This window comes from Sphingomonas sp. (assembly GCF_041661825.1).
GTDB lineage: Bacteria > Pseudomonadota > Alphaproteobacteria > Sphingomonadales > Sphingomonadaceae > Sphingomonas.
Map to the genome: position 1 here is coordinate 910,320 of NZ_JBAZTU010000003.1, position 55,603 is coordinate 965,922.

Annotated in this window: 57 protein-coding genes and 2 tRNA genes (2 of these 59 only partly in view); 28 read left to right on the forward strand and 31 right to left on the reverse strand. The window is 65.8% G+C overall.

Annotation, left to right across the window (positions count from 1 at the left end):
* Positions 1-601, reverse strand: partial view of a helix-turn-helix domain-containing protein gene (locus WC729_RS17225; protein ID WP_372854952.1) — the start only. Its footprint begins 620 nt before the window's first position; 601 of the gene's 1,221 nt are visible here — the first part of the coding sequence; its start codon is at positions 599-601; the stop codon falls past the left edge of the window.
* Between the two features lie 97 nt (positions 602-698).
* Here WC729_RS17225 and WC729_RS17230 point away from each other — a divergent pair, with 97 nt between their 5' ends.
* Both WC729_RS17230 and WC729_RS17235 read left to right on the forward strand, forming a co-directional pair.
* Positions 699-1,145, forward strand: coding sequence for an SRPBCC domain-containing protein (locus WC729_RS17230; RefSeq protein ID WP_372854954.1), 447 nt, complete (start codon positions 699-701; stop codon positions 1,143-1,145).
* 61 nt (positions 1,146-1,206) lie between these two features.
* Positions 1,207-1,698, forward strand: a complete 492-nt coding sequence (locus WC729_RS17235) for an SRPBCC domain-containing protein (protein ID WP_372854956.1) — start codon at positions 1,207-1,209, stop codon at positions 1,696-1,698.
* A gap of 75 nt (positions 1,699-1,773) precedes the next feature.
* Here the strand turns inward: WC729_RS17235 and WC729_RS17240 are convergent, their stop codons facing one another.
* The 5 genes from WC729_RS17240 to lon form a co-directional block, all read right to left on the reverse strand.
* Entirely contained in the window at positions 1,774-4,491 is a 2,718-nt protein-coding gene (locus tag WC729_RS17240; RefSeq protein ID WP_372854958.1) for a TonB-dependent receptor domain-containing protein, read from the reverse strand.
* A 76-nt stretch (positions 4,492-4,567) separates the two neighbouring features.
* A complete protein-coding gene (locus tag WC729_RS17245; RefSeq protein WP_372854960.1) occupies positions 4,568-6,145 on the reverse strand; it encodes a hypothetical protein in 1,578 nt (525 codons plus the stop codon).
* Positions 6,146-6,395: 250 nt separating this feature from the next.
* A tRNA-Val gene (locus tag WC729_RS17250) sits at positions 6,396-6,470 on the reverse strand.
* Between the two features lie 142 nt (positions 6,471-6,612).
* On the reverse strand, positions 6,613-6,885 hold the full coding sequence (locus WC729_RS17255) for an HU family DNA-binding protein (protein ID WP_272627303.1): 273 nt from the start codon (positions 6,883-6,885) through the stop codon (positions 6,613-6,615).
* A 159-nt stretch (positions 6,886-7,044) separates the two neighbouring features.
* Positions 7,045-9,441, reverse strand: a complete 2,397-nt coding sequence (lon, locus tag WC729_RS17260; RefSeq protein ID WP_372854963.1) for an endopeptidase La — start codon at positions 9,439-9,441, stop codon at positions 7,045-7,047.
* A 151-nt stretch (positions 9,442-9,592) separates the two neighbouring features.
* On the opposite strand from lon, the gene WC729_RS17265 reads away from it, so the two are divergent.
* From WC729_RS17265 to WC729_RS17300, 8 genes are all read left to right on the forward strand, one after another.
* Positions 9,593-10,180 carry a hypothetical protein gene (locus WC729_RS17265; RefSeq protein WP_372854965.1) on the forward strand — a complete coding sequence of 196 codons (588 nt, stop codon included), beginning with the start codon at positions 9,593-9,595 and terminating at the stop codon, positions 10,178-10,180.
* Positions 10,181-10,193: 13 nt separating this feature from the next.
* A complete protein-coding gene (locus tag WC729_RS17270; protein WP_372854967.1) occupies positions 10,194-11,912 on the forward strand; it encodes a M1 family metallopeptidase in 1,719 nt (572 codons plus the stop codon).
* A 10-nt stretch (positions 11,913-11,922) separates the two neighbouring features.
* Positions 11,923-12,525, forward strand: coding sequence for an isoprenylcysteine carboxylmethyltransferase family protein (locus tag WC729_RS17275; protein WP_372854969.1), 603 nt, complete (start codon positions 11,923-11,925; stop codon positions 12,523-12,525).
* 59 nt (positions 12,526-12,584) lie between these two features.
* A complete protein-coding gene (locus tag WC729_RS17280) occupies positions 12,585-13,193 on the forward strand; it encodes a phytanoyl-CoA dioxygenase family protein (RefSeq protein ID WP_372854971.1) in 609 nt (202 codons plus the stop codon).
* Between the two features lie 100 nt (positions 13,194-13,293).
* A complete protein-coding gene (locus WC729_RS17285) occupies positions 13,294-15,324 on the forward strand; it encodes an elongation factor G (protein WP_372854973.1) in 2,031 nt (676 codons plus the stop codon).
* A 66-nt stretch (positions 15,325-15,390) separates the two neighbouring features.
* Complete coding sequence (locus WC729_RS17290; protein ID WP_372854975.1) at positions 15,391-16,857, forward strand: NCS1 family nucleobase:cation symporter-1; 1,467 nt, start codon at positions 15,391-15,393, stop codon at positions 16,855-16,857.
* Positions 16,858-16,914: 57 nt separating this feature from the next.
* Positions 16,915-17,382 (forward strand): SRPBCC family protein, encoded by a 468-nt coding sequence (locus WC729_RS17295; protein ID WP_372854977.1) that lies wholly within the window; start codon positions 16,915-16,917, stop codon positions 17,380-17,382.
* Positions 17,379-17,717 (forward strand): ArsR/SmtB family transcription factor, encoded by a 339-nt coding sequence (locus tag WC729_RS17300; RefSeq protein ID WP_372854979.1) that lies wholly within the window; start codon positions 17,379-17,381, stop codon positions 17,715-17,717. Before WC729_RS17295 ends, WC729_RS17300 begins: the two co-directional genes overlap by 4 nt.
* A 272-nt stretch (positions 17,718-17,989) precedes the next feature.
* Here the strand turns inward: WC729_RS17300 and WC729_RS17305 are convergent, their stop codons facing one another.
* The 7 genes from WC729_RS17305 to WC729_RS17335 form a co-directional block, all read right to left on the reverse strand.
* Positions 17,990-18,502: a DUF4240 domain-containing protein gene (locus WC729_RS17305; RefSeq protein WP_372854981.1), complete on the reverse strand. Its 513-nt coding sequence runs from the start codon at positions 18,500-18,502 to the stop codon at positions 17,990-17,992.
* A 130-nt stretch (positions 18,503-18,632) separates the two neighbouring features.
* A complete protein-coding gene (locus WC729_RS17310) occupies positions 18,633-19,235 on the reverse strand; it encodes a GNAT family N-acetyltransferase (RefSeq protein ID WP_372854983.1) in 603 nt (200 codons plus the stop codon).
* Between the two features lie 210 nt (positions 19,236-19,445).
* On the reverse strand, positions 19,446-20,714 hold the full coding sequence (gene clpX, locus WC729_RS17315) for an ATP-dependent Clp protease ATP-binding subunit ClpX (protein WP_372854985.1): 1,269 nt from the start codon (positions 20,712-20,714) through the stop codon (positions 19,446-19,448).
* 115 nt (positions 20,715-20,829) lie between these two features.
* Complete coding sequence (locus WC729_RS17320; RefSeq protein ID WP_372854987.1) at positions 20,830-21,531, reverse strand: ATP-dependent Clp protease proteolytic subunit; 702 nt, start codon at positions 21,529-21,531, stop codon at positions 20,830-20,832.
* A 91-nt stretch (positions 21,532-21,622) separates the two neighbouring features.
* On the reverse strand, positions 21,623-22,564 hold the full coding sequence (locus WC729_RS17325; RefSeq protein ID WP_372854989.1) for a glycosyltransferase family 2 protein: 942 nt from the start codon (positions 22,562-22,564) through the stop codon (positions 21,623-21,625).
* A 214-nt stretch (positions 22,565-22,778) separates the two neighbouring features.
* Positions 22,779-24,413: a trigger factor gene (gene tig, locus WC729_RS17330; RefSeq protein ID WP_372854991.1), complete on the reverse strand. Its 1,635-nt coding sequence runs from the start codon at positions 24,411-24,413 to the stop codon at positions 22,779-22,781.
* Between the two features lie 78 nt (positions 24,414-24,491).
* Positions 24,492-24,576, reverse strand: a tRNA-Leu gene (locus tag WC729_RS17335).
* Between the two features lie 95 nt (positions 24,577-24,671).
* On the opposite strand from WC729_RS17335, the gene WC729_RS17340 reads away from it, so the two are divergent.
* Both WC729_RS17340 and WC729_RS17345 read left to right on the forward strand, forming a co-directional pair.
* Entirely contained in the window at positions 24,672-24,857 is a 186-nt protein-coding gene (locus WC729_RS17340) for a hypothetical protein (RefSeq protein ID WP_372854993.1), read from the forward strand.
* A 5-nt stretch (positions 24,858-24,862) separates the two neighbouring features.
* Positions 24,863-25,078 (forward strand): hypothetical protein, encoded by a 216-nt coding sequence (locus WC729_RS17345; RefSeq protein ID WP_372854995.1) that lies wholly within the window; start codon positions 24,863-24,865, stop codon positions 25,076-25,078.
* 32 nt (positions 25,079-25,110) lie between these two features.
* On the opposite strand, the gene WC729_RS17350 is transcribed toward WC729_RS17345, so the two are convergent.
* The 7 genes from WC729_RS17350 to WC729_RS17380 all read right to left on the reverse strand — a co-directional run bounded on the left by WC729_RS17350 (position 25,111) and on the right by WC729_RS17380 (position 32,844).
* Complete coding sequence (locus WC729_RS17350) at positions 25,111-26,007, reverse strand: hypothetical protein (protein ID WP_372854997.1); 897 nt, start codon at positions 26,005-26,007, stop codon at positions 25,111-25,113.
* 71 nt (positions 26,008-26,078) lie between these two features.
* The gene (locus WC729_RS17355; protein WP_372854999.1) at positions 26,079-26,747 is read right to left on the reverse strand and encodes a hypothetical protein; all 669 of its coding nucleotides are present in this window, start codon (positions 26,745-26,747) and stop codon (positions 26,079-26,081) included.
* 23 nt (positions 26,748-26,770) lie between these two features.
* A complete protein-coding gene (locus tag WC729_RS17360; RefSeq protein WP_372855001.1) occupies positions 26,771-27,451 on the reverse strand; it encodes a hypothetical protein in 681 nt (226 codons plus the stop codon).
* A gap of 249 nt (positions 27,452-27,700) precedes the next feature.
* The gene (gatB, locus tag WC729_RS17365; protein WP_372855003.1) at positions 27,701-29,173 is read right to left on the reverse strand and encodes an Asp-tRNA(Asn)/Glu-tRNA(Gln) amidotransferase subunit GatB; all 1,473 of its coding nucleotides are present in this window, start codon (positions 29,171-29,173) and stop codon (positions 27,701-27,703) included.
* Positions 29,174-29,301: 128 nt separating this feature from the next.
* On the reverse strand, positions 29,302-30,786 hold the full coding sequence (gatA, locus tag WC729_RS17370; protein WP_372855005.1) for an Asp-tRNA(Asn)/Glu-tRNA(Gln) amidotransferase subunit GatA: 1,485 nt from the start codon (positions 30,784-30,786) through the stop codon (positions 29,302-29,304).
* On the reverse strand, positions 30,783-31,070 hold the full coding sequence (gene gatC, locus WC729_RS17375; RefSeq protein ID WP_372855007.1) for an Asp-tRNA(Asn)/Glu-tRNA(Gln) amidotransferase subunit GatC: 288 nt from the start codon (positions 31,068-31,070) through the stop codon (positions 30,783-30,785). Before gatC ends, gatA begins: the two co-directional genes overlap by 4 nt.
* Positions 31,071-31,131: 61 nt before the next feature.
* Entirely contained in the window at positions 31,132-32,844 is a 1,713-nt protein-coding gene (locus tag WC729_RS17380; protein WP_372855009.1) for a DUF4153 domain-containing protein, read from the reverse strand.
* Positions 32,845-32,972: 128 nt separating this feature from the next.
* On the opposite strand from WC729_RS17380, the gene WC729_RS17385 reads away from it, so the two are divergent.
* Positions 32,973-34,082 (forward strand): DUF3089 domain-containing protein, encoded by a 1,110-nt coding sequence (locus tag WC729_RS17385; protein WP_372855011.1) that lies wholly within the window; start codon positions 32,973-32,975, stop codon positions 34,080-34,082.
* Complete coding sequence (ruvX, locus tag WC729_RS17390) at positions 34,079-34,543, forward strand: Holliday junction resolvase RuvX (RefSeq protein WP_372855013.1); 465 nt, start codon at positions 34,079-34,081, stop codon at positions 34,541-34,543. The genes WC729_RS17385 and ruvX overlap by 4 nt, the downstream gene beginning before the upstream one ends.
* Here the strand turns inward: ruvX and WC729_RS17395 are convergent.
* Positions 34,540-35,382 (reverse strand): helix-turn-helix domain-containing protein, encoded by an 843-nt coding sequence (locus WC729_RS17395; protein ID WP_372855015.1) that lies wholly within the window; start codon positions 35,380-35,382, stop codon positions 34,540-34,542. The genes ruvX and WC729_RS17395 overlap by 4 nt on opposite strands.
* Positions 35,383-35,614: 232 nt before the next feature.
* Between WC729_RS17395 and WC729_RS17400 the strand changes: the two genes are divergently transcribed.
* Positions 35,615-36,223 (forward strand): hypothetical protein, encoded by a 609-nt coding sequence (locus WC729_RS17400; protein WP_372855017.1) that lies wholly within the window; start codon positions 35,615-35,617, stop codon positions 36,221-36,223.
* Between the two features lie 4 nt (positions 36,224-36,227).
* Here WC729_RS17400 and WC729_RS17405 read toward each other — a convergent pair whose 3' ends face one another.
* The gene (locus tag WC729_RS17405; protein WP_372855019.1) at positions 36,228-36,737 is read right to left on the reverse strand and encodes a DUF805 domain-containing protein; all 510 of its coding nucleotides are present in this window, start codon (positions 36,735-36,737) and stop codon (positions 36,228-36,230) included.
* 121 nt (positions 36,738-36,858) lie between these two features.
* Between WC729_RS17405 and WC729_RS17410 the strand changes: the two genes are divergently transcribed.
* Together WC729_RS17410 and WC729_RS17415 are read left to right on the forward strand one after the other, a co-directional pair.
* On the forward strand, positions 36,859-37,848 hold the full coding sequence (locus WC729_RS17410; RefSeq protein ID WP_372855021.1) for an aspartate carbamoyltransferase catalytic subunit: 990 nt from the start codon (positions 36,859-36,861) through the stop codon (positions 37,846-37,848).
* The gene (locus WC729_RS17415) at positions 37,845-39,074 is read left to right on the forward strand and encodes a dihydroorotase family protein (protein ID WP_372855023.1); all 1,230 of its coding nucleotides are present in this window, start codon (positions 37,845-37,847) and stop codon (positions 39,072-39,074) included. The genes WC729_RS17410 and WC729_RS17415 overlap by 4 nt, the downstream gene beginning before the upstream one ends.
* A gap of 61 nt (positions 39,075-39,135) precedes the next feature.
* On the opposite strand, the gene WC729_RS17420 is transcribed toward WC729_RS17415, so the two are convergent.
* From WC729_RS17420 to WC729_RS17430, 3 genes are read right to left on the reverse strand one after another with little or no spacing between them, the layout of a single operon-like run.
* Positions 39,136-40,509 (reverse strand): tetratricopeptide repeat protein, encoded by a 1,374-nt coding sequence (locus WC729_RS17420; RefSeq protein WP_372855025.1) that lies wholly within the window; start codon positions 40,507-40,509, stop codon positions 39,136-39,138.
* A 19-nt stretch (positions 40,510-40,528) separates the two neighbouring features.
* A complete protein-coding gene (locus tag WC729_RS17425) occupies positions 40,529-41,398 on the reverse strand; it encodes a hypothetical protein (RefSeq protein WP_372855027.1) in 870 nt (289 codons plus the stop codon).
* A gap of 4 nt (positions 41,399-41,402) precedes the next feature.
* On the reverse strand, positions 41,403-42,119 hold the full coding sequence (locus WC729_RS17430) for an AAA family ATPase (RefSeq protein ID WP_372855029.1): 717 nt from the start codon (positions 42,117-42,119) through the stop codon (positions 41,403-41,405).
* 183 nt (positions 42,120-42,302) lie between these two features.
* On the opposite strand from WC729_RS17430, the gene WC729_RS17435 reads away from it, so the two are divergent.
* Entirely contained in the window at positions 42,303-43,355 is a 1,053-nt protein-coding gene (locus tag WC729_RS17435) for an SPOR domain-containing protein (protein ID WP_372855031.1), read from the forward strand.
* A 1-nt stretch (position 43,356) separates the two neighbouring features.
* On the opposite strand, the gene WC729_RS17440 is transcribed toward WC729_RS17435, so the two are convergent.
* The 5 genes from WC729_RS17440 to WC729_RS17460 all read right to left on the reverse strand — a co-directional run bounded on the left by WC729_RS17440 (position 43,357) and on the right by WC729_RS17460 (position 46,652).
* Positions 43,357-44,103, reverse strand: a complete 747-nt coding sequence (locus tag WC729_RS17440; protein ID WP_372855033.1) for a putative DNA-binding domain-containing protein — start codon at positions 44,101-44,103, stop codon at positions 43,357-43,359.
* Positions 44,100-44,930, reverse strand: coding sequence for a DUF692 domain-containing protein (locus WC729_RS17445; protein ID WP_372855035.1), 831 nt, complete (start codon positions 44,928-44,930; stop codon positions 44,100-44,102). The genes WC729_RS17440 and WC729_RS17445 overlap by 4 nt, the downstream gene beginning before the upstream one ends.
* Positions 44,931-45,134: 204 nt before the next feature.
* Positions 45,135-45,398 carry a hypothetical protein gene (locus WC729_RS17450; RefSeq protein ID WP_372855037.1) on the reverse strand — a complete coding sequence of 88 codons (264 nt, stop codon included), beginning with the start codon at positions 45,396-45,398 and terminating at the stop codon, positions 45,135-45,137.
* A 79-nt stretch (positions 45,399-45,477) separates the two neighbouring features.
* Positions 45,478-46,119, reverse strand: a complete 642-nt coding sequence (locus WC729_RS17455; RefSeq protein ID WP_372855039.1) for a DUF1109 domain-containing protein — start codon at positions 46,117-46,119, stop codon at positions 45,478-45,480.
* Positions 46,116-46,652: a sigma-70 family RNA polymerase sigma factor gene (locus tag WC729_RS17460; RefSeq protein ID WP_372855041.1), complete on the reverse strand. Its 537-nt coding sequence runs from the start codon at positions 46,650-46,652 to the stop codon at positions 46,116-46,118. The genes WC729_RS17455 and WC729_RS17460 overlap by 4 nt, the downstream gene beginning before the upstream one ends.
* 229 nt (positions 46,653-46,881) lie before the next feature.
* Between WC729_RS17460 and WC729_RS17465 the strand changes: the two genes are divergently transcribed.
* Positions 46,882-47,160: a DUF2282 domain-containing protein gene (locus WC729_RS17465; protein WP_372855043.1), complete on the forward strand. Its 279-nt coding sequence runs from the start codon at positions 46,882-46,884 to the stop codon at positions 47,158-47,160.
* A gap of 59 nt (positions 47,161-47,219) precedes the next feature.
* Positions 47,220-47,672 carry a DoxX family protein gene (locus tag WC729_RS17470; protein WP_372855045.1) on the forward strand — a complete coding sequence of 151 codons (453 nt, stop codon included), beginning with the start codon at positions 47,220-47,222 and terminating at the stop codon, positions 47,670-47,672.
* Positions 47,673-47,686: 14 nt separating this feature from the next.
* Here WC729_RS17470 and serB read toward each other — a convergent pair whose 3' ends face one another.
* On the reverse strand, positions 47,687-48,565 hold the full coding sequence (gene serB / locus WC729_RS17475; RefSeq protein ID WP_372855047.1) for a phosphoserine phosphatase SerB: 879 nt from the start codon (positions 48,563-48,565) through the stop codon (positions 47,687-47,689).
* On the opposite strand from serB, the gene miaA reads away from it, so the two are divergent.
* The 8 genes from miaA to leuA all read left to right on the forward strand — a co-directional run.
* On the forward strand, positions 48,564-49,505 hold the full coding sequence (gene miaA, locus WC729_RS17480; RefSeq protein WP_372855049.1) for a tRNA (adenosine(37)-N6)-dimethylallyltransferase MiaA: 942 nt from the start codon (positions 48,564-48,566) through the stop codon (positions 49,503-49,505). The two genes, serB and miaA, sit on opposite strands and share 2 nt — an antisense overlap.
* Before the next feature lie 79 nt (positions 49,506-49,584).
* Positions 49,585-51,333, forward strand: a complete 1,749-nt coding sequence (locus WC729_RS17485) for an acetolactate synthase 3 large subunit (protein WP_372855051.1) — start codon at positions 49,585-49,587, stop codon at positions 51,331-51,333.
* The gene (locus WC729_RS17490) at positions 51,333-51,671 is read left to right on the forward strand and encodes a hypothetical protein (protein WP_372855053.1); all 339 of its coding nucleotides are present in this window, start codon (positions 51,333-51,335) and stop codon (positions 51,669-51,671) included. Before WC729_RS17485 ends, WC729_RS17490 begins: the two co-directional genes overlap by 1 nt.
* Positions 51,662-52,177 (forward strand): acetolactate synthase small subunit, encoded by a 516-nt coding sequence (gene ilvN / locus WC729_RS17495; protein ID WP_272627349.1) that lies wholly within the window; start codon positions 51,662-51,664, stop codon positions 52,175-52,177. Before WC729_RS17490 ends, ilvN begins: the two co-directional genes overlap by 10 nt.
* A 168-nt stretch (positions 52,178-52,345) precedes the next feature.
* Positions 52,346-53,365 (forward strand): ketol-acid reductoisomerase, encoded by a 1,020-nt coding sequence (gene ilvC, locus WC729_RS17500; RefSeq protein WP_372855055.1) that lies wholly within the window; start codon positions 52,346-52,348, stop codon positions 53,363-53,365.
* 118 nt (positions 53,366-53,483) lie between these two features.
* Complete coding sequence (locus tag WC729_RS17505) at positions 53,484-54,098, forward strand: YceI family protein (protein WP_372855057.1); 615 nt, start codon at positions 53,484-53,486, stop codon at positions 54,096-54,098.
* Positions 54,095-54,730, forward strand: a complete 636-nt coding sequence (locus WC729_RS17510) for a TMEM175 family protein (RefSeq protein WP_372855059.1) — start codon at positions 54,095-54,097, stop codon at positions 54,728-54,730. Before WC729_RS17505 ends, WC729_RS17510 begins: the two co-directional genes overlap by 4 nt.
* A gap of 159 nt (positions 54,731-54,889) precedes the next feature.
* Positions 54,890-55,603, forward strand: the start of a protein-coding gene (leuA, locus tag WC729_RS17515) for a 2-isopropylmalate synthase (protein WP_372855061.1). Its footprint extends 945 nt past the window's final position; only the first 714 of its 1,659 coding nucleotides appear in the window; its start codon is at positions 54,890-54,892; its stop codon lies beyond the right edge, outside the window.

Genomic DNA, 55,603 nt, shown 5'->3' on the forward strand with positions numbered 1-55,603 from the left:
GCGCCGCTGGCTGGTCGAGCAGGCGGGAAGCATTTTCGACTTCGGCCCTGAGCCCGGGAATGAGCGCGTAGCGCGCCGCCTGCCGCGCCCGGGCGAGGGCGGCACGTGCCGTGGCGGTGTGGAGCCGGCGCATCGCGATCCCAGCGATCACCAGCTCATGGGCAGCGCGCGAGGCTGGCGGGAAAGGCCGCGGATCGAGATCGGCCAGCGCCTGCTCGGCCTCGCCGAGGCGGCCGATCAGGACGAGCCGACGGATCTGGAGATGTCCGGCATGCGCAGCGTTCAGCATGTCGCCCCGCGCCGCGAGCGTGGCGCGAGCCGCCGCGAGAGTCTTTGCCGGCCAGCCGAGATCGCGCGACACCAGGGCAATCTCGGCCTGCGCAACGACGCACCTTGCCCGCGACACGACTTCCTTCGGGCCGAAGGCGCGTTCCGCCCGCTTCAGCAACAGCTTTGCCCGGTCGAGCTCGCCAAGCTGCGCCATGGCGATGCCGCGCAGCGCGAGCGCCGGCGCATCCTCGCGCAGCGCGACCCGCTTCAGCGCCCCGAGGAGATCGCCGGTCGCCAGCGCGCGCGCCGCGGCGGTGATCAGCGAGTCCATTCAAATCCCGCCACGATTGTAACTCTCACCCATCGCGCATCCGGCCTTAGTCGATCGGACAGCCGCACGACGGCCCCGAACCCGAAGGAGATTTGAAATGCCCGATATTCTGCACAAGGTCGCGATCAAAGCGTCGCCCATCGAAACATACAAGGCGCTGACCACGCTTGACGGCCTGGCCGGCTGGTGGACCAATGAGACGACGGGCGACAGCGCCACTGGCGGGATCATCCACTTCCGCTTCGCCGATCGCGGCTTCATCGACATGAAGGTACTCGAACTCGATCCCGGCAAGCGCGTGCTGTGGGAAGTGGTCGCCGGACCGGACGTCTGGATCGGCACCAAGGTGAGCTTCGATCTCGCGCAGGACGACGATTTCACCATCATCCTGTTCAAGCACCAGGGCTGGAAGGAGCCAAGCGAGTTCATGCATCATTGCACCACCAAATGGGCGACGTTCCTGATGAGCCTCAAGGCATCGGTCGAGACGGGAACCGGCGCGCCTTTCCCGAACGACGTCCACATCTCGAACAAGGGCGACTGACCTAAAGGGCCGGCATCGCCGGCCCCCATTCGCCAACATCATTCAGCAATGGAGACACATCATGACCGATCGCAATTTCACCACCCGCTTCACGGTGGACCAGAGCCCCGACGCCGTTGTCGCGGCAATCAACAATGTCCGCGGCTGGTGGTCCGACGGTATCACCGGCCAGGCCGACACGGTGGGCGACAGGTTCACCCACAGCGTGCTCGACCTGCACCGGTGCGACCTGATGGTGACCGAGATGGTCCCGGGCAAGAAGGTGGCCTGGACCGTGCTCGACAATCATTTCAGCTTCACCCGGGACTCGACCGAGTGGAAAGGCACCGACATCATCTTCGAGATCGGGCGCACGGACGACGGGACCGAGGTTCGCTTCACACATGTCGGGCTCGTCCCCGATTATGAATGCTACGATATCTGCATGGACGGCTGGACGACCTATATCGCCAGCCTTCGCGACCTGATCGCCACCGGCAAGGGCGAGCCCAATATCGGCGAGGCCAGAACCGGGAGCGAAGTGGCGCTCGTCGAGGCCCAAGCGGCCGGCTAGGCTGCGACCCGCACAAAAAGAGCCCCGGCCGCGCCGCAGCGCGACCGGGGCCAGCTTCCCCCTTTGACTATGCGATCAGAAGTTGACGCCGATCCCCAGCGAGAACTTCGTGCCCACATCGTAGCGGTTGTAGAAGATCTTGTTGTCGCCCAGTTCCTGGAACTCCTGATATTTGGTGCCCAGGATATTGCGTGCGGTGAACTTCAGCTCGGTATCGAGCCCGAACAGCTTCACACCCTGACGCGCGACAAAGTCGAAATCGACGCCTGGCTGTTCGTAGATATCCGGCTGGCCCGAGGGGCCGCGGCTGGTCACGCGCTTGCTGGCATAGTTCACCAGGAAGGTGAACTGCGACAGCTTCTCCTTGTCCTCGATGCCGAGCTGCAGGTTGATCAGATGCTCGGACTGGCCGGTCATCGGCGCGCCGTCGCGGAAGAAGTTGGCGGCGGCGAGCGCGGTACCGTTGACGAGCGTGAGATCGCCGGCCTCGACCTTCAACTTCGACTTGGACCAGGTGTAGTTCGCGATCGCCACCAGGCGGCGGCTCGCGAAGAAATCGCCACCGAACCAGTTAGCCAGATCGAAATGCTTCTGCGCTTCGAACTCGGCACCATAGAGCGTCGCCTCGGGTGCGTTGGCGAAGCTGGTGTTGACCGATCCGTCCGAGTTGAAGGACGAGAAGGCTTCGATCGGGCGATCGATCTTCTTGTAGAAGCCGCCAAGCATCACGCGCTGGTCACGCCCGAAGAACCATTCGTAACGCGCCTCGGCATTGGTCAGCTTGCTGTCGACCAGTGAGGGGTTGCCACGGAACTGACGGTTGGAGTCGGTGTCGAGATAGATTTGCGACACGAGTTCGCGGAACTGCGGCCGGGCGAGGGTCTTCGACGCGCTCGCACGGATCTGCATGTTGTTGGCGACTTCCCAGGTCACCGTGCCGCCCGGCAGCCAGTAATCGTTCTTCAAATTGGTCTCGACGATCGCCGTGCTGACCGTGCCGAACAGGTTGAGCGGCAGCACCGTCTGCGTGGCCTTCTCGTAGCGCACGCCGACGTCGAACTTCAGTCCGGGGATCACTTCAGCCTTGAGCTGGCCATAGCCGGCATGGGTAAGAAGCTTGGCCTCGAACGCCGCGGTGCCCGCCGAGCCGGAGGTTTCGAGCAGGACGATGTCGTAGGACTGGATCGTGTAGTCGGACAGCAGGTAATCGGGCCGCAGCTGGCGCACGCTGATCGGCAGGTTCGAACCGCGATAGGTGAAATCGCGGCGGGTCGAGGTGCGATCGGTATTCGAATAGGCATAGCCGACCGTGGCCGTGATCTCCGGCGTGATCTTGTAGGAGACATCGGCACCGCCAGAGTAGAGGTTCTCGTTCAGGTCGCTGAACGATACCGAGGCGTTGCCTTCCAGGTTGTTGCCACCCAGATCGTTGACGTACTTGTTGCCCGTCGGATCCGAGGTCAGCGGCTGGTTGGTGCGGACATAGGTGAAGCTGCGCTCATACGGCGCCTCACGCTGGGTGTTGGCATAGCCGCCGCGCAGATCGATGCTGAGCTTGTCGAAGCGGAATTCGCCGGTCAGCTGGGTGTCGATCAGCTGCCGCTCATACCAGCCGGTATCCTGGACCATCAGGTCGCGATCGGCCGAAATGAAGCGATTGCCGACGCCAAGCCGCGCCTGCTTGAGCGTGTCGCGGATATAGAGATTGGTCCAGCGGATCTTGTTCTCGTCGAACTCGAGACCGAGGCCGAGCAGGCCGCTGACGACGACGCGATTGTCAGTGATCACACGGTTGAAGTTGTTGTCCGGTACGGACAGATCGGCCGCACCGGCAGTCTGCTGCAGCGACTGGCGCGTGCGCCAGGTGTTGGCGATGCTGGCCGAGGCGATCACGCCGAGCAGCGTGTCGCCGAGATTGATCGAGGCGCCGCCCGAGACATCGCCCGAGAAATTGGCCGGGATATCGTCGTTGCGCTGCAGGACGGTGGTGCGCGCATTCGACAGGCTCGACGCGAGCAGGCCGATCTGCTCGACCGAGAAGTCCTGACCGACAGTGATCAGCTTGCCGCTGTTCAGCGCGGCCTGGAAATTGGCCGGCAGCGTGCGCGTCCCGTTGTCGAATCCGGTCCAGTCGAGGCGGCTGCCGGCATAGGTATAGCCGAGCTGCGCGGTCGTGACGGTATCGCCGCTGACCGAGGCACCGACCGACAGGAAAGCCTCGCGCGGGATCGCCTTGGTCGTCAGGTTGATGACGCCGCCGCCGAACTCGCCGGGGAAATTGGCCGAATAGCTCTTCTGCACATAGGAGGAGGCGATCACGCTGGTCGGGAAGATATCCAGCGGCACGACGCGCTTGAGCGGCTCCGGGCTGGGCAGCGGGGAGCCGTTGAGCAGCGCCAGCGAATAGCGATCGCCCAGGCCGCGGACATAGACATAGCCGTTGCCGACCACGCTGAGACCGGTGACGCGTGTCAGCGCGCCGGCGATATCGCCCTCGCCCGTCCGCGCGATGTCGGCGCTCGACAGCACCGAGGCGACCTGCGGCGTGGCACGCACGACGTTGGGCACGTTACGGCCGACAACGACGATGTCGGGGCCGGCATCGTCGCCGCCACCCGGGATGGACACATCAGCCTGCTCTTCCTGCTGCGGCGCCGGATCGGCAGCCGTCGCGGGGTCGGCCGCAGGCATGGAGCTCTGCGTGGCGCCGGGTGCCGTCTGAGCGAACGCCGCCGGGGACACCAGAGCGGTGGAAACGAGGAGCAAGCTCGCCAGGCTAAGCGGCTTCGACATGTATTATCCCCCGGGGTAGATTACTTGAAAATGACGGGGCGGCGCACCGGCGCCACCCCGTTTGAGCCGATCGGGATCAGCCGGTCGGCAGGGTGGTGCATGCCTGGCTCGTCGCGCCGAAGTTCAGCGTCGAGGAGTTGCAGGTCCAGCCGGCATACCAGGTGTCGGCCGCGTCCTTGACCGCGCCGACATAGCCGGGCGAGACGAAGAAGCTGCCGAGCGTCGCCGCGGCGAAGGCCGGACGGGCCGTTTCGGTCGCGCCGTTGATGAAGCCGCTGGTCAGGCTCGGCGTGTAGGTCGAGCTGTTGTTGGTACCCGCGTCGAATGCCGTCTGCACCTGTGCGGCGGTGACGGGCGCCGCGCCGAGGAACGGAGCGGCGGCGCACTGCATGTTGATCGAATTGAACACCGGCGGACCAACCTCATCGAGCGTCGGATCCGCACTCGCGGCGCGGAGCGTGTTGGCGCGGCTGATGCGCAGGCAGGCGAAGTTCGGGCTGACGACCACACCGTTGACCATCGTATAGTCGGTGCTGCCGCGCAGCAGGATCGCCGCGAGATCGGCGCCGGTGGTCGAGCGCTGGATGAAGGTGAAGTTCGCGAGGCGCGTGTTCTGGCGCGGCGTGTTCTCTTCCAGCGTGTTGTCCGAGTCGGCCTCGATCATCGCGTCGCCGAGACCGGTGCGCTGCGCCGCGATCACGAACTGGATGAAGCCCTTGTAGCCGACATCGGTGTCGAGATTGTCGTCTTCGTTACCGGTCAGCACCAGATACTTCAGATTGGGCGTGCCGCCGAAGATCTCGATACCGTCGTCGGAGCTGTTATGGACCTGGATGTGATCGAGCACGGTCGCGCTGCCGACACCCGACGGCGTCAGCCCCTGCAGCTCGGAAGCCGCAGAAAGGATGAAGCCCGAATAGCGGATCTGGACATATTGCATACGGCCGCTGTTGTCGGCCGGCTGCGCGCCGCCGTAGAGGGCGTTGCTGGTGCCTTCGGTGTCACGCTCGCAGGCGACAGTGCCCGGAGTGGCCAGCGGGGCGACGGTGCAATCGGTGATCGGTGCGCGGCCGAGCAGGACGACGCCGCCCCACAGCTGCGACGTATCGTCAGTCGCTGCGCCGGTCACGTTGCCGCGGCCGGTGAAGATGATCGGACGAGCGGGCGTGCCGACCGCGTCGATGCGGTTGCCGCGGTTGACCGCCAGGAACGACACGCCGGTCGCGCCGAAGATCACCACGCCCGGATCGATCGTCAGCGTGACGTTGTTCGTGGTGCTTGCCGCGCCTTGGTCGGTGCCGACATCGACACGACCTGGCAGCGAATAGATCACGCCAGTGGTGCGGGCGATCTGCGTGTTGGCGGTGAAGCGCGCCGGGAAGGCGCAGTTGCGATACTCGCCGGTCGGGCCGGAGATGGTGCCGGCGTTGATCAGCTGGTCCGGGCCGGGAATGGCCGGGCAGGCAGCGGCCGGGGTCACCAGCACGGGTGCCGTCGGAGTCGGCGTCGGGGTCGGGGCGGGAGCCGGGGTGGGAGCCGGAACGACGATCACGCCTTCGCCGGGCGAAGCGATGTCGCTCGCGCCGCAACCCGAAAGGGCTGCCGCCGCGCAGCTGGTCAAAAGAATGAGGCTAACGCGCTTGAAGCTGGCCATAAGGTCTCCGTTCGATCTGTGGGCGAGAGCGCGGGGCGCGCTCCCGGGATCGACTCGGTGTTCCCCCTGCCGACCACGCAGCCTCCGCTAGGGGCGGCGCGTGACTCCTCAGTGCGGATTCAGAGACTCTATGATGACTATCATATGTCAGATTGGTGACCAATATTTCAGATCGATGACCACGCCCTAAGCGCCGGGCGCAAAATGCGAAAACCCGCCGGGCGCTGGGCGACCGGCGGGTTCGAAAAACTGGTGGGCGCGACAGGGATTGAACCTGTGACCCCACCCGTGTGAAGGGTGTGCTCTACCGCTGAGCTACGCGCCCATCGCGGTTCCCGGGAAAAGGAGCCGCAATGTCTTCGCCGGCGTTGCCGCCAACGGAATAGGGCGGCGTTGCCGCCGCCCTGATGTCATCGCCTTAGAAAAGGGGCCGCGGCTTGTCCAGCCCCAGCGCCTTCATTCGTCGATCAGTTGACCGAATCCTTCAGGCCCTTGCCCGCCTTGAACTTCGGCTGCGACGACGCCTTGATCGTCATCGGCTCGCCGGTGCGCGGGTTGCGACCCGTCGATGCCTTGCGCTTGCTGACCGAGAAGGTCCCGAAGCCGACAAGGCGGACTTCATCGCCCTTTTTCAGTGCTGCCGAAATCGCATCGAACACCGCCTCGACTGCCTTGCTGGCATCGCCCTTGCCCAGTCCGGACGCGTCGGCGACCGATCCGATCAGTTCCTGCTTGTTCATGCCGAAAGAACCCCCGTCTTGAAAATGATAGATTGAGAATGAGTCGCGGCACGAAGCCGGTGGTACAGTAAGGCGGCTCAATCCGAGGCTGTCAAAGCAAAACGACCTGAAATTTCGCCTAAAGGAGCGAAATTCAGGCCGCTTTGCTTGACAACTTGATTAATGATGGAGTTCGCCGCCGATCGGCGCCACGCCAGCCGGCGGCTGGGCGGCGAGATCGTCGGCTTCGGTCCAGTCGATCGCCGTCAACGGGCCGGTCAGGGCAAGCCGCAGCACCTCGTCGACATGTGCCACGGGGATGATGGTCAGCCCCTCGCGGATGTTCGCCGGGATCTCGGCCAGGTCCTTCTCATTCTCCTGCGGGATCAGCACGGTGGTGATGCCGCCACGCAATGCCGCGAGCAGCTTCTCCTTCAGGCCGCCGATCGGCAGCACCCGGCCGCGCAGAGTGACCTCGCCGGTCATCGCGACATCGCGGCGCACCGCAACGCCGGTCAAGGTCGAGATGATCGCGGTGACGATGCCGATGCCTGCCGACGGACCGTCCTTGGGAACGGCGCCTTCGGGCAGATGGATGTGCACGTCCTTGCGGGCGAACACGCTCGGCTTGATGCCATAGCTGGGCGAACGCGCCTTGATGAAGCTGAAGGCCGTTTCGATCGACTCCTTCATCACGTCGCCGAGCTTGCCGGTCACCTTGGCCGAACCCTTGCCGGGCACGGTCACGCTCTCGATCGTCAGCAGCTCGCCGCCGACCTCGGTCCAGGCCAGGCCCGTCACCGCGCCGACCTGGTTCTCTTCCTCGCCCAGGCCGTGGCGATATTTCTTCACCCCGGCGAATTCGGCGAGATTGTCGGGCGTGATCGTCACACCCGTCACCTTGTTCTCGAGGATCTGGCGCAACACCTTGCGCGCGAGCTTGGCGATCTCCCGCTCGAGCGTACGGACGCCAGCTTCACGGGTATAATATTGGATCAGCGCGCGCAGCCCCTCGGTAGTGAGGGTAAACTCGCCATCCTTCAGACCATGGGCTTCGATCTGCTTCGCGATCAAATGCCGCTCGGCGATCTCGACCTTCTCGTCCTCGGTGTAGCCCTCGAGACGGATGATCTCCATCCGGTCGAGCAGCGGCTGCGGCAGGTTGAGCGTGTTGGCCGTCGTCACGAACATGACGTCCGACAGATCGATGTCGATCTCGAGATAATGGTCCTGGAACTTGGAGTTCTGCTCCGGATCCAGCACTTCGAGCAGCGCCGAGGCGGGATCGCCGCGGAAATCCTGGCCGAGCTTGTCGATCTCGTCGAGCAGGAACAGTGGGTTCGAGGTGCCGGCCTTTTTCAGGTTCGTCACGATCTTGCCCGGCAGCGAGCCGATATAGGTGCGACGGTGGCCGCGAATCTCGGCTTCGTCGCGCACGCCACCCAGGGACTGGCGGATGAACTCGCGCCCCGTCGCCTTGGCGATCGACTTGCCGAGTGAGGTCTTGCCCACGCCGGGAGGGCCGACGAGGCACAGGATCGGGCCCTTCAGCTTGTTGGTGCGCGCCTGGACCGCGAGATATTCGACGATCCGGTCCTTGACCTTCTCCAGCGCATAATGATCCTCGTCGAGGATCGCCTGCGCGGCCGAGATGTCCTTCTTGATCTTCGACTTCTTGCCCCAGGGCAGGCCGAGCAGCACGTCGAGATAATTGCGCACGACCGTCGCTTCCGCGGACATCGGCGCCATCGTCTTCATCTTCTTCAGCTCGGCGGTCGCCTTGGTCCGGGCCTCCTTGGAGAGCTTGAGCGTCGCGATCTTCTGAGTCAGCTCAGCGATCTCGTCGCCCTCGCCTTCCTCGCCCTCATTGCCCAGCTCGCGCTGGATCGCCTTGAGCTGCTCGTTGAGATAATATTCGCGCTGCGTCTTCTCCATCTGGCGCTTGACGCGGCTCTTGATCTTCTTCTCGACCTGCAGGACGCCGAGCTCGCCTTCCATGAAGGCGAACGCCATCTCGAGGCGCTTGGTCGGATCGGATTCGACCAGCAGCGACTGCTTGTCGGATACCTTGACCGAGATGTTCGCGGCGACGGCGTCGGCCAGACGCGACGCTTCCTCGATCTCCCCCAGCTGAACGGCGGTCTCGGCCGGCAGCTTGCGGTTGAGCTTGGCGTAATTCTCGAATTGATCGACCACCGAACGCATCAGCGCCGAGACCTCATTGCCCTCGGCAACAGGCTCTTCGACCGGCAGGACGGTGGCAGTCAGAAAGGTGTCGGTCGCCGACAGCGTGTCGAGCGCGGCGCGGACCTTGCCCTCGACAAGCACGCGCACGGTGCCGTCGGGCAGCTTCAGCAGCTGGAGCACGGTGGCGGTGACGCCGATATCGTAAAGATCCTCGCGCTCGGGATCGTCCTCGGCAGGATCGAGCTGCGCGACGAGGAAGATTTCCTTGTCGGCGGCCATGGCGGCTTCGAGTGCGGCAACCGACTTGTCGCGGCCGACGAACAGCGGCACGATCATGTGCGGGAAGACGACGATATCGCGAAGCGGCAGGACGGGGTAGGATTGGGTCATGAATACTCCGGCGGCGCCTGAACGAGGCGCCAATTCTTCCTTATATGGTGCTGGTGACCAATCCATCAATCGCCGAACGTTTTTAGCTGGAACTTCCGCTGCGCTCCTCCTGCCCGCCGCCACGCTGCCGGCCGATCCGGTCGAGCGCGCGATGGAGGCGATCGGCGGCCGCGCCGTGCTCGAACGAGTGCGCTCGATTCGCTGGGCCGGCACGGCGAAGGTCTTTGCCGGCAGCAAGACGATCGACATCGGCGTGGAGACCTATGTCGAGCCGTTCGTGCGAGCCCGGTCCGACAGCTGGCTGGTCAGCGAGGGCCGTAGCGCGATGCGCACGCTGATGATCGAGGGCGAGCGCGGCTTCAAGGTGATCGAAGGAACCCAGTCCGACCTCTCCCCGGCGACTGCGATCAACGAGCGCCAGCAGTTCGGCGCCTATGGCTATATGCTGATGGCCGGCGCGCGCTGGGAAACCGCGCGCGGCGTGCTGCATGGCAGCCGGACGGGGTTTCCGTCGATCGATATTCGCCTGGGCAAGGACGGCAGGATGCTATCCGCCGATTATGCCGTGCTGGCGCCCGACGAACCCGATGCCGACGGCAAGCAGATTCGCGAATATCTCCGCTTTGCCGGCTCAGTGACCGACAAGGGCGTGCGCTGGCCGCAACGGCTGGCGATCGCCCAGGACAACCGCCCCTTTTTCGCCCTTTCGATCGACCATTTCTCGGTAGACCTGCGCTGAGGTACGAATGCCCATGTTCCTGAAACCTGTCCTGGCGCTTGCCGCGCTGTCGCTTACCGCCGCGATCGACCTCCCCAAAAAGGGCGAACCGGCGATCACCGAACAGACCCAGCGATCGGGCGGCGTCATCGACCCGGACCAGGCCAAGCTGAAGTTCGACCATGCCGACCTGAAATTCGAGGTGCTGCCGGTAACGCAGGAACTGCGCGGGCTCGCCACGCTGACCTTCACCGCCAAGGCGCCGCTGACCCGGCTGGTGATCGACCTCGACAAGAATATCGCGCCCAGCGCCATTTCGATCGACGGCAAGCCGATCCCCGGAGCCGATTTTACCGATCCTGACGGCCGGCTGACGATCAAGCTGCCCAAGGCCGTCGCGGCCGGCGACCAGGTCGTTGCCACCATTACCTATGGCGGGCAGCCGCATGTCGCGGTGAAGGCGCCGTGGGATGACGGCATGGTCTGGGCAAAGACCCCGGACGGCCGCACCTGGTTCGCGACTACGGCGGAGGGTTATGGCTGCGATCTGTTCTGGCCCTGCCTCGATTTTCCGACGGGCGAGCCCGAGAATGTCACCTTGCACATCACCGTGCCCAAGGGACTGAAGGCGCCGTCCAACGGCAAGCTGATCGGGGTGGACACGCTGCCCGACGGCCGGACCACCTGGAACTGGAGCGTCCGCCAGCCCAATACGTACGGCATCGCGCTCAATGTCGGGCCCTATGAAGAGATTTCGGGCGTCTACAAGAGCCGCTTCGGCAACGAGATCCCGATGTTCTATTGGTACCTGCCGGGCGAGGAGGCGAAGGCGAAAGCGCTGTTTGCCGAATTCGCCCCGACGCTCGATTTCTTCGAAAGCGAGGTCGGCCCCTATCCGTTCGGCGACGAGAAGCTCGGCGTGGTCGAGACGCCGCACAAGGGCATGGAGCACCAGACGATCAACGCGTACGGCAACGAATATGCCAAAGCGCCGGAAGGGTTCGACTGGCTGTTCCAGCACGAATTCGCCCATGAGTATTTCGGCAATCAACTGACTGCCGCCAATTGGGACGATTACTGGCTGCACGAGGGCTATGGCACCTATATGCAGCCCTATTACGGGCTGTGGCGCGAAGGCAGCGCGCGGTACGCGACGATGCTCGACGACGAGCGCAACAAGATCGCGAACCTCAGGCCGCTCATTTCGGGCAGGATCCGCACCGAGGAGGAGGTCTATGAGATCGCCAAGGGCGGGCCCGGCCAGGACATTTATTACAAGGGATCGTGGATGCTCCACACCCTGCGCAACCTGATCGGCGACACCGCCTTTCGCGACGTGACCCGGCTCGCCGTTTACGGCCGGCTCGACCCGAAGCCCGGCAATTTCTCCCTGCGTTTCGGGTCGACGAGCGAATATGAGGGCTTCGTCAAGCAAGTGACCGGCAAGGACTATGGCTGGTTCTTCGACGTCTATCTGCGCAAGGCCGCGCTGCCCGAGCTGGTCGAGACGCGCGACGGCAGCTCGCTGACGCTCGCCTGGAAGGCGCCTAATGGCCTCCCCTTCCCCATGCCGGTCGAGGTACAGATCGACGGCAAGGTCGAGCGGCTGGCGATGACCGGCGGCAAGGACATCATTGCGGTCGCGCCCGGCGCGCATGTCGTGGTCGACCCCGCGAGCCGAATCCTCAAGCGCTCCACGGCGCTGGAAGAGTATAACGCGTGGAAGACAGCACCGGGGAAGCCGAAATACTAGGACGAGCGCCATGACCCTGTTCCCCATCGACTCCGTCGGACTCCCGGGTCTTGCGGCCCTTGCCCTGGGCTTCCTGGCCTTTTTCACAGCGCTGATGGCGGCCCGATACCGAGCCACCAAGGTGCCCAAGGTGGCCGATGCGAGCAGCAATCGGGCGTCCTGGATCTGGATCGGCGTCCAGGGCCTCGCCATCGCCATCGCGGGCTATGGCCGGATCGACGTCCTGCTCGACCCGATGTCGCCCAAGGCGATCGTCGAAGGACTCGCGGTGCTCGCCCTGATGCTCGGCGCAGTGGGGTTGTTCGATGCGTCGTCGCGGACGATGGGCAAGAACTGGAGCCTGGTCGCGCGCACCCGCGAGGATCATCAGCTCGTGCAGACCGGCCCCTTCGCGGTGGTGCGCCACCCCATCTATGTCGCCTTGTTCCTGTTCATGATCGCGATGGCCGTCGCTTATGGCCATAGCCGGAACCTGATCGTCGCGGTGCCGATCTACGCGCTCGCGACCTGGCTGCGCGTGCGGCATGAGGAGCAGCTGCTGCGTGGCCAGTTCGGCGCCGACTATGACGCCTATGCCGCGCGGGTGAAGCGATTCGTGCCGGGGGTTTTCTGACGGAAAGCCTCTCGTTCGCCCATCACGGCGCCGAGCGCTATGCCGGTGCCGCCACGCGATTGCTGCCGGAGATCGAGGCGATCGCCGCGACATTCGAGCCCGATCGCGCCGGCATCCGCCTGCACGCCATCGAGGGGCTACAAGGCCTCCTCGCCCCGCGAAACCCGATCGGGACCATCGCTACCGACGCGATCGGCGCGGTTGCCCGTCCGGTCCGTGCGATCCTGTTCGACAAGACGGCCGCCGTCAACTGGTCGCTCGGCTGGCACCAGGATCGCACCATCGTCGTGGCGAAGCCGCGCGCTGTGCCCGGGTTCGGACCATGGACGGTCAAGGCGGGGCTGCTCCATGTCGCACCCCCGTTCGAAGTGCTGGCGGGCATGGTGACGCTCCGGGTACACCTCGATCCGGTCGGACCGGACAACGCGCCGCTGCTGGTCGCGCCCGGATCGCATCGCTTCGGGCGGGTCGCGGAAGCGGACATCGAGGCGGTCGTATCGAAGTGCGGGGTCGCCGCATGCCTGGCAGAGCCGGGCGATGTCTGGCTTTACGCCACGCCGATCCTCCATGCGTCGGATGCAGCCGCCGACCCTCGACGCCGCCGGGTGCTGCAGGTCGACTATGCCGCGGGCGACCTGCCCGGCGGGCTGGAGTGGCTGGGTATCTGACCAATGTCACCTCGGCCTTGCGTTCCGCTCAGTATAGGCAGACCTTCACGATTACCGACGACCGGCCTTCGATACGAAAGGCAGTACGAGGAGAGCGTGCGTGGATGAGATCCGCAGAGGCGCGAGAGCGATCGCGCTTGTTGGCCCCGCCGGTGCGGGCAAGACCAGCCTTGCAGAAGCCCTGTTGCACGCCGCCGGTGCCGTTCCGCGGCTGGGCGCGGTGGATGCGGGCAGTTGCGTCGGCGACGCCAGCCCCGAAGCACGGGCGCGCGGCGGATCGACTGAGCTCAACCTGCTGCGCTTCGAGTGGATGGGCGATCGCTATCTGCTGACGGATGCGCCCGGTTCTCCGGCCTTCGTGACCGATATGGAAATGGCGCTGGCCGCGGCCGATCTCGCCCTTGTCGTGATCGATCCCGATCCGGCGCGCGCGCCCTTGGTCGAACCGACCTTGCGGCGGCTCGAGGCGATCGGCCTGCCGCATGCGTTGTTCGTCAACAAGATCGACCAGGCACGCGGCAGCATCCAGGACCTGCTCGCCGCGCTGCAGCCGATGAGCGCGGCGGCGTTGGTTGCGCGCCAGATCCCGATCCGCGCCGGCGAGCGGACCGCCGGCTTCGTCGATCTCGCGCTGGAACGCGCCTATCACTACCAGACCGGGCAGCGCTCCCAGCAGGTCCCCCTCGCCGCCCATCTCAAGGAGGATGAGGCAGCGGCGCGCTTCCATATGCTCGAACAGCTCGCCGACCATGACGACACGCTGCTCGAGCAGCTCCTGTCGGACGAGGTGCCGAGCCTGGAGACGATCTTCGGCGATCTGGCGCGGGAGACGGCGGCGGGGCTGGTCGTGCCGGTGCTGTTCGGATCCGCGCTGAACGGCTTCGGCATCCGCCGCCTGCTCAAGATGCTGCGCCATGATACGCCGACCGCCGCGCAGACGGCGGAGCGGATCGGCGTCGCCAGCCCGGCGGTGCAGGTGCTCAAGATCTCGCATGGCAGCACCATCGGCCGGCTGGCGATCGCGCGCGTGTTCGGCGGACCGCTGAGCGAAGGTGCCGAGCTGGTCGGCGACGATGGCGAGACGATGCGCGCGGGGGCGCTGTTCGCGCTTCAGGGCGGCACCGCGACGCGGATCCAGCGCGCCGAGCCCGGCGAGATCGTCGGCATCGCCAAGGCCGAGGCGACGCGGGCCGGCGACCTGATCGGCATTGCCGCACGCCCTGAAGCGGCAACAGCCGACTCCCCGTTACCGGCCGCCAATCATGCGCTGGCCATTTCGGTCAAGGACCACAAGGACGAGGTCCGCCTGTCGACCTCGCTCAACAAGCTGGCCGAGGAGGATCCGGGGCTGCGCTGGGGCCAGGACGAGGGATCGCGCGAGACCTTGCTGCGCGGGATCAACGATGAGCATCTCGCGGTCGCGCTCGACCGGCTCAAGCGGCGGTACGGCGTCGCGATATCGGCCCGGCCTCCTGCCGTTGCGTATCGCGAGACGATCAAGAAAGCCGCCAGCCAGCGCGGTCGCCACAAGAAACAGTCGGGCGGGCATGGCCAATATGGCGATGTGGTGATCGAGATCGCGCCGCTGGAGCGCGGTCAGGGTTTCCGCTTCGACGACCGCATCACCGGCGGCGCGATCCCGCGGCAATGGATTCCCGCGGTCGAGCAGGGCGTGCGCGATGCGATGGCGAAAGGGCCGCTCGGCGTCGAAGTGGTCGATGTCGCGGTCGCGCTGGTCGATGGGTCATTCCATGCGGTCGACAGCTCAGAGCTGGCGTTCCGTACCGCCGGGCGGATCGCGATGGCCGAGGCGCTTGCCGCCGCAACGCCCTATCTGCTCGAGCCGATCGCGCATGTGACGATCCATGCGCCGGGCAGCGCCACCTCGCGCATCACCTCCGCCGTCGCGAGCCGGCGGGGGCAGATGCTCGGCATGACGCCGCTGGCGGGATGGTCGCGCTGGGACGTGATCGAGGTGTTGTTGCCCGATGCCGAGTTGCACGACCTCGATGCCGAACTGCGATCGCTGAGCCAGGGCATGGCGCGGTACACGGCGCATTTCGACCATCTCGCCCCGGTCGCCGGCAAGGTCGCCGACGACATCGTGCAGCGGATCCAGCAGCCGGCCTGATCCGCCCCAATCGATCGCTCTTGCGCCGCCGCGCGAATTGCGGCCAACTCTCCATGGGGGACGCGCATGACCGATCAGACCACGGATTCGCTCTGGAATCGCGATCTCGCGCCGACCGACGCCGCGCAGCGGACCTGGCGCTGGTATCATTTCGCAGCCCTGTGGATTGGCATGATCGTCGCCGTGCCGAGCTGGATGCTTGCCTCGGGGCTGATCGAGCAGGGCATGTCGGCCGGGCAAGCGGCGCTGACCGTGCTGCTCGGCAATCTGGTCGTGCTCGCCCCGCTCCTGCTGATCGGCCATGCCGGCACGCGGTACGGCATTCCCTATGCCGTGCTGGCGCGCGCCTCGTTCGGCACCAAGGGAGCGCGGCTGCCAGCCGTGGCGCGGGCGCTGGTCGCCTGCGGCTGGTTCGGCATTCAGACCTGGATCGGCGGCGAAGCGCTGCTGACCCTGCTCGGCGTGTTTGTCGGGCAGAGCCTGAAGGGGCCGATCGTGCCGGTGCTCGATATCGGCGTGGGGCAGATGCTATCCTTCGCGACCTTCTGGGCGCTGCAGCTCTTCTTCGTACGCAAGGGGCTGACGACGATCCGGCGGCTCGAGACCTGGACGGCGCCGGTCAAGATCCTGGTGTGCATCGCACTCGTCTGGTGGGCCGTCGACAAGGCGGGCGGGTTCGGGCCGATCTTCGCCAGCCCCTCGGCCTTCGTGCCCGGCGGCGCGCGCGAGGGGCAGTTCTGGCTGGTATTCTGGCCGTCCTTGACCGCGATGGTCGGCTTCTGGGGGACGCTCGCGCTCAACATCCCCGACTTCACCCGTTTCGCGAAGAGCCAGCGCGACCAGATGATCGGCCAGTCGATCGGCCTGCCGCCGGGCATGGGGCTGATCGCGCTGGCCAGCGTCATCACCACCTCGGCGACCGTGGTGATCTACGGCCATGCGATCTGGGATCCGGTGGCGCTGGCCGGCACCCTGTCCGGGCCGTTGGTGCTGCTCGGCCTGATCGTCATCGCGATCGACACCATCTCGTGCAACATCGCCGCGAACCTGGTGTGCGCCGCTTACGATTTCTCGTCACTCGCGCCGGGCAAGATCTCCTATCGCACCGGCGGGCTGATCACTGCTGTGATCGGCGTATTGATCATGCCGTGGAAGCTGCTGGCGACGACCGGCGGCTACATCTTCGTCTGGCTGACCGGGTACAGCGCGCTGCTCGGCCCGATCGCGGGCATCCTGATCGCCGATTACTGGCTGATCCGGCGTACCCGGCTCGACGTCGACGACCTGTACCGCGAAGGCGGACGCTATGCTTATGCCGGCGGGTGGAACGGGCGCGCGCTGATCGCTTTCGCGGCCGGCGTGCTGCCCAACCTGCCCGGTTTCCTCGCGACCGTGGCACCGGGCACTTTCGGCTGGGTCGGCGGCTTCTGGACCGGGCTCTATGCCTATGCCTGGTTCACCGGGCTGTTCCTTGCGCTGGCTGCCTATGCGCGCCTGATGCTCAACGCGCGCAATAGTGAAGTGACCACTTGACAATCGGGCGCTATCGCCAATAGTGAAGCCATCACTTCACAATGGAGTCATGGCATCATGGAATCCCAACCCGTCATTCCCAGCACGTTTGTGATCGAGCGTAGCTATCCCGCCCCGAGAGAGCGGGTTTTCGCGGCGCTGAGCCAGGAGGATCAGAAACGCCGCTGGTATGCAGGCGGCGACAGCGCTGTGTTCGAGATGGACTTTCGCGTCGGCGGCCAGTCCCTCTCCCGCTCCCGAATGGGCCCCGATACGCCGTTCGAGGGCGTCGAACTGGCCAGCGTGGAATATTTCCACAACATCGTGCCCGACCAGCGCATCGTCAGCGCCGCCACCATGACGATCGGCGGCAGGCCGATCTCGGTCGCGCTGATGACGATCGAGCTGGTCTCGACCGACAGCGGCACCGACCTGATCTGCACGCATCAGGCCGTGTTCCTCGAAGGCGCGGACGGCCCCGAGATGCGCGAGCATGGGTGGAACGCCTTGTTCGACCGGCTGGGGGCGATATTGCCGGAGGCGTGACGAGTCCCGAACCCAGCAAGCCGGCCGCCAGTGTCGAGCGCGTGTTGCGCGCGCTCGCCGATCCGTCGCGGCTGGCGATCGTCGAGCGGCTGACCGCGGGGCCGCTGTCCGTCTCCACCCTGGCGGCCCCGCTGGGCATCACCCTGACTGCGGTCGCGCAGCATCTGCAGGTGCTCGAAGACTGCGGGCTGGTGCGCACCGAGAAGGTCGGGCGGGTGCGGAGCTGCCAGTTGCTGCCCGGCGGCTTCTCGATCCTGGAGCAGTGGATCCGCGACCGGCGATCGCCGGTGGAGCGGCGGCTGGACCGGCTCGGCGATTTCCTGGCGGAGTCCTGATTCGCTCCAACACATTCCTCTGTTACGGCGATATTTTTTTCTTCCGCTGTTATGTTGGATTTTGGCGAGGATTTTCCGGAGCGGGATCAGTGGCTTGCGCCGCGTTTTCCCTGTTATGCATAACAGCGGAAAAACAGCGGAAAAATGCGCTGTTTTTCCGCTGATCCGCGGCTGGAATCGTCCAATATTTCACCATGTGAAAGAGCGGGGCGGATGCCTGTGACATCCCGTCCAGCCCGTTGCTGCAATGGTTGGGGGCCAGATTGAATCGATCAGTCGGTGCCGAACCGCGCCCATAATCGAGGATAGCGCTTCTTGAGGGACTCGGGTTCGATACTGAACATCTCGCCCAAATCCAGGTCCTCGGTCGCGATTTCCATGGGCATGTCGGCCGGATTGCGCGCGGTTTTCTTTGCCCAGGCGTCGCGGGCGATCTGGCCGAATGCTTCGAACTCCGGCCTGCCGACATAATGTTCCGGGATGACATCGACGAGGGAATCCGGGTTTGCGACCACCATGGTGAAGGCGCCTTCGCCTCGCGAGATCAGCCAGCGTCGGAAATGCTCGAAGCCTTGGGAAGAGGCTCCACAATTGGCCACGAGCTCGGCCCCCCACAGATTCCATGCACCGGACCTGATCATCATGAGGTCGAAAATATGGTCGAATTGCTCAATCTCTGATGCCGTGAGCTTGTCGAGCGAGGCACGTAGCGCCGCTACCTGGCGATCACGGTCTTCTTCGCGAGCGGAGTCGCCTATGATTTCCCAGAATCGTGCCTCGGTCATGCCGGTTTGCGTCCCGCCCCGCGATCCGGCCGGAAGTGCCGCAGGTGCCATTACGGGAGTTCCCAGACCCACCAGGGCGAAGGCAAGGAGGACGATTCGTTCGACGTGCAATGTTTTCCTCCCCAACGCGTTATGGGACCGGCCGCATCATCGACCAGAAGCGCGGGCCGCCTTTGGGCACGGTCCACTCGCCGATCACCTCGAAGCCGAGCCCGCGATAGAAGCCGATATATTTCTCGCTGGGCGTCTCGAGATAGGTCGGCAAACCGCTGCCTGCGACGCGTTCGAGCCCCGACCGAATCGTTGCGCCGCCAAGCCCCTTGCCTTGCGATGCGGGATCGCAACCGGCGATGTGGAGATACCAATAGTCGCCGGCCGGGAAATGGGCGTCGATGGCGTTGGACACCGCCAGCGCCCGGCCCAATGCGGTACCGAACAGACCGACCAGCGGCAGGGCGTGGAGGAGCAGATCGAGCCAACTCGTCCGATTGCGGCCAGGGCCGCGCCATAAGGTCGCCGCCTCGCCGCTCTCCGTCATCAGCCGCATGCCGTGCGCATCCTCGTCGAACAGCAGGGCGAACATGCGGGGCAAGCGTTTGGCGCGCTGCTCGGGGTCTGGGAAGATGAAGCTGGTGGCTGGGTCTTCGGCGAAGGCGCGGGCGAGCATTGCCGCGATGGCAGTGCGATCGGCGGTGTCGGCGACGCGGATGGTGGGGATGTCGCGTTCAGGCATGCCGTTGTGCGGCGCCTAAAATCCTTCTCCCCTTGTGGGAGAAGGTGGCCCAAAGGGCCGGATGAGGGGGAGTGAGGTTCGAAACACTCGCGAGTGTCCCCCTCACCCTCCCATTGCTGCGCAATGGGCCCCTCCCTCTCCCACAAGGGGAGAGGGAAAAGGAGGCAGATCTAAAGATATGGATTATTGGAAAAGGCTCGCCGCCAGCAATCACGCGGCGCCGGCGCCCGCCTTGTCTTTCTTGGCGTAGACGCGGATCGGTTCCTTGCGGCCCTCGATCACGTCCTTGTCGATCATCACCTCGTCGACCCCGTCCATCCCCGGCAGATCGAACATGGTGTCGAGCAAGATGCCTTCGAGGATCGAACGCAGCCCGCGCGCACCGGTCTTGCGGTCGATCGCCTTCCTGGCGACCTGAACCAGCGCGTCGTCCGTGAAGCCGAGCTTCACTTCCTCCATGTCGAACAGCTTCTGATATTGTTTGACCAGGGCGTTCTTCGGCTCGGTCAGGATCGTCACCAGCGCCGGCACGTCGAGATCCTCGAGCGTGGCGATCACCGGCAGACGGCCGACGAACTCGGGGATCAGGCCGAACTTCAGCAGATCCTCGGGCTCGACCGACTTCAAAGTCTCGCCGGTGCGGCGTTCCTCGGGCGAAGCGACATAGGCGCCGAACCCGATCGACTTGCCCTGGAGGCGATCGCCGATGATCTTTTCCAGGCCGCTGAACGCGCCGCCGCATATGAACAGGATGTTCGTCGTGTCGACCTGCAGGAACTCCTGCTGCGGATGCTTGCGCCCGCCCTGCGGCGGGACGGAGGCAGTGGTGCCCTCCATCAGCTTCAGCAACGCCTGCTGCACGCCCTCGCCCGACACGTCGCGCGTGATCGAGGGATTTTCGGCCTTGCGGCTGATCTTGTCGATCTCGTCGATGTACACGATGCCGCGCTGCGCCCGCTCGACATTGTAATCGGACGCCTGGAGCAGCTTGAGGATGATGTTCTCGACATCCTCGCCGACATAACCCGCCTCGGTCAGCGTCGTCGCATCGGCCATGGTGAAAGGCACGTCGAGGATTCGCGCCAGCGTCTGGGCGAGCAAGGTCTTGCCGCAGCCAGTCGGCCCGACGAGCAGGATGTTCGACTTGGCAAGCTCGACATCCGCGCCCTTCTGGCCGTGGTTGAGGCGCTTGTAGTGATTGTGCACGGCGACCGAGAGGACCCGCTTGGCGCGCTTCTGCCCGATGACGTAATCGTCGAGCACGTCGCAGATCTCCTGCGGCGTCGGCACGCCCCCGTCCTTTTTCGAGACGAGCGCGGATTTGGTCTCCTCGCGGATGATGTCGTTGCAGAGCTCGACGCATTCATCGCAGATGAACACGGTCGGCCCGGCGATGAGCTTCCGCACCTCGTGCTGCGACTTGCCGCAGAACGAGCAATAGAGCGTGCTCTTCGAGTCGCCGCCGCTGAGCTTCGTCATTCAATCCATCCTTCGCGCCATACAGGGCGCGTTCGTGCGGGTGGCCATGTTAGACCGGCCACCTGCAACACTACAATCACCAAATCGCCTTAAGACCAAAGGCTACAAAATCCGGTTACGATGCCGGCAGGATCGGCGTCGACCCGGAATCGTCCGCAATCGCCGGGCGTTTGTCGAATACCTCGTCGATCAGGCCGAATTCCTTGGCCTCGTCCGCCGACAGGAACTTGTCGCGATCCATCGCGACTTCGATCTCGCCGATCGGCTTGCCGGTGTAGTGAGCATAGAGCTCGTTCATCCGGTGCCGGATACGCAGGATCTCGCGTGCCTGGATCTCGATGTCGCTCGCCATGCCCTGTGCGCCGCCCGAAGGCTGGTGGATCATGATCCGCGCATTGGTGAGCGCGACGCGCATGCCGGGCTCGCCGGCGGCGAGCAGGAAGCTGCCCATCGAGGCGGCCTGGCCCATGCAGACCGTACCGACGCGCGGACGGATATATTGCATGGTATCATGGATCGCCATGCCCGCCGTGACGACGCCGCCCGGCGAGTTGATGTACATGAAGATGTCCTTCTTGGGATTCTCCGACTCCAGGAAGAGCAACTGGGCGCTGATCACCGAGGCCATATGATCCTCGACGCCGCCCGTCACGAAGATGATCCGCTCGCGCAGCAGCCGCGAATAGATGTCGAAACTGCGCTCGCCACGGTTGGACTGCTCGATGACGATGGGGACGAGGCCGCCCTGGGGCGACTGAGTGAAGCCATTTTGGATGAGCGGCCGCGTGAAGTCGCCGGTCTCGAATGGGTTATGCATGATGTGCCTTTGAATCCTTATGCCCCAGTAGATGCCTTACATCGGCGCTGGCGGAAACGAGTTCAACCCCCGAGCCGCTCCCCCCTTACCGCTAGCTTCGCCGATCCTCGCCGCCCGGCGCGCGGTGCGCCAGATAGGCGAGACGCCGCACCTCGCGCCGTCCGCGTACCACCGTATCGAGGATAATCCCTGCAAAGAGGTTGAGCGACGCGAGGATCACCAGCCCGGTCACCAGGATCGCAGTGGGGAAACGCGGCACGAGATGCGTGTGCATATAGGTGATGACCAGCGGGATCGCGAGGATCACCGCCAGCCCCGCCAGCACCGCGCCGATGCTGCCGAAGAACAGCACCGGCCGCTCGAGCCGGTAGAGCTGCAGGATGGTGCGCAGGATGCGGAAACCATCGCCATAAGTGCTGAGCTTCGATTCGGAACCTTCGGGCCGCGCGAAATAGGGCGTTTCGATCTCGGCGACCGGCATCTTCAACTCGAGCGCATGGACGCTGATCTCGGTCTCGATCTCGAAGCCCGCGGACAGCACCGGGAAGCTCTTCACGAAGCGGCGCGAAAAGACCCGGTAACCCGACAGGATGTCGGTGAAGCTGCGCCCGAACAGCCGCGCCAGCATGCCGGTGAGCAGCGCATTGCCCATCTTGTGGCCGCGGCGATAGGCCGTGTCGGCCTGAGTCACGCGGGCGCCGACCACCATGTCGAGCTGCTCGTCGAGCACGCGCGCGACCAGCGCCGGGGCGGAAGCGGCGTCATAGGTCGCATCGCCATCGGCCATGACATAGATGTCGGCGTCGATATCCGCGAACATGCGGCGGACGACATTGCCCTTGCCCTGGATGCGTTCGGTCCGGACGATCGCCCCGGCCGCGCGCGCCACTTCGATCGTGCGATCGCGGCTGTTGTTGTCATAGACGTAGATGGTCGCGTCGGGCAGCGCCGCGCGGAACCCCGCCACCGTCTGCGCGATGGCGGCTTCTTCGTTGTAGCAGGGCAGCAGGACTGCGATGCGTGGACTCGTCAAGATCGCCCCCTAAAACCCTTCTCCCCTTGTGGGAGAAGGATACGGAGACTTGGCGCTTCAGCGCCTAGTCGTAGTTGGATGAGGGGAAGCGAAGCGCAGCTTCGCGCGCTCGCTCGCGAGCGCATACCCCTCTCCCAGCTCCGACTAGGACCGCGTGAAGAACGCGGCCCAAGTCTGCGCAACCCTCTCCCACAAGGGGAGAGGGAAAGAAAGGCTAGGCGTCGCTCTTCTTTGCCGGGGCCTTTTTCGCTGCCGGCTTCTTGGCAGGCGCGGCTGCCTCGGCTGGAGCTTCCTCGGCCGCAGGCTTCGCCTTCTTGGCGGCCGGCTTCTTCACCGGCTCTTCAGCCGCCTCAGGAGCGGGCTCGGCCTTCTTGGCAGCGGCCTTCTTCGCCGGCTTGGCTTCCTCTGCAGGAGCCTCGTCGGCAGGCGCGGCCTTCTTGGCCGCGGCCTTCTTCTTCGGCTTGTGGTCATGATCATGGTCGTGGTCATGATCGTGATGATGCGTGCCGCTGGCGAAGCCGTCCTCGGACTCGATCGCCTCTTCCAGTTCCTCGCGCGTCACTTCGCGGTCGCTGATGTCGGCCTTTTCGAACAGCCAGTCGACCACCTTGTCCTCATAGAGCGGGGCGCGCAGCTGAGCGGCGGCCATCGGCTCCGAGCGGACATATTCGATGAACCGGGTGCGGTCCTCGGGGCCATATTGCGACGCGGCCTGCGCGATCAGGCGGTTCATTTCCTGCTGGCTGACCTCGACGCCGTTGGCCTGGCCGATCTCCGACAGGAGCAGGCCAAGGCGCACGCGGCGCTCGGCAATGGCGTGGTAATCGGCGCGCTCGGATTCCATCTCGGCGATGGCGGCTTCCGGATCGGCCTCGTGCGTGGCCTCATGCTCGAGCTGCTGCCAGATCTGGGCGAACTCGGCCTCGACCATCGACGGCGGGACCGGGAAGTCATGACCTTCGGCGAGCTGGTCGAGCAGCTTGCGCTTCATGTGCGTGCGGGTGAGGCCGTTCAGCTCCTGCTCGATCTGGCCCTTGAGCAACTCCTTGAGCTGATCCAGGTCCTTGAGACCGAGCGAGGTGGCGAGCTCGTCGTCGATCTTCGTCTCGCCGGCGGTCTTCACCGCGGTGATCTTGAGGTCGAAGGTCGCTGCCTTGTCGGCCAGGTCCTTCGCCTGATAATCCGCCGGGAAGGTCACGTTGATCTGGCGCTCTTCACCGGTCTTCACGCCGACGACCTGATCCTCGAAACCGGGGATGAGACGGCCCGAACCCAGCTCGACCGACATATCGGTGCCGGTGCCGCCGTCGAACGCAATGCCATCGACCTTGCCGGTGAAGTCCATGACGACCAGGTCGCCCATCTTCGCCTTGTAGGTCGGCTTGGCATCGTCCCAGCGCTTCTGCTGGTCGGCGAACTTCTGGAGCTGCGCCTGGAGCGCGGCCTCATCGGCCGGCACGGTCAGGCGCTCGAGCTTCAGATGGTCGATCGACGGAGTCGGCACGTCGGGGAGCACTTCGAGCTCGACCTTGACCTCGGCATCCTGGCCGAGCTCATAGCCCTCGTCGAGGCTGACCGAGGGCTGGATCGCCGGGCGCAGCTTCTGCTCGGCAAGGAGGGTCTGGACGCCTTCCTGGATCGAGGTGTTCAGCGCGTCCTGCATCAGCGCGGGGCCGTGCATCTTGCGAACCAGATTGGCAGGCACCTTGCCGGGGCGGAAGCCGGGCATGCGAACCTGCGGCGCAACGCGCTTCAGTTCGGCATCGACCTTCGAATCGATGTCCTTCGCCGTGATCTTCAGCGTGTAGGCGCGCTTCAGGCCCTCGTTCAACGTCTCGACAGTCTGCATTTCAACAATTGCCTTTTTTAGCTCTGGGCCTTTTCAGGGAATCAGGGTTGCGGCACCCCTCGCCCAGCGCGACGAGACTGGTGCGGGCGAAGGGACTCGAACCCCCACATCTTGCGATACCTGGACCTAAACCAGGCGCGTCTACCAGTTCCGCCACGCCCGCAGGGGACACCGTCGGTCGGCGGCGTCTATAGCAAGTCGCACGCACGTAGCAACCCGGCGCGGTACAAGTGCGTTGGGCCATCGAGGAGAAACCCGATGGCCACCACCCCGCCACCCGAATTGCCGCCCGAGCCGAGCCAGCCGGCGCAGCCCGATGCGCCGCCGCCCGAGGTCTTCCCGACCGCGCCCGACATCGACGTGCCGTCCCCCCAGCCGGGCAGCGATCCGGCGCCGTCCACCCCTGCCCCCGGCCAGCCGGTCGGCGGCATCGATTTATACTGAGAGGAATGCCCGTGACCGATCGAGATCCGCATCCCGACAGCCCGCCAGAGGCCGATAACGACAACCGAAGCGACGTCGAACAGGTCGTCGATGCCCGCAAGGACGCGGTCGAACGGGGTGAAGGCGGGCGCGAACCAGACAATTTCACCTCTGCCGGGATTCCCGACGGCGTTGGCGGCACCGGCGGCGAAACGAAGAACCAGGACGACGACGCCCAATAGGCGTCGCCGACCCGGTTCACCTCCAGCTTTTCTCAGGTCGCGGGCGCTGGCTGTACATAGATGAGCCCGTTCGACCAGAGAAGTGTTCCGGCTTGAGCGCCCTCCCCGATGTCGATCCGCGGGCCGTAAAAGCCGGCGGCAAATGCCTTCGGCCGATTCTTCGCGGTATAGAGCTTGATGTCCGCCGGGCCGAGGCCAAGGGCAAAGGGTATCAGCCGCTCAATCTGACCAAAGGCCGCGGTCAGCGAAGCCCTGGCCAGCTTGCCGTCGCTCGCCGCCCAGCTCGCGACGTTTTCGCCATGCTCGTAAGACCGAGTCCGCAACTGCACGATGCTCGATATCGACTGCCCGTAGAATGGCTCCGGCAGCGAGGTCGACCGGGCGCCGGCGGCGGGTTTGCGGACGAGCGCGATGTCGGCGATCACGCGGAGATAGGTGAAGTCCGGCGCGAGATCGTAGCGATAGGTGACGAATGCGACCTGTGGCGTCGCGCTGGCATTCAGGAACGCGGCGCGCGACCGCGGGGATGGATCGTCGGTGACGATGATGTCCTGCGCCTGGAACCAGTCGGTTTTCGCCACGGCCCCACGCGTCGTCGCGAGGGCCAGTCCGGCGACGTCGAAGGTCTTCAACGCCTCCCGCAGCGGCTTGACGGTCGCCTCGGCCCGCTCGTGCAGAGACTGGCTCATGGTCTCTTTCTTGTCGTCCATCGATTCGATGATCAGCGCGCCGAGCAGGCCGCCGCCATAGGAATCCGAGGCGACGCGGCCCACTTCGATATTCGTTTCGATCGCGTCCTGAGGGAGGGCAAGCTGCAGCGACCGCGCAACAGCGCGATCGCCCGAGGCGATAACGCCGGGCACGTCCTTTGCCGCCACTGCCGCCGGAGCCAGCAAAAGCGCGATGCACAGCCCGGCCGCAATCCGCATGGCGGTCTCCAAGGGTGGGTGAGGAAGGAAAGCGGGGCTGCCGGACGAGTCCAACGCAGCCCCGCTGTAACTCAGGACTTCTTGGCTCCGCCTACGCCCGCTGCAAACTCCTTGAAGTTCTTTGCGAAAGCTTCGCGCAGATCGGTTTCGGCCGCTTCGGTTTCGTCCGTGGTCTTGGGCGGGAATTGCGACAGGCCATTGCCGCCGCGTCCCTTGACCAGCTTGGCCGCGGACTTCCCGTCGCGGAAATCCTTGAAAATGAAACGGTTGTTCAAGGACCGACCGTAGATCGCTTTCTTCTGGTACAAATTCTGCGTGATGATCAGCTCGAAATAGCAGGATGCGGTCGACGAGCTGAGGCGGTTGGTTGCCTTGGTCGTGATGTTGCGGTCGGCGATGGGCGTCTCATAGACGATCTGCGAGGCCGGCAGGCGCAGCTCCTGCACGACGTCGAGCGACTTGAGCGATTCGATCTGCAAACGCGGACCCAGCGCCTCCTTCAGATATTCGGCTTCGCTGACGTTGCGGTCCTTGTTCGCGGCTGCATCGGCAACCGCGCCGATAATGCCGAAACCAGACAGCATCGTCGTGGTCTGCGCCTGGCCTTCCAGCGTCGGGAAAATGTGCAGCTCGCACGCCGGCGCAGCAGGTGCGGCAGCGGTGTCCGCCGTTTGCGACGATGCGATCGAAGCACCGCAAAGAAGTACCGCCGCAGCGACGGATGTCGTCAAGATTTTCATGTCTGCTCCCCCAATTTTGAAGTCTATCTGGATCCCGGTTGCGGGATGTCTGCGCCACCGCCCGGCTGCCGATCGCCGGCCGCCGCGATCGTGGTTTGTGTTGCTGCCCCTGCCGGGTCGGCTAGTGGTTGAGAAGCTTGAGCGCCCGGAACGGCCGGAGGCGTGGCGCCTGGGACGAAAATGATATCTTCTCCGGTCCGGGCGCGAAGCTCACGGCCCTTGGGGACGACACCCGCCTTGCCTTTGATGAGTCCCGAAACAATGCCGGCGGCGAAAAAGGTCACGGCAGTGGCGCCATTATTGTTGCGGCCTTCCTCGCGGTAGCGGCCATCGAGCAGGACGCTCTTGCCGTTCAAGTCGAGCGTGCGGAGCGCCATGCCTAAGATGCCGGGTTTACCAAAGGCCCCCTTGTTCGTGCAGAAGGTGATCTCGCCGCTGCCGATCGCTCCTGCTGGAATGACGACCGTTCCCTGGTCGACGACCTCGCGCACGACGGTGACGCCGAAGCGGCGGCCCAGGACGCACGAGACCGTCGATATCTCCTCGTTCGTCATCACCGTGACGGGCGTTCCGGCGACGAGTGTCGCGGTTGGTGTCGTGGCAGGTATGGCGAGCGCGGATCCCGCGTCGACCGGTGTCGTTTGCGCGGCGATACTTGCGCCAGCAGACGCAAGGCCGAGCATTGCCCAAGTCCAGATAATCACGTGCGCCCCCCGGCAGGGGCAAGCAGCGACACGCCCCGTTAGCGCTTTACTATCAGATATTTGGCGGCCGAAAAGCCGATTCGGCGAAGAATTATGGTCAATAGATTACGGCCAGACGAACCCCAGTCGATCAGGCCGGAATCCGCGCCTGCGACCTAATCGAACGAATAGTCGCCACTATCGATACGCGACGATCCAACAGGCCGAACCGGAGACAAACCACGGCATCTTGCCCGTTACGATCGAGGATCAGCCCAGCGCTTTCTTGAGCAGATCATTGACCACGCCGGGATTGGCCTTGCCGCCCATCGCCTTCATCGTCTGGCCGACAAAGAAGCCGAACAATTTGTCCTTGCCCGAGCGGTACTCGGCGACCTTGTCCTCGTTCGCGGCCATGACATCGGCAATGACCTTCTCGATCGCGCCGGTGTCGCTGGTCTGCTTGAGCCCGCGCTCCTCGACGATCGCGCCGGCGCCCTGCCCCGTCTCCAGCATGATCTCGAAGACCTGCTTGGCGAGCGTGCCCGACAAGGTGCCGTCGGCAACGAGGCCGAGCAGCTCCCCGGCCTGAGCGGGGCTGACCGGCGACTCCTCGATGTCCTTGCCGATGCGGTTGAGCGCGCCGAACAGCTCCGACGTCACCCAGTTCGCCGCGGCGACCGGCTTCGCGCCCGTTTCAAGCAACGCGTCGAACCAGCGCGCCGCTTCGACCTCCGCGGTCAGGACGGCGGCGGCATAGGGCGTGATGCCGAGCGCTTCGTAGCGGCGGCGCTTGGCATCGGGCAGCTCGGGCAGGCTCGCGCGGCATTCCTCAAGGAAGGCGTCGTCGAGTTCGAGCGGCAGCAGGTCGGGATCGGGGAAGTAGCGATAATCGTGCGCATCCTCCTTGGAGCGCATCGACCGGGTCACATTCTTGTCGGGATCGTAGAGCCGCGTTTCCTGGACGATGCGTTCGCCGGCCTCCAGCGCGGTGACCTGGCGGAGCGCTTCCTGCTCGACCACGGCCATGACGAAGCGGACCGAGTTGACGTTCTTCGTCTCGGTGCGCGTGCCGAGCGGATCGCCGGGCTTGCGCACGCTGACATTGACGTCGGCGCGCATCGAGCCTTCTTCCATATTGCCGTCGCACGAACCGACATAGCGCAGAATCGATCTGAGCTTGCGCAGATAAGCTCCTGCTTCTGCAGGCGATGTCATGTCCGGGCGGCTGACGATCTCCATCAGCGCCACGCCCGAGCGGTTGAGATCGACATAGCTCTGGGTCGGATGCTGATCGTGCATCAGCTTGCCCGCATCCTGCTCGACATGGATGCGCTCGACCCCGATACGCTTGGTCGCGTCGTCGGGATTCTTGTCGTCGAGGCTGATATGGATCGCGCCCTCGCCCACCAATGGATGGTAGAGCTGGCTGATCTGATAACCCTGCGGCAGATCGGCGTAGAAATAGTTCTTGCGGTCGAAGCGCGACCATTTGTTGATCTGCGCGTCGATCGCCATGCCGGTGCGGACCGCCTGGCGGATGCACTCGCGGTTGGGCACCGGCAGCATGCCGGGCATCGCGGCGTCGACCAGCGACACCTGGGTGTTGGGCTCCGCGCCGAACGCGGTCGCCGCGCCCGAGAAGAGCTTGGCATTGGAGGTCACCTGGGCATGGACTTCGAGGCCGACCACGACCTCCCACTCGCCGGTGGCGCCACGGATGCGGTAGGCTGCTTCAGTCATTTCATTCGCTTTCGTCCTGATCGGGCCATCGCCGCCGCCGCGGCTCGGGTTCCCGACAAAGAAACTTGATCAATCGCCAGCTAAAATGGAGCGCCGGTTCGAACAGGAATTCGACCAGCAGCCCCATCCTACCACCACGCCTCCGGCCGCGCGACGAAACCGGCGCGTTCTTCCAGCGCCAGCCCGGCATTCAGCACGCCTTGCTCGTCGAGCGGCTTGCCGATGATCTGAAGACCGAGCGGCAGGCCGTTTTTGTCGAGGCCGCCCGGCACCGACATCGCCGGCAGGCCCGCAAGCGAGCTGGGCACCGTGAACACGTCGTTCAAGTACATCGCGATCGGATCGGCGCTCTTCTCGCCCAGCGCGAACGCCGCGGACGGCGCGGTGGGGGTGAGCAGCAGGTCGCAGCTTTCCCAGGCCCGTTCGAAATCGCGCGCGATCAGGGTGCGAACCTTCTGCGCCTGGGTGTAATAAGCGTCGTAGAAGCCGGCCGAGAGCACATAGGTGCCGATCATGATGCGCCGTTTGACCTCGTCGCCGAAGCCGGCCGCGCGGGTCGCGGCGTACATGTCCTGCAGGTTCGCGCCCTCGGGCAAATCGCGCAGGCCGTAACGCACCCCGTCATAGCGGGCGAGGTTGGACGAAGCTTCTGCCGGGGCGATGATGTAATAGGCCGGCAGCGCATATTTGGTGTGCGGGAGCGAGACCTCGACGATCTCCGCGCCCGCATCGCGCGCCCAGTCGATACCCTGCTGCCAGAGCGCTTCGATCTCGGCCGGCATGTTGTCGACGCGATATTCCTTGGGGATGCCGATGCGCTTGCCGGCGAGGCTGGAGGACAGGCCCGCCTCCCATTTCGGCACCGCCAGATCGAGCGAGGTCGAATCCTTGGGATCGAACCCGGTCATCGCCTCGAGCATGATCGCGCAGTCGCGCACGTCGCGCGCCATCGGCCCAGCCTGGTCGAGCGACGAGGCGAACGCCACCACGCCCCAGCGCGAGCAGCGGCCATAAGTCGGCTTGATGCCCGAGATGCCGGTGAAGGCCGCGGGCTGGCGGATCGAGCCGCCGGTGTCGGTGCCGGTTGCCGCCGGGCACAGCCGCGCCGCGATCGCCGCCGAGCTGCCGCCCGAGGAGCCGCCCGGCGCGAGCGGAGCATTGCCGCCGTCGGCACGCCGCCAGGGCGAGATGACGTTGCCGAAATAGCTGGTCTCGTTGGACGAGCCCATGGCGAACTGGTCCATGTTGAGCTTGCCCAGCATGCCTGCACCCGCATCCCACAGCTTGCCCGAGACGGTGGATTCATAGGGCGGCGTGAAGCCTTCAAGGATATGGCTCGCCGCGGTGGAGGCCACGCCCTTGGTGCAGAACAGGTCCTTCATGCCGATCGGCACGCCGGCCAGCGGCTTCAGCGTCTCGCCAGCCGCGCGCGCGGCATCGGCCGCGTCGGCCGCGGCGAGGGCATGATCGGGGGTCTCGACCAGAAAGGCGTTGAGTGCCTTGGCCTTGCTCACCTTCACGATGAACGCATCGGCCACTTCGCGTGCGGAAAAGCCGCCGGTGCGCACCCCGTCGCGGATCGCGGCAACGCCCAGATCGGTAAGCTCGGTCATTCGATCACCTTCGGCACGGCGAAGAAGCCATGTTCCGCCTGGGGCGCGTTGGAGAGCACCGCATCGCGCACATTGCCGTCAGTGACGACATCGTCGCGCAGGCGCAGATGGTTGGGGATGACGGCAGTCATCGGCTCGACCGACGACGTGTCGACCTCGCCGAGCTGCTCGATCCAGCCCATGATGTTGTCGAGTTCCGGCGCGATGCGCGCGGCCTCTTCCTCGGTGATCGCGATGCGGGCAAGGCTCGCGATCTTCTTCACGGTTGCGATATCTACGGACATGGCCGCGCGGCTAGCAGAGCGCGGCCAAGGCGCGCAACCAAAAGGCGCCGTGAGCGGCTGCTTATTCGAACGGGTCGCCCACCGGCACGTCGCCGACAAAGACCTGACGGCGCGGAACGGTGCGGATCTCGATCCCGCCGGCAGCCAGCGCAGCCTTGAGCGCGGCGCGTGTCGCCGCGTCCGGCCGCACGACATCCCCGTCGTCCACCGCTTCCCACACACTGCCCGTCAGCCGGTACCGCGTCACACATGACGCACCCAGCGACAGGATCGGCGAATTGGATCCCTGCGTCGGCGGCTCTCCGGCGAGACGGTCGACGCAATTGTCCTTGAGCAGCACCGCGCTCGTCTCGCCCGGCCTGTAAAGCAAGGTGCAGGTGCCGATGCGGAAGGTATCGCACCCCCGCCAGCCAGTCAGCTGGGACTTCAGGCCATCGGGCACGGTGCCGCCAACCGGCAGCACGCGCAGGCTTTTGTCGAACATCTCGCTGTCCTTCGCGGTCTGGTCGATGTCCGTCGCCTGGTACCGATTGTTCACGCCCGCCGCGCGTTTGGCACGATCCGCGATGGCGACGTTCTTCGACCCGGCCAGTCGCTTGAGCGCCGCCTTGCCCGGATCGCCGAAATCGAAGGCGAGCGCCGCCCAGTCGAACTGGTCGGGCGTGATCCTGCCCGATTCAAGCCGGGCGACCTGATCCCTGACGGAGACCGCGTTGAAGCTGAAGATCGGCGTCGCGAGGAAGAGCGCCACGCCCGCCACGACAAAGGCCATGTGCAGGTTCGCCGGCCGCACCTTCGCCGCCCAGCCCTGCCGCCCGCGCAGCAGCGCGACGAGATAAGCGACGCCGTACGCGGTCGCGAGGATCACGAAGACGAGCGCCCAGAGTCGGTCAGGGGTGAAGCCATATTGACCGATCCGGAGCCCCGTCGCGATCGCGGCGATCACGCAGAGCGGCAGGATGGCGAGGCCCAGCGCGCCGATCGCGCAGCACAACAGGATCGGCGTCGTCGCCTTGGTCGCCTGCCACAGCGCGCCGAGCCCCGTGAAGGGCAGCGCGAACAGGAACAACAGCAGCCCGATACCCAGCACCGGCGCCAGCACGCCGAGCACCGCCGTCACGACGCGCTGGAGCAGCCGCACGACCCGGTCGCGTTCGCGGAACAGGCCGAGCGCGCCGCCAAACGCAGCACCAGCCAGCCCGGCCGCGAACCAGTGCCGCTCCAGCATCTCGCGCACGAAATGCAGCCCGATCAGATCGAACAGCGCCGCGAGCAGCCAGGCCAGCGCGAAGACCACGCCGACGAACATCCAGCAGGCGAACCACAGCACGACATTGGTCCAGGCATGGCCGTGCACGTCGCGATAGGGGAAACGCCACGCCCCTTCGTCGCGTGCCGTCTGGAACAGCGGCACGGCGATCGCGACCGCCAGGAAAAGGCTCGCATAACGCCAGTCCCCGATATCGGCCCAGCCGTCATTGCCGCCGTTCCAGTAATAGATCAGGCCCGCCACCGCGCCGACCAGCAGCGCAAAGCCGGTGGCCCAGAGCAGCCGCACGCGCTCCATGCCGAAACCGAACGCCATCGCCCCGGTGCCGATCGTGATCGAGACGGCGATCCGCCAGATCTCCAGCGGCGGGCGCGAATAGCCATAAGGGCGATCGATCAACTGCTGGACGAGGATCGCGGCGACGACACCGATCGCCGCCAGGATCACCGGCCGCAGGCGCCAGGCCCCGGCCGATTCGCCGCTCTCCACATCCCAGTCCGACATCGCGCGATCCCCTTTGCGGGCAATGAGCGCAGGACCGAAGCCGATTGCAAGCGCCGCCTTCCTGCTGCACGGAATCTCCATGGCCGCGGCGCATCTCGCGCCGCGCCATGGTTCGGAGACTACAGGCCTTGGCCCGCAAATTCCTCTATCTGATCGCCGTGCTGATCGTGCTCGCGATCGCCTGCCTGTTCGTCTTTCGGCTGTACGGCATCGAGATGACGCGCTGGACCTTCGTGCCCAAGGCGGTGTTCGAGGCCCAGCCAGCCGTCGCGGCCGACAGCTATGCCGATGTGAAGATGTGGTTCGCCCGGCCCGACAAGCGCGGCAATCCGGCGCTATGGACTCCCGCGGGGTATCAGCCGGCCGCGGCGCCCGAGGCAGCGGTGTTCTTCATCCACCCGACATCCTTCCTGAACGGCCAGCGCTGGAACGCGCCGCTCGACGATGCGGACGCCAACGCCCGGGCCGAGCTGTTCCTGCGCGGGCAGGCGACCGCCTTCAACGAAGTGGGCGTGATCTGGGCGCCGCGCTATCGCCAGGCGACCTTCGGCGCGTTCCTGACCACCAAGGAGGAAGCGCAAAAGGCGCTGGACCTCGCGTACCGCGATGTCGTCGCCGCGTTCGACCAGTTCCTGAAGGAAGCCGGCGACCGCCCGATCATCCTTGCCGGCCACAGCCAGGGCGCGCTCCATCTGACCCGGCTGCTGCACGAGCGGATCGCCGGCACGCCGCTCGCGAAGCGGATCGTCGCGGCCTATGTCGTCGGCTGGCCGGTCTCGAAGACCGCGGACCTGCCGCGCATGGGCCTGCCGGAATGCGCTACAGCCGATCAGGCCGGCTGTATCCTTTCCTGGCAGAGCTTCGCCGAGCCCGCCGATCCAGCGCTGATCCTCGACGCCTATGATGCGACCAGCGGCTTCACCGGCGCACCGCGTCGGGACACCGCGATGGTCTGCACCAACCCGATCACCGGCACGGCCGATGCGGCAGCGCCCGCCACGGCCAATCTCGGCACGTTGGTGCCCGACAAGGATCTTGGCGACGCGACGATCCAGGCAGGTCAGGTTCCGGCGCGGTGCGAGGGACGCGGGCTGCTGATGATCGGCTCGCCACCCGATCTCGGCAGCTATGTGCTGCCGGGCAACAACTATCATGTTTACGATTACAGCCTGTTCTGGGCGAACGTCCGTGCCGACGCGGCGCGGCGGCTCGCGGCGTTCAAGGCGAAGACGGGATGATCACCACCGACCGCGCCGTCTTCCGCGAGGCCCTGCCCACCGGCGGCCGCCTGATCGGGCTCGACGTCGGCACCAAGACGATCGGCACCGCGCTGTGCGACGCCGGATGGAGCTTCGCCAGCCCTGCCCTGCTGATCCGCCGTACCAAGTTCCAGAAGGACAAGACCGCGCTCGCCGCGCTGATCGTCGAGCAGCAGGTCAAGGGCATCGTCATCGGCCTGCCGCTCAACCTGACCGACGGCAGCGAAAGCCCGCGCAGCCAGTCGAGCCGCGCCTTTGCGCGCAACCTGGAGGATCTGGGCCTGCCGATCTTCCTGCAGGACGAACGCTGGTCGACCCAGGCCGTCACCCGCACCCTGATCGAGCAGGATGCCAGCCGCGCGAAACGCGCCGAGCTGGTCGACAAGATGGCGGCGGCCTATATCCTGCAGGGCGCGATCGACGCGCTGGTGAGCGGTTAGTCCCGCTTCGACGGATGCAGCCCCTGGACGGGCGCGCCGATCACGCGCAGCCTTTCCTCCACCGCACGGCGCAGCACCTCGCGCGGCGAGCTGAAATAGGCGCGCGGCGTAGTCCCCATGAACGCCTTGAAGTCGCGGTTGAAATGCGCCTGGTCGTAATAGGCCGGATCGATCAGCTCGGTCAGCGGCCGATCGAGCGAATCGCGCACCGCCCCCAAGGTCCGCAGGAAACGCTGGCGGCGCAGCAGGCGCTTGGGGGTGAAGCCGAAGACGCGCAGGCACAGGCGGTTGAGCTTGGCCTGTTGCACCCCAAGCTGTTCGGCGAACTCGGCGACATCGGCGGCCGAGCCGGAGACGAGCACCTCATGCGCCTTGAGCGCGAGCAGGCTCCGCTTGCTGCCATTCCGCGCGCGGCGCGTAAGGACAGTGTCGAGCAGCGCCACCCGGCCGGCATCGTCAGTGCACGCGCGCAGCGACCGTGCCAGTTCCTCGCCGTTCGTGCCGAAGGCATCGCCGAGCGGCACGACCTTGTTGGAGATGGCGGCCGCATTGCCGCCGACCAGCCTGACCCAGCCCATCGGCGTCAACCCGACGCCGAGCAGCCCGCCGGCGGGACTGGAGAATTGGCGCGTACGGTCAGTCGGGCCGAACAAGGCGGGCGCCATCGCCGGAGCCATCGCGCCGGTCGCGAGATCCTGGATCTCCCAGCTGCCCCACAGCACGAACCGGATGTTCGCCCATTCGGGATGGAGGAAATCGGAGAGCGGCCCCGTCGATTCGACGATGACATAGGCAGTGATCAGATCGCGCAATTCCGGTGCGGGCAGGTGAAACCGCACATCGGGCACAGGGCGGCCAAAAGCCGTCCTCGCATCATCCATTGTCACTCGCTTCCCCGCCAAACCCGCGACCCGGATCAACCACGATCCTACACGGCAAGGCCGTCAGGTCGAGGCCAATTCCACCTACGCACCTGAATGCACAGCGAAACAGCCATATTGAGAATTGTTGTGATGGCCGCACGGCTCATCCAGACTATCATCGCCGCGACCTGCCGGAGGGCTTCAAACCATGCTGCCGATCATCGAAACCAGGCCGCGCCATCCTTTCGCAGCGGTCATGGCGCTCGCGCTGTTAGGCGGTTGCACTGCCGCCGGCGGCGTGGATCGCCCGGCAAGCGCATCGACCGCGCAATGCGACACCCAGTCGATCGACTCCCGCCCCGGCCGTATCTGGTGGAAGGAGCAAAGCTGGCGCTATGCGAGCGATGCCGACGCGACGGCTGCCTATCAGGCCATCGCGACGGGCAGCGACCCCTGGCCCAACTGGTTCACGCCGTCCCAGCAGGACCTGGCGGTGGGCACCCGGTTCCAGATGGCGCTGGGCAAGGGCCAGCCCGAAACGAGCCCCGGCGGTTTCGGCACCTTCGACAATATCGAGAGCGTCCGCGACGTGCGTGTCCATCTCGCGGTGGAATATGCCTGGAAGCCCGACATCGACCGAGTCGTCACCTATGAAGTGATCAAGACGCTCCCGGTGAAGATCGGCCCGATCGGACCCCAGGCCGATCCGCACGGCTGCGCCTGGCTGCCAGGCCGCTGGTCGCAACTGCAGATGATGGTGCCGTCGGCGAACCGGATCGACTATCTCAAGGTCGTGGCGGTACGCCCGATCGAGTAGGGCATCAGGTCTGACGGGGGTCCTCGCCGAAGCGGTTCGGACCCTGAGAGCCGCGCTGCACCAGATGAACCACCAGAAGGGCGAGTGACACGAGATAGATCATGTTGTTCACGACGATGATTCCGCCCAAGCCCGAATCCGGTGCCGCGCCGGCGGAAAATCCGCTGAATATCCGGATCGTTCCGCCAAGGCCGATGGTCAGGAAAATCACAACAGGCAAACCCCAATAACCGCTCCTGCCGCGATCGTGCAGCCGACGCGTCACGGCAGCCGCCAACAGGATGACGACGGTGCCCGCGATCACCGCCATTGTAACGGCGAGACCAACGACATCGGGTATGCCCTCCATGGAGAGCGTCATCGCGATGAACCAAACCACCACCGAAAGCAGGAAGACGGTGCCCGCATAGGGCCAGAATTGCGCTGGCGCGTCGCGCCCCGAGAAGCGCGCGACGTTGCGCAGGCCCCTGCCGACAAGGCCGAAAAAACCCGTTCCCGACTCGCTCATCGCCATCCCCCACTGAATGAGCGGAGGTCTATGCCGGGCCCTCGCTCCGGTCCATCGACGACTTGTCCACAATGACAAGTATCGGCAGCTTGCGCCCTGCCCCGCCCCTCGCTACCGAACCCCTTTAATGCCAGCTTCAGATCACCGCCCCGCGACCCTCATCCAGGGCAGCGCCGTTTTCCCGCACCGGCACCTGACCGGAATCGACGGATTGCAGCCGCACGAGATCATGTTCCTGCTCGACGAATCGGAGCAGTGGATCGAAGCGAACCGCAGCCGCGCGAAGAGCGACAAGCGGCTGGAAGGCCTTACCCAGATCAACGCGTTCTTCGAGAACAGTACGCGCACGCTCCTGTCGTTCGAGATCGCGGGCAAGCGCCTGGGTGCCGACGTGGTCAACATGCATGCCGCCCAGTCCTCGGTGAAGAAGGGCGAGACGCTGATCGACACGGCGATGACGCTCAACGCCATGCGGGCGGACGTGATCGTCATCCGCCATATGAGTTCCGGCGCGGTGCGGCTGATCGCCGACAAGGTCGATTGCCCGGTGCTCAATGCCGGCGACGGCAGCCATGAACATCCCACACAGGCGCTGCTCGACGCGCTGACCATCCGGCGGCGTCGCGGATCGGTCGCGGGGCAGCGTGTGGTGATCTGCGGCGACTTGCTGCACAGCCGCGTCGCGCGATCGAATATCCTCTCGCTGACCGCGCTGGCCGCCGAGGTGCGCGTCTGTGCGCCCTCGACCCTGATGCCCGCCGCGATCGAGCGGATGGGTGTGACGCCCTTCACCGATTTCGACGCGGCGCTCGACGGTGCCGATGTGGTGATGATGCTTCGCCTGCAGACCGAGCGCATGTCGGGCGGCTTCGTGCCGTCCACCCGCGAATATCATATGCGTTACGGCCTCACCCTCGAACGGCTCGCCCGGGCGAAGCCCGACGCGCTGATTATGCATCCCGGCCCGATGAACCGCGGCGTCGAGATCGATTCCAATGTCGCCGACCATGTCGAGAGATCGGCCATCACCGAGCAGGTGGAGATGGGCGTGGCGGTGCGCATGGCCTGCCTCGACGTGCTGACAAGGCGAGCGCGGAAAGTGGAGGGCTGGGCATGATCCGCGCCTTCTCCAACGCGCGATTTGCCGGCGCGCAGGCTGACGACACCTCGACGCTCGTGATCGACGCCGAGAAGATTGTCTCGATCGGCGGCAACGAGGTGCCCGCGGGTACCGACCTGACCGATTGCAGCACGCTCGGCCGCTCGGTCCTCGTCGCGCCGGCGATCATCGATCTCGGCGTGTTCGCGGTCGACAAGGCAGCGTGCCGCGCCGGTGGCATCGTCCGGGTCGGGCTGATGCCCGATCAGTCGCCCGTGCTCGACGACCCCGGCATCATCCAGCGCGCGGCCGACATGGGCAAGCCCGACATCTGGGTCCACCCGATCGCCGCCGCGACGCGCGGCCTGACCGGCACCGATCTTGCCGAGATGGCGATCGCCCGCGACGCCGGCGCCCGCGCCGTCGCGACCGGCCGGCGCTGGATCGCCGATTCAGGGGTGATGCGCCGTGTCCTGGCCTATGCGCATGATTGCGACCTGACCGTGATCACGCATGCCGAGGATGCCGGACTGGTCGGCGCGGCGGTCGCAACCGAAGGCGAGACCGCCACAAGGCTCGGCCTGCCCTCTGCGCCTGCGAGCGCGGAGGCATTGGCGATCGCGCGCGACCTGCTGCTCGCCGAGGAGACCGGTGCGCGGCTCCATTTCCGCCAGGTGACGACGGCGGCCGGCTTCGACATGGTCCGCCGTGCCAAGGCGCGTGGCCTGCCGGTTACCTGCGGCATCACCCCCGCGCATCTGTTCCTGTCCGACAATGCGATGAGCGATTTCCGCACCTTCGCGCATCTCTCCCCGGCGCTGCGCAGCGAAAGCGACCGCCAGGCAGCGCTCGCAGCAGTAGCCGACGGCACGATCGACGTGCTCTGCTCGGGTCACGATCCACGGGGCCCCGAAGAGAAGCGCCTGCCCTTCGCCGATTCATCGGCCGGCATGGCCGGTGCCGAGACCTTGCTCGCGCTGTCGCTCGGGCTGGTACGCGACGACGTGATCGGGATCGACCGGCTGTTCGCGCTGCTCGCGGCCAATCCGGCGAACATCCTGGGGCTCGAGGCGGGCGCGCTGGCGCCCGGCGCGCCCGCCGACTTCATGCTGCTCGACTGGGAGGCGCCGTGGCAGATCGACACCGATCGCATGGTCGCCAAGGCCGGCAACACGCCCTTCGACAAGCTGCCTGTGCAGGGCAAGGTGCTGCGCCTGTTCAAAGGCGGCACGGAGCTTCGCTAAAACGACATCAGCCGCGCGGGCCTGGGCCCACGCGGCTGACGCGATCCTCTCAACGAATGTCTTAGCGCGAGGCCATCTGCCGGCCGGCGGGGCGTGCCCAGAGAGCGACCTGATCGCCGGCATGGGCGCGGACGAAGCAGGTGCCGCCCTTTGCCTTGTAGCTCTGGCACAGCGCATCTGCTTCGGAACGGGCGAAACCGCCGACCGAGAGACGGTAGAAACTGCCCGCCTTTGACGTGATGCTCATGCCCGACGGCGTCTGGCTGGCGAAGGTCGCATTGCTGCGGACGGCCCGGCCCCAGGCGTCCTTGGCGACGGCGGCGTTCTGATACGCACCGAGCTGGACGAAATAATTGCCCTTGGCGGGAGCGCGGGTGACCGGGGCCACGGCCGGCGCGACCTTGGCGCTGGCCACTCGGACCGACGCGCGCGGCGCCACGGTGCCGGCATTATTGGTCGGGAGCCGCTGCACGACTTCCTCGCGCGGGCCGAACACCACGCTGGCAAAGGCTGGCGCTGGTCCCGGGGTAGCCTCGACCGGTGCCGCGGCGACGGCGACGGCGACTTCAGCGACTGGAGCGGCGGGGACGGGCGTGCCCATGTCCTGCGCGACCTGAGCGGCATTCTCCGCCTGGCCAGGCATGAAGGCATCGACCGCCGCGGCGGCCAGCGCCGTACCCGTCGACGGGGCGTTGAGTGCAAGCGCGACCGGCTGGCCCGAATCCCGCACCGGCGTGACGCCGAGCAGCGAGGCGACCTGATCATAGGCCGATTTCGGACGGGCGAATTCCGCCCAATGCAGGATGCGCTGGTCGACTTCGTCAGGTGCCAGATCGAACGAGGCCATCGTCCGGGCTTCCTGCCAGCGGCCCGCCAGCGCCAGACTGAGCGCGAAATTCTGGCGGGTCTTGGCGTCGGCATCGGGCGCGCGCACGGCGGCGTTCAGCAGCTCGACGGCACTGGCAGGATCGCCGGCCAGCGCCATCGCCAGCCCGCGGTCGCTGACCGGGATGATGTCCTTGTGCGTGTCGAGCGTCTGGCGCGCGCCGGCCCAGTCGCCGGTGGCGATCTGCGCAAGGGCGAGGTTGAGCGGCAGTTTGCCGTTGCCCGGATCGAGCGTCATCGCATCAGTGAAGGCCTGGCGGGCGGAGTCGAAGCGGCCGGCCCGCAAATAGCTGTTGGCGAGCAGCACGCGGAAGCTCGCGACCTGCGGACGCAACCCGACGGCCGCCTCGGCATGGAACACCGCCTGATCGCCCTTGCCCTTGGCGAGCGCGGCACGTGCCTTGCCCGCTTCGGTGGCCGCCTTGCGCTCGGCTCGCGATTCGTCGCGTGCGCTCGCAAAGGCGATGCCGCCATGGGAGGTGATGCCGGCAAGTGACCCGCACGCAACGAGTGCGGTAAGCCCTAGAGTGACGATCGCCCGGGTCTTCATCGGAATTCCCCTATTCGATTCAACGTGTCGCGCGAGAAGGCAGCTGGCGCACCAGCTCTTCCACCTCGGGCAGGGATTGCAGGAACGAGTCGAGTGCCTGGGTCACCAGGACCTGGGCGGAACAATTGTGCAGCGCGCTCGCCAGGCGGAGGCGCAGATGCCGGTCCTGGTCGAGCCGAAGGGTGAAGGCAGCCTTGCCGATCTTGGCCTGAGCCTCGCGCCCGATCCGCGCGGCGGTGGCCGGCGAGACGACGGGGCGGGCCACTGGCGCGGGGGCCACAGGTTTGAGAACCACTGGGGCAGGAACCTCGGGAGCCGATGCGACCGGCTCGGGTGCCGGGGCCGGCTTCGGAGTCCGGACCGCAAGCAGCGATGCGGGCTGGTACTCGGGCTCCGGTTCTTCCTCTTCTTCGAGCTCGGCCTCGTAGATGGTCTGGGACGCATAAGCGGCCTCGAACGCATCTTCCGGCTCGTAAGCCTGGGGTACCGCGGCTTGGGGCACAGGAGCTTGGGGCTCATAAGCCTCAGGCTCATGCGCTTCTTCCGGCTCATATGCCGGCTCGGCGTCATAGGAGGAACCCAGATCGATCGCGCGCGGGCGGTTTACCGATTGCGGCGCCTCGAACTCCTCATGCAGCGCCTCGCGCTGACGGAGCACGGGCGGCACGCTGGGCTGGGGCTCATAGGCCGGCTGAGGCGCATAGGCCGGTTCGGTGCCATGGCCTTCCGGGTGCCCCATATCATTCCAGCCGAGATCGTCATGCCCGCCGGGCATCGCGCCGAAGCCGCCAAAACCCTGGGGGCGCATGGCCGGACGCGCCTGCCCCTTGCGGGCGAGCAGCGTGGAGGAGAGCGACGCAAGCGGCTTGGGCTGTCCGAAGGTTGTCATCGGGTCACCCCACCACGCGGCGGCCGAAGCCGCCTGCTGCCGGGCGCTGCGCCGCGTAACCGTGCTGGGCCGTCGGCGCCGCAAACACGGTGCGGCGGAAATTCTTTTCGAGTCGGTCGGAGATATAGGTCCAGAGCGCCTGGATCTCCTGACTCGACCGGCCGTTGACGTCGACTTCCATGACCGTACGGCCATCGATCATCGAGGCAGCGAAATCGGTGCGGTGATGGACGGTGATCGGGGCGACCGTGCCGTGCTGCGACAGCGCAACGGCGGCTTCCGAGGTGATTTTGGCTTTGGGCGTGGCGCCGTTGACGACGAACAGCAGCGGCTTGCCGGCGCGCTCGCACAGATCGACCGTGGCGCCGACGGCGCGCAGATCGTGCGGCGACGGACGGGTCGGGATCACGATCAGCTCGGCGACTGCGATCACGCTCTGGATCGCCATGGTGATCGCCGGCGGCGTGTCGATCATCGCCAGCTTGAAGCCCTGCTGACGCAGCACCTCGAGATCGGCGGCGAGCCGCGCGACCGTGGTCTGGGCGAAGGCCGGATATTCACTGTGTCGCTCGTTCCACCAATCCGACAACGATCCCTGAGGATCGATATCGATCAGCACGACGGGACCGGCGCCGGCCAGTTGAGCTTGAACGGCCAGATGCCCTGACAAGGTAGTCTTGCCGGATCCGCCTTTTTGCGATGCCATCGCGAGAACGCGCATGTGCCCCTTCAACTCCCGCTATTCGAGGGGGTTGAATGCCACCACAGACGTCAAGAAGCGGTTAACGGGCCGTGAGAAGATCGGATCCATCCCGGGGCGGCACATCGTCCCTAACGAAATCTTTGCCAAATCCCCGCTACAGGGCATTATCACCCGGGTAGAGTAGCGGGGATGGGAGACATCATGCGCAAGGCGTTTCGGCCGGCGGCTCTTGGCCTTGCCGGTATCTTCATCGCGATGACGTCACCGGCATGGGGCGACGTCAAGGCGGGCGTCGACGCCTGGAGCCGCGGCGAATATCGCAAGGCAGTCGAGGAATGGCGCCCCGCCGCAATCGCGGGCGATGCCGATGCGCAGTTCAATCTCGGCCAGGCCTACAAGCTCGGGCGCGGCGTGCCGGTCGACATGCCGATGGCGGAAAGCTGGTACCGCAAGGCCGCGCTGCAGGGGCAGATCGAGGCCGAGGCGAATTACGGGCTGATCCTGTTCCAGAACAACAAGCGCAGCGAGGCCCTGCCCTGGCTGGAGAAATCGGTCGCACGCGGAGAGCCGCGGTCGCAGCTCGTGCTCGGCACCATGCTCTATAATGGCGACGGCGTCGCACGAGACTGGCCGCGCGCCTATGCGCTGCTCGTCCGTTCCGCGGCGCAGGGCCAGCCCCGTGCGTCCGAGGTGCAGGCGCAAATGGACCAGTATATCCCGGTCGCCGACCGCCAGAAGGGCCTGGCGCTCGCCCGCCAATATGAAGCCGAAGCGCAGCGCCCGATGCTGCCGCCGGAGATCACCGGCCAGGGCAGCGAAGTCGCGATGCGCGGCACCGACCTGCCGCCGTCCACCTATGATCAGAATCGCGGCGCGCAACCCAATGTCGATGCGCCCCAGCCGTTTAACCCACCGCCGCCGGTGGTGACCCGCGTCCCGACCCGGCGCGCGCCGCCACAGCAGGTGGCCGTGGCACCGCCGCAACCGCAGACTCAGCCAAGCCGCGCGGCCCCCGTCTCCGGCCGCGGCTGGCGCCTGCAATTCGGTGCCTTCCGCGACGAGGGCAATGCGACGGCCTTGTGGAACAAGCTCAAGGGCCAGGTCGGCGCGCTGAGCGGGCTCCAGCCCTACCTCGTGCGCACCGGCACGCTGACCAAACTTCAAGCGGGACCGCTGGCCTCGTCCGCCGAAGCGGCACGGGTCTGCGCTTCGGTCAGGCCGACCGCTACACCGTGCGTGCCGGTCGCGCCCTGAGCTAGCGCGCCCCGACGATCAATCCGTCGGCGATCCATTGGCCCAGCATGCCGCCCGCCCGGGCGATCCCGTCGCTTTCGCCCCAGGACGCGACCATGCGCTCGCACAATCCGGCAAAGGGCAAGCCGGCGCGCGCCCATAAAAGCGCCTGGCGCTCGACCTGATCGATCGCGCGGAAATGCGACACCTGGTCGTGCCGCCAGACCAGGATCGCGCCCGGCTCCGCCAGCAGCGCGGCCGCGGGCGGCGTCTCGCCTTCGGTCAGCGCCGACCAGATCGCCGGGGCGTTGCTGGTCAGCGCGCCCAGGTCGAGCGTCGGCGTGAAGGCAAGCACCGCCCGGTCCCAGTCCACATCGGCAAGATGCCCGGGCGTCAGCGGCGCGGCGTCGGGCGCGATAAAGGCTTCGCCCAGCGCATTCTCGATCCAGGCGAGCTCGGTCACCTCGGGGTCTTCCGGATAGAGCAATGCCATCGTCGCCGGGAAATCGCCGGGATAGGCATCGAGCGTCCAGCTGCTCGGCGGCACCCGGTCGATATGCGTGGCGAGCGCTGCGCCGAACGCCTCGCCGCCGATCCAGTCGCGCGTACGAGCAAAGCTGTCGGCGAGGCAGGCGACAAGCTGGCCGCGGTAGTTATTCCGGTGGACGTGAAGGCCGGGCGGGACCTCCGCACCCAAGCGGGCTGCGGCGGGCTCGTCCTCGCTGACAAGCCAGGCGCGCATGTCGCGCTGCAGGTCGAGCAAGCTCATGCCGCAGCCTGCAGCGCCCGGCTGCCGACGCGCCGCGCGATCGCCAGTTCCGCGAGCAGTTCCTCGAGCGGCGGGATGGCGTCGTCGCGCTCGATCATCGTCGCCACCGGGCCGAGCCGCGGCAAGATATAGGCGTAGAGGTCCCAGACGGAGGGCGGCACCGGCTGGTCATGTGTGTCGATCAGCAGTTCCGCGCCCTGGCTATGGCCGGCGAGATGTATCTGACGGACTCGGCCGGCGGGGATGCCGTCGAGATACGCGACCGGATCGAACCCGTGATTGGTCGCGCTGACGAAGACGTTGTTGACGTCGAGCAGCAGCCCGCAGCCGGTCCGCGCGCAGAGCGCGTCGAGGAACTGCCACTCGGTCATGTCGGCGCCGGCAAAGTCGATATAGGTGGACGGGTTCTCGATCAGCATCGGCCGGCCCAGCACATCCTGCGCGCGGGCGATATTGGCCGCGACGAGGCCGAGCGCTTCGTCCGTGTAAGGCAAGGGCAGCAGGTCGTGGGAATTGAACCCCTCGATCCGCGACCAGCTCAGATGATCGGAGACGAACAAGGGCTCGATCTCGTCCACCAGCTCCCGCAGCCGCGCGAGATAGGCGCCGTCCAGCCCGTCGGCCGACCCGATCGACATCGACACGCCGTGCAGCGCGACCGGATATCGGTCGCGGACGTCGCGCAGTATCTGCCGGGGCCGCCCGCCCGGGACCATGAAATTCTCCGAGATCACCTCGACGAAATCGACGCCGACACGGTGTTCGAGGAAATCGGCATAATGCGGCTTGCGCAGGCCGAGGCCGTAGCCGGAGAAAGGAGGGATCATGACGGATCTTCCGGTAATATCGCCTTCTTGTCTTCCCCGGCGAAGGCCGGGGTCCAGTTGGAAAGGCTATTGTAACAACGCGAAACGTCCATTTCCTTCTGTCTCCCAACTGGACCCCGGCCTTCGCCGGGGAAGCAAAGTTTTCGGGGAAGGACTGGGAGAAAACCGGCCCGGCGGCGCTGACACCGCCGGGCCGTCGCGCGATCAGTTGGGCGCGGTCAGGCTGCCGCCGGCGGCCTTGCACTGCTTGGACGAGAGTTCCTTGAAGCCCATGCCCTTGCAGTCATTCTGGCCCTTGCAGTCGTTCTTCGCCGTCTTGCAGTCCGACGTGCCCTTGCAGGTGTTGATGCCGTAGCAATGGACCTTGGCGCCGCCGGCCTTGGCGACCGCGACGGTGGGAGCGGCGGCGCTGATGGCGACGACGGCGGCGGCTGCGGCGAAGCTGACGCCGGTGCGAAGGATGGTCATATTGGTCTCCGAATGGGGATGCCGGATTGGCTTCCGTCATTCGGCCAGGCTGAGGGGCGGGTTACAGCCTTCGGTAAATTTACCAGCGCAGCAGGCGCGGCCCGAGCAGCGCGCCGATCGCGGTCGCGAGCAGGATGCCGAGCGAATACCAGGTCAGCACGAAGATCGCCGACACTTCGGGGCAATGAAGGCAATAGACCGTCGCGGCAAAGGCGCCCGCCGACAGCCCCGCCGCCGCACCCGCCGCGCGCAGCCGGGTCGGGGCGAGCCGCCGGAACGACCAGAGCAGCCCGACAAAGATCGGCATCGCCAGCGCGACCACCCGCCACGGGCATTGCATCCAGCTATAGCTGAGCCACATCCGCAGCCAGTCGCCGGGCGGCGTCCGCATCAGCTCCATCGCGCCCAGGCCGGCGAGCAATACCGCCGGGATCGCGACCAGCCACAGGCCGCGCAGCCGCGTCGTCTCGGGCCGGGCGAGCTGGATCGTCACCGTGAGCGCCGCGATCGACAGCGAAATGGTGTAGGCCCACTTCATCCAGAAAGCGCCGCCGTGCATCGCCGCGCCGAGATCGGGCCGAATGCCCATCCACGCCACAACCAGCCCGAGCGACACCAAAACGCCTCCGCCCAGCCCGAGTAGCACACGCCGGCCGACCGCACCGCGGCGGACCGGGGTGACGTCGCTCGACAGTGCGGTGATGAGGTCGTCGGTATTCATCGCCGGCCTCCCTGGATGCGCGCCATCAGCGTCTTGAGCCCGCGATGGACCGAGACCTTCACATCGGATTCGCCGATCCCGTCGGCTTCGGCCGCTTCAGCGATGCTCAGCCCGTCGAGCCGCGTCGCGCGGATCATCCGCGCCTGCTTGGCCGGCAAGGTCTCGAGCAGGTCTGCCACGTCCATGCGGGCGCTGGAGGCATCCTCGAATCCTTCCGCGACCAATATGTCCTCCAGCCCGTCGATCGGCTGGTAGCGGCGGTGGCGGCGGAAATGGTCGATCATCTTGTAGCGCGCGATGGCGAACAGCCAGGCGGTGAAGGCACGGTCCCGGTCATAGGTGGCGCGGCGCGTATGCACCGCAATCAGCGTTTCCTGCACCAGATCCTCGATATCGTCGCCGCCGCCGGATCGACGCCGATAGAAGCCGCGCAGCAGGGGCACGAGCAGGCGCAGCAGCGCAGCGTGATCGCCGGCATCGCCGTCGAGCCCGCTGATCATCAATCCGCGCAATTCTGCCTCGCTTGCCCGCATTCGCGCTCCCTCGGGAAGAATTCGCGGCGTCCGCGCGATTGGTTACAGCATCGCGGCCGACCGGCAGAAAAAATTGTTGGGTGGCGAAATCTGTAACCGCCGCCGCGTCGCCGCCGAACTGGCAGGGTGACCCGGGCATTCCAGCCTCCTCTACCCGGGCACCGCGCGGCGCCGCCCTTCCCCCGGCGGCGCCGCGCGCGCCGGAGGCCCCCAAATCGAAGGAAAAACCATGCGTTCGACCAACGCCACCATCGCCGCCACGCTCGCTCTCGCCATCACCGGCGCGACTCTCGCCACGTCCGCCTCGGCCCAGACCAAGCCCGCGATGGAGAAATGCTACGGCGTCTCGCTCGCCGGCAAGAACGACTGCAAGGCCGGCGCCGGCACGAGCTGCGCGGGCACGTCGAAGATCAATTATCAGGGCGATGCGTGGAAGCTGGTCAAGGCCGGCACCTGCACCACGATCAAGACCCCCAAGGGCGCGGGCTCCCTGACCCCCAAGGCGTAAGCCGCGACCGCCGGGGCGCGACACGATCGCGCCCCGGCCACTTTCCAGTGGAGCCCATCATGGTCCCAATTATCTCGCTTTACCGTCGCATCGTCGACCGCGCCTCGGCGCTGCTGCCCGATGCCCTGCTGCTGCTCGTCGCGCGGCTCGGCATCGCTTCGGTCTTTTTCCTCTCGGGCAGGACCAAGGTGGAGGGCCTGCTGACCATCACCGACAGCACCTATGAGCTGTTCCGCACGGAATACGCCCTGCCGCTGGTCCCGCCCGACATCGCCGCGGTGGCCGCGACCGTATCGGAGCATCTCTTCTCGATCCTGCTGATAGTCGGGCTGGCGACGCGCTTCTCGGCGCTGGCGCTGTTCCTGATGACGCTGACCATCGAGATCTTCGTCTATCCCGATGCCTGGCCGACGCATCTCAGCTGGGCAGCGATCCTTCTGCCGCTGATCGCGCGCGGTGGCGGCGCCTGGTCGGTCGATCGCTTCCTGACGGGGCGTTTCGCGCGCCCGTAAGGCAGGCGGCTGGATCAGGCCGCCCAGTCCTTCCGCGCGATCCCCTGCGCATAGAGCAACGCGGTCAGGTCATTATGGTCGATCCGCGCCGCCGCTGCCGCCGCGACGATCGGCTTGGCGTGATAGGCGACGCCGAGCCCTGCCCGTTTGATCATCGCCAGATCGTTGGCCCCATCGCCCACCGCGAGCGTCGCTTCGGGTGGCAGGCCAAGCTCGGCGGTCGCCTCCAGCAGGGTCCGCTCCTTGGTGTCGGATCCGACGATCGGCTTGGCTACCAGCCCCGATAGCGCCCCGTCCGTTATCTCCAGCCGGTTCGCGATGGCGCGATCGAAGCCGATGATCTCCGCGACCGGCTCGGCGAAGCGGGTGAAGCCGCCCGACACCAGGATCGTCGTCGCGCCGCGCGCCTTCATCGTGCGGATCAGCGACACGGCGCCCGGCATGATCGTCACGCGCTCGGCAAGGCACCGGGCGATGACGCCCTCGTCCAGCCCCTTGAGCAAGGCCACGCGTGCGTCCAGCGCGGATTCGAAGTCGAGCTCGCCGCGCATCGCGGCTTCGGTGACTGCGGCGATCTGCGGCTTGATCCCGGCATAATCGGCCAGCTCGTCGATGCATTCGACGGTGATCATGGTCGAATCCATATCGGCGACGAGCAGCTTCTTCTCGCGGCCCTCGGCCAGTTGCACGACCACGTCGGTATCCGGGAACACACCCTCCAGCGCGGTGCGCGCTGCCTCGGGATCGAGCCCGAACATGATGTCGGCGGCGGATCCCTCGTCCAGCCAGGCGTGCGCCGCGGGCAGGCAGCCCGCCGCGTCGAGCCGGTCCTGCGCGGCGGAAATATCGTCCCCGCTGAGTTTTCCCGCTGCTATCAGCGTTGCGATGAACATGACGTCTCCCCTGCCTCGTAAGCCGCGCGTGGCGCTCATTGCAGGGCCGACCGCCAGCGGCAAGTCCGCGATCGCCATGGCGATCGCAGAAAAGCATGGGGGCGTGGTGATCAACGCCGATTCAGCCCAGGTCTATGCCGATCTGCGCGTGCTCTCGGCGAGACCTAGCGTCGCGGAAGAAGCCCGCGTGCCGCACCGGCTGTTCGGCCATGTCGACGGCGCCGACATCTATTCCGCCCCGCGCTGGGCGATCGAGGCAAAGGCGGAGATCGACCGGGCGCACGCGGCTTGCCTTTTGCCGGTGCTGGCCGGCGGGACCGGGCTGTATATGCGTACTCTGCTCGACGGCATCGCCCCAGTGCCTCCGATCGACCCCGCGATCCGCGAAGAGGTCCGCGCGATGCCGGTCGCCCAGGCCTATGCCCAGCTTGCGGAACTGGATCCGCCCGCCGCCACCCGGCTAGCGCCGGCCGACACCACGCGCGTCGCCCGCGCGCTCGAGGTCGTTCGCTCCACCGGCAAGACGCTGGCGACATGGCAGCAGGAAAAGACCGGCGGGATCGGCCATGCAATCGAGCTGATGCCGATGGTCATGCTGCCCGATCGCGACTGGCTGCTTGCGCGCTGCGACCTGCGGCTGGAGGCGATGTTCGGAGAAGGCGGGATCGAGGAGGCGCGCGCGGTGCTGGCCCGGACCGATATCCTGCCCACTGCGCCGGTCCGCCTGGCGATCGGCGTGCCGGAGATCGGTGCCCTGCTGGCGGGCGTCATGACGTCGGATCAGGCACTGGCGGCGGCGCAATTGGCGACACGACAATATGCCAAACGACAATTTACGTGGTTTCGGAACCAACCTCCCGCTATGTGGCCCCGCGTAACAGCGACAGAAACATGCGCGCTGCTACATGATTTTGAAACTAGATTCCCACAAGAAGCTTGACGCGCAAATTTTCGATCATTAACGGCGCCCTTCGCGAAGCAATGTTGCGTCGCACCGGGCCATAAGAGGCAGATACGATATGACGACCGAGAAGAGCGGAGCCGATATCCTCGTCGAGGCGCTGTGCGATCTCGGGGTGGAAGTCGTGTTCGGCTATCCCGGCGGCGCCGTGCTGCCGATCTACGACGCGCTGTTCCGCAGCAACCGGATCAAGCACATCCTGGTCCGCCACGAACAGGCCGCGACACATGCCGCGGAGGGCTATGCCCGCTCGACCGGCAAGCCGGGCGTGGTGCTCGTGACGTCAGGCCCGGGCGCGACCAATGCCGTCACCGGCATCACCGACGCGCTGATGGATTCGATCCCGATGGTCGTCATCACCGGCCAGGTCCCGACAGCGCTGATCGGCACGGACGCGTTCCAGGAAGCCGACACGGTCGGCATCACGCGCCACTGCTCCAAGCACAATTATCTGGTGAAGGACCCGGCGCGGCTCGGCGACATCATCCATGAGGCGTTCCATATCGCCACCTCGGGCCGTCCGGGCCCGGTCGTCGTGGACATCCCCAAGGACGTTCAGGTCGCGAGCGCGCGCTACGTCAAGCCGGGCCCGATCAAGCACAAGACCTATCGCCCGCAGGTGAAGGCCGATCAGGCGCTGATCGAGCAGGCGGTCGACATGCTGGCCGCGGCGGAGCGTCCGATCCTCTATACCGGTGGCGGCATCATCAATGCGGGCCCTGCGGCGAGCCAGCTGCTGCGCGAGCTGGCGCGGATTACCGGCGCACCGGTCACCTCGACGCTGATGGGCCTGGGCGCCTTCCCCGCCACGTCCGACCAGTGGCTCGGCATGCTCGGCATGCACGGCACCTATGAAGCGAACTGGGCGATGAACCAGGCGGATCTGATCCTCTGCCTCGGCGCGCGCTTCGACGACCGGGTCACCGGCCGGCTCGACGCGTTCAGCCCGAACAGCCGCAAAGTGCATATCGATATCGACCGGTCGTCGGTGAACAAGAATGTCCGCGTCGACCTGCCGATCATCGCCGATGTCGGCCATGCGCTCGAGGATATGGTCCGCGTCTACAAGGCGCGGCGCCATCCCAAGCCCGACCTGTCCGACTGGTGGCGCCGCATCGCCGGCTGGCGTGCGGTCAAGAGCCTCGAGTTCGCCGACAGCGCCACCGAGATCATGCCGCAGCGCGCGATCAGGGCGCTGTGGGAGGCGACGCACAAGCAATCGCCGATCATCACCACCGAGGTCGGCCAGCACCAGATGTGGGCCGCGCAGCATTTCGATTTCGAGGCGCCGAACAAATGGCTCACCTCGGGTGGGCTCGGTACCATGGGGTACGGCCTGCCCGCCGCGATCGGCGCGCAGCTTGGCAATCCCAATGCGCTCGTGATCGACATCGCCGGCGAAGCGTCGATCCAGATGAACATCCAGGAGCTCGGCACCGCCACTCAATACCGGCTGCCGGTGAAGGTCTTCATCCTCAACAACCAATATATGGGCATGGTCCGCCAGTGGCAGGAACTGACCTATTCCAGCCGATATTCCGAGAGTTACAGCGATTCTCTGCCAGACTTCGTGAAGCTGGCAGAGGCCTATGGCTGGAAGGGTATCCGCATCGAGCATCCCGACCAGCTCGACGCCGGCATCGCGGAGATGCTCGCGCATGACGGGCCGGTGATCGTGGACTGCATGGTGGCGAAGCTCGCCAACTGCTTCCCGATGATCCCCTCGGGCGCCGCCCATACCGACATGATTCTCCAGGCCGCCGAAGTCTCGGGCGAGATGGACGACGAAGCCAAGGCACTGGTCTGATGGGTTGCAGCAGCTACGTGCAGAGTCCGGACTATATTGACGCGTCCGGCAACCAGGTCCTGATCCAGTTCAAATACGGGTTCCTTCGGGAAATCGAATATGGATTGGGCGAGGCGATCCAGTGGATCCCGGAAGAATTGCCCGATTGGGTCGACATTTCGGGCGACGCGTCAGTGCCCGGCTGGGACCAATCTTCCGACTCCGGGCGCCACTTCATGCTCACGATCCGTCAGAATATCCTGAGCTCCATCACGGAGATATCGGAGGCTGAGGCGGATACGCTCGAACGCGATCTCGATCGCGACCCGCGCCATGGTTGGAAACGTCGATGCATATAAAAGAAGAAACCGCCAAGCGACACACGCTGGCGATCATGGTCGACAACGAGCCGGGCATTCTCGCCCGGATCGCCGGCCTGTTCACGGCGCGCGGCTATAATATCGAGAGCCTGACCGTGTCCGACGTGACGTCCGACAAGGCGGTCAGCCGGATCACCATCGTCACCTCGGCGTCCGATCATGTGATGGAGCAGATCCTCGCGCAGCTCGACCGGCTGATCCCGGTGCATTCGGTGACCGATCTCACGGCGCTTGGGCCCCATGTCGAGCGCGAGCTTGCGCTGGTGAAGGTGCGCGGCACCGGCGACCACCGGATCGAGGCGCTGCGCCTCGCCGATGTCTACCGCGCCCGCGTGGTCGACGCGACCACGTCGAGCTTCGTGTTCGAAGTGACCGGTGGGCCGGAGAAGATCGACACCTTCATCACCTTGATGCGTGAAGTCGGCCTGATCGAGGTCGCCCGCACTGGCATCGTCGCCATCGCGCGGGGGAAAGAAGCCGCGTAAATACACCTCTCCCATCGGGAGAGGGAGGGGCCCGCCCGCATAGCGGGTGGGAGGGTGAGGGCGAACGGCCTTCGCATCTCGTCGCCCTCACCAACTCCGACTAGGCAGCAAGCTGCCAAGTCTCCGTATCCTCTCCCGCTGGGAGAGGGATAAGAAAGGGAACTATCAATGCGTGTCTATTATGATCGCGATGCCGATCTGAACCTGATCACCGACAAGAAGATCGCGATCGTCGGTTATGGCAGCCAGGGCCATGCCCATGCGCAGAACCTGCGCGATTCCGGCGTGAAGGAGATCGCGATCGCGCTCCGCCCGGGTTCGGCGACCGCGAAGAAGGCCGAAGGCGCCGGCTTCAAGGTGATGACCAATGCCGAAGCAGCCGCCTGGGCCGACATCACCATGATCCTCGCGCCCGACGAGCATCAGGCGGCTATCTATGCCGACGATCTGCATGCGAACCTGAAACAGGGTTCCGCGATCGCCTTCGCCCACGGCCTCAACGTGCATTTCGCGCTGATCGAGCCGCGCGCCGATCTCGACGTGATCATGATCGCGCCCAAGGGCCCCGGCCATACCGTGCGCAGCGAATATGTCCGCGGCGGCGGCGTGCCCTGTCTGATCGCGATCGACCAGGACAAGAGCGGCAACGCGCATGACATCGCGCTGGCCTATGCGAGCGGCGTCGGCGGCGGCCGGTCAGGCATCATCGAAACCAATTTCCGCGAGGAATGCGAGACCGATTTGTTCGGCGAGCAGGCCGTGCTGTGCGGCGGTCTCACGCATCTGATCCAGGCCGGGTTCGAGACGCTGGTCGAGGCGGGTTACGCCCCCGAAATGGCCTATTTCGAGTGCCTTCACGAAGTGAAGCTGATCGTCGACCTGATGTATGAGGGCGGCATCGCCAACATGCGCTATTCGATCTCGAACACTGCTGAATATGGCGACATCACCACTGGCCCGCGCATCATCACCGACGAGACCAAGGCCGAGATGAAGCGCGTGCTCGCCGACATCCAGGGCGGCCGTTTCGTCAAGAACTTCGTGCTCGACAACCGCGCCGGCCAGCCTGAGCTGAAGGCAGCCCGCAAGGCGGCCGCCGCCCACCCGATCGAGAAGGTCGGCACCGAGCTGCGCGCGATGATGCCGTGGATCGGCGCGAACAAGCTGGTCGACAAGGACAAGAACTGAGGCGGGGCGCGATCCGTCAAGGCCACTCCAGGCCAACGGATCGTTTCCGCTTCGGCGCTTGCAATCACAAGGGGCCGCGTCATCTTGGCGCGGCCCCTTTTCCGTATCGGAGATCCCTATGCGTATCGCTCTCGTAGCCGTCCTGGCCCTGGCGGCTGCCCCGCTGCTCGCCCAGACCCCACCTGCCGGCCCGCCGGGGGCACCGGACGCCACGCGCGTCGTCTCCGGCACCTATCAGCTCGATCCGCGCCACAGTCAGGTGCTCTTCACCGTCAACCATCTCGGCTTCACTGAATATACCGGCCAGTTCACTGCGCCGACCGGCACGCTGGTGGTGGACACCGCTAACCCGGGCAACTCGAAGGTCGACGTCACCATCCCGATCGAGAAGGTGCTGACCACGGTCGTCGGGCTCGACACGCATCTGAAGACTCCGGACTTCTTCGACGCCGCAAAATTCCCGACGGCGAAGTTCGTCTCCACCAAGGTCACGATCAACGGCACCAGCGCGACGATCGCCGGCGACCTGACCCTGAAGGACGTGACCAAACCGGTCGTGCTCACCGCGCGCTTCATCGGTGCGGGCAATGCGACCCAGGGCGCGAAGAAGCTCAATTTCGGTTTCGCCGCGACCACCAGCGTGAAGCGCAGCGACTTCGGGATCAACTACGGAATCCCCGGCGTCTCCGACAAGGTCGACCTGACCATCAACGCCGGCTTCGTCGCGCCATGAGCGACGCGGCGCCGTCCGGGGAAGAGGGCCGGCCCGGAATCGGTCGGGTGGAGGCGTTCTCGGACGGCGTCGTCGCGATCATCGTCACCATCATGGTGCTGGAGCTCCATCCCCCGGTCTCCGAGGGGATGGACAAGCTCTGGACGCTCTGGCCGGTGTTTCTCGCCTATGTGCTCAGCTACGCCTATGTCGCGATCTACTGGGCCAACCATCACCGGCTGTTCACTCATGCGACGCACGTCACCAACAGCCTGATCTGGTCGAACATCCTGCTGCTGTTCGCGCTGTCGCTGGTGCCCTTCTCCACCGCCTATCTCGGCGAGCATCATTTCAGCCGGGAAGCGACGCTGCTCTACCTCGCGACGATGCTCCTGCCATCCCTTGCCTATATGTGGCTTCAGTCGGTCATCCGCCGCACCGGCAAGCAGGGCCCGGCAGCGGAGGCCTATTACCGCAGTTACAGCCGTAAGGGTCGCTTTGCCGGGCTGCTATATCTGGCGGGCATCCCCCTCACCTTCCTCTCGCCCTGGCTTGGCATCGCCTGTGCCGGCCTCGTCGCGATCCTCTGGTTCCTGCCCGAGGGCCCGGTCGATCGTTTGTTCGAAGGACGGGCTGGACATAAGGCGGCGTGACGCGGTAACGCGAGCACCTATGACGCTGGCTCTACGCCTTTCGCTGCTTCGACTTACGCGCCCTTAGGCGCGATTTCCGCCGTGCGCCTCTGGCGCGCGCGACCCGCCTAAGGGCCTTTTCCGACCCGAACGACGACCGCGAGCAGCGAGAACACTGATATGTTGCGTGACCCTTCGACCAAATACCGCCCCTTCCCGCAGATCGATCTGCCCAACCGCGAATGGCCGTCGCGCACCATCACCCAGCCGCCGCGCTGGCTCTCGACCGATCTGCGCGACGGCAACCAGGCGCTGATCGATCCGATGGACGGCGAGAAGAAGACCCGCTTCTTCGACCTGATCTGCAAGGTCGGCATCAAGGAGATCGAGGTCGGCTTCCCCTCGGCCGGCGCGACCGAATTCGATTTCATCTCCGGCCTGGTCAAGACCGGCCGCATCCCCGACGACGTCACGATTCAGGTCCTGACGCAATCCCGCCGCGACCTGATCGAGACCAGCTTCGAATCCTTGCGCGGTGCGCCGAAAGCGATCGTCCACCTCTACAACGCGGTCAGCCCTGCCTGGCGCAAGATCGTGTTCGGCATGAGCCGCGACGAGGTCCGCCAGATCGCGGTCGACGGCGCGAAGATCCTGCGCGACTGCGCCGCCGCGCAACCTAACACCGACTGGTTTTTCGAATATAGCCCGGAGACCTTTTCCACCGCCGAGCTCGATTTCTCGCTCGAGGTCTGCGAGGCCGTGATGGAGGTGCTGCGCCCCACCCCCGATCATCCCCTGATCCTCAACCTGCCCGCGACGGTCGAGTGCGCCACACCCAACATCTATGCCGACCAGATCGAATGGTTCGGCAAGAATATCCGCAACCGCGACAGC

Bases quoted from the DNA above. Each gene is read 5' to 3' on its own strand.
- WC729_RS17230 (WP_372854954.1), top strand. From the start codon at position 699: ATGCCCGATATTCTGCACAAGGTCGCGATCAAAGCGTCGCCCATCGAA.
- WC729_RS17235 (WP_372854956.1), top strand. From the start codon at position 1,207: ATGACCGATCGCAATTTCACCACCCGCTTCACGGTGGACCAGAGCCCC.
- WC729_RS17240 (WP_372854958.1), bottom strand. From the start codon at position 4,491: ATGTCGAAGCCGCTTAGCCTGGCGAGCTTGCTCCTCGTTTCCACCGCT.
- WC729_RS17245 (WP_372854960.1), bottom strand. From the start codon at position 6,145: ATGGCCAGCTTCAAGCGCGTTAGCCTCATTCTTTTGACCAGCTGCGCG.
- WC729_RS17255 (WP_272627303.1), bottom strand. From the start codon at position 6,885: ATGAACAAGCAGGAACTGATCGGATCGGTCGCCGACGCGTCCGGACTG.
- lon (WP_372854963.1), bottom strand. From the start codon at position 9,441: ATGACCCAATCCTACCCCGTCCTGCCGCTTCGCGATATCGTCGTCTTC.
- WC729_RS17265 (WP_372854965.1), top strand. From the start codon at position 9,593: ATGGAGGCGATCGGCGGCCGCGCCGTGCTCGAACGAGTGCGCTCGATT.
- WC729_RS17270 (WP_372854967.1), top strand. From the start codon at position 10,194: ATGTTCCTGAAACCTGTCCTGGCGCTTGCCGCGCTGTCGCTTACCGCC.
- WC729_RS17275 (WP_372854969.1), top strand. From the start codon at position 11,923: ATGACCCTGTTCCCCATCGACTCCGTCGGACTCCCGGGTCTTGCGGCC.
- WC729_RS17290 (WP_372854975.1), top strand. From the start codon at position 15,391: ATGACCGATCAGACCACGGATTCGCTCTGGAATCGCGATCTCGCGCCG.
- WC729_RS17295 (WP_372854977.1), top strand. From the start codon at position 16,915: ATGGAATCCCAACCCGTCATTCCCAGCACGTTTGTGATCGAGCGTAGC.
- WC729_RS17305 (WP_372854981.1), bottom strand. From the start codon at position 18,502: ATGACCGAGGCACGATTCTGGGAAATCATAGGCGACTCCGCTCGCGAA.
- WC729_RS17310 (WP_372854983.1), bottom strand. From the start codon at position 19,235: ATGCCTGAACGCGACATCCCCACCATCCGCGTCGCCGACACCGCCGAT.
- clpX (WP_372854985.1), bottom strand. From the start codon at position 20,714: ATGACGAAGCTCAGCGGCGGCGACTCGAAGAGCACGCTCTATTGCTCG.
- WC729_RS17320 (WP_372854987.1), bottom strand. From the start codon at position 21,531: ATGCATAACCCATTCGAGACCGGCGACTTCACGCGGCCGCTCATCCAA.
- tig (WP_372854991.1), bottom strand. From the start codon at position 24,413: ATGCAGACTGTCGAGACGTTGAACGAGGGCCTGAAGCGCGCCTACACG.
- WC729_RS17340 (WP_372854993.1), top strand. From the start codon at position 24,672: ATGGCCACCACCCCGCCACCCGAATTGCCGCCCGAGCCGAGCCAGCCG.
- WC729_RS17345 (WP_372854995.1), top strand. From the start codon at position 24,863: ATGCCCGTGACCGATCGAGATCCGCATCCCGACAGCCCGCCAGAGGCC.
- WC729_RS17350 (WP_372854997.1), bottom strand. From the start codon at position 26,007: ATGCGGATTGCGGCCGGGCTGTGCATCGCGCTTTTGCTGGCTCCGGCG.
- WC729_RS17355 (WP_372854999.1), bottom strand. From the start codon at position 26,747: ATGAAAATCTTGACGACATCCGTCGCTGCGGCGGTACTTCTTTGCGGT.
- gatB (WP_372855003.1), bottom strand. From the start codon at position 29,173: ATGACTGAAGCAGCCTACCGCATCCGTGGCGCCACCGGCGAGTGGGAG.
- gatA (WP_372855005.1), bottom strand. From the start codon at position 30,786: ATGACCGAGCTTACCGATCTGGGCGTTGCCGCGATCCGCGACGGGGTG.
- gatC (WP_372855007.1), bottom strand. From the start codon at position 31,070: ATGTCCGTAGATATCGCAACCGTGAAGAAGATCGCGAGCCTTGCCCGC.
- WC729_RS17380 (WP_372855009.1), bottom strand. From the start codon at position 32,844: ATGTCGGACTGGGATGTGGAGAGCGGCGAATCGGCCGGGGCCTGGCGC.
- ruvX (WP_372855013.1), top strand. From the start codon at position 34,079: ATGATCACCACCGACCGCGCCGTCTTCCGCGAGGCCCTGCCCACCGGC.
- WC729_RS17400 (WP_372855017.1), top strand. From the start codon at position 35,615: ATGCTGCCGATCATCGAAACCAGGCCGCGCCATCCTTTCGCAGCGGTC.
- WC729_RS17405 (WP_372855019.1), bottom strand. From the start codon at position 36,737: ATGGCGATGAGCGAGTCGGGAACGGGTTTTTTCGGCCTTGTCGGCAGG.
- WC729_RS17410 (WP_372855021.1), top strand. From the start codon at position 36,859: ATGCCAGCTTCAGATCACCGCCCCGCGACCCTCATCCAGGGCAGCGCC.
- WC729_RS17415 (WP_372855023.1), top strand. From the start codon at position 37,845: ATGATCCGCGCCTTCTCCAACGCGCGATTTGCCGGCGCGCAGGCTGAC.
- WC729_RS17420 (WP_372855025.1), bottom strand. From the start codon at position 40,509: ATGAAGACCCGGGCGATCGTCACTCTAGGGCTTACCGCACTCGTTGCG.
- WC729_RS17425 (WP_372855027.1), bottom strand. From the start codon at position 41,398: ATGACAACCTTCGGACAGCCCAAGCCGCTTGCGTCGCTCTCCTCCACG.
- WC729_RS17430 (WP_372855029.1), bottom strand. From the start codon at position 42,119: ATGCGCGTTCTCGCGATGGCATCGCAAAAAGGCGGATCCGGCAAGACT.
- WC729_RS17435 (WP_372855031.1), top strand. From the start codon at position 42,303: ATGCGCAAGGCGTTTCGGCCGGCGGCTCTTGGCCTTGCCGGTATCTTC.
- WC729_RS17440 (WP_372855033.1), bottom strand. From the start codon at position 44,103: ATGAGCTTGCTCGACCTGCAGCGCGACATGCGCGCCTGGCTTGTCAGC.
- WC729_RS17445 (WP_372855035.1), bottom strand. From the start codon at position 44,930: ATGATCCCTCCTTTCTCCGGCTACGGCCTCGGCCTGCGCAAGCCGCAT.
- WC729_RS17450 (WP_372855037.1), bottom strand. From the start codon at position 45,398: ATGACCATCCTTCGCACCGGCGTCAGCTTCGCCGCAGCCGCCGCCGTC.
- WC729_RS17455 (WP_372855039.1), bottom strand. From the start codon at position 46,119: ATGAATACCGACGACCTCATCACCGCACTGTCGAGCGACGTCACCCCG.
- WC729_RS17460 (WP_372855041.1), bottom strand. From the start codon at position 46,652: ATGCGGGCAAGCGAGGCAGAATTGCGCGGATTGATGATCAGCGGGCTC.
- WC729_RS17465 (WP_372855043.1), top strand. From the start codon at position 46,882: ATGCGTTCGACCAACGCCACCATCGCCGCCACGCTCGCTCTCGCCATC.
- WC729_RS17470 (WP_372855045.1), top strand. From the start codon at position 47,220: ATGGTCCCAATTATCTCGCTTTACCGTCGCATCGTCGACCGCGCCTCG.
- miaA (WP_372855049.1), top strand. From the start codon at position 48,564: ATGACGTCTCCCCTGCCTCGTAAGCCGCGCGTGGCGCTCATTGCAGGG.
- serB (WP_372855047.1), bottom strand. From the start codon at position 48,565: ATGTTCATCGCAACGCTGATAGCAGCGGGAAAACTCAGCGGGGACGAT.
- WC729_RS17485 (WP_372855051.1), top strand. From the start codon at position 49,585: ATGACGACCGAGAAGAGCGGAGCCGATATCCTCGTCGAGGCGCTGTGC.
- WC729_RS17490 (WP_372855053.1), top strand. From the start codon at position 51,333: ATGGGTTGCAGCAGCTACGTGCAGAGTCCGGACTATATTGACGCGTCC.
- ilvN (WP_272627349.1), top strand. From the start codon at position 51,662: ATGCATATAAAAGAAGAAACCGCCAAGCGACACACGCTGGCGATCATG.
- ilvC (WP_372855055.1), top strand. From the start codon at position 52,346: ATGCGTGTCTATTATGATCGCGATGCCGATCTGAACCTGATCACCGAC.
- WC729_RS17505 (WP_372855057.1), top strand. From the start codon at position 53,484: ATGCGTATCGCTCTCGTAGCCGTCCTGGCCCTGGCGGCTGCCCCGCTG.
- WC729_RS17510 (WP_372855059.1), top strand. From the start codon at position 54,095: ATGAGCGACGCGGCGCCGTCCGGGGAAGAGGGCCGGCCCGGAATCGGT.